At 70.2% G+C, this 57,671-nt stretch carries 46 protein-coding genes, 2 tRNA genes and 3 pseudogenes (1 of these 51 only partly in view); 17 read left to right on the top strand and 34 right to left on the bottom strand.

Annotated features, from left to right (window positions below):
• The first annotated feature begins 64 nt into the window (after positions 1-64).
• Complete coding sequence (pknB, locus tag ABZX40_RS17175; RefSeq protein WP_355739205.1) at positions 65-2,068, top strand: Stk1 family PASTA domain-containing Ser/Thr kinase; 2,004 nt, start codon at positions 65-67, stop codon at positions 2,066-2,068.
• 184 nt (positions 2,069-2,252) lie between these two features.
• Here pknB and ABZX40_RS17170 read toward each other — a convergent pair whose 3' ends face one another.
• From ABZX40_RS17170 to ABZX40_RS17145, 6 genes and pseudogenes are all read right to left on the bottom strand, one after another.
• Positions 2,253-3,032, bottom strand: coding sequence for a class E sortase (locus ABZX40_RS17170; protein ID WP_355739203.1), 780 nt, complete (start codon positions 3,030-3,032; stop codon positions 2,253-2,255).
• 79 nt (positions 3,033-3,111) lie between these two features.
• Positions 3,112-4,416 (bottom strand): class E sortase, encoded by a 1,305-nt coding sequence (locus tag ABZX40_RS17165; protein ID WP_355739200.1) that lies wholly within the window; start codon positions 4,414-4,416, stop codon positions 3,112-3,114.
• Positions 4,413-5,051, bottom strand: a complete 639-nt coding sequence (locus tag ABZX40_RS17160) for an aminodeoxychorismate/anthranilate synthase component II (RefSeq protein ID WP_355739197.1) — start codon at positions 5,049-5,051, stop codon at positions 4,413-4,415. Before ABZX40_RS17160 ends, ABZX40_RS17165 begins: the two co-directional genes overlap by 4 nt.
• Complete coding sequence (locus ABZX40_RS17155) at positions 5,048-5,239, bottom strand: hypothetical protein (protein WP_355739302.1); 192 nt, start codon at positions 5,237-5,239, stop codon at positions 5,048-5,050. The genes ABZX40_RS17160 and ABZX40_RS17155 overlap by 4 nt, the downstream gene beginning before the upstream one ends.
• Before the next feature lie 24 nt (positions 5,240-5,263).
• Positions 5,264-5,604: pseudogene (locus ABZX40_RS17150) on the bottom strand (sortase); the annotation flags it as partial.
• A 49-nt stretch (positions 5,605-5,653) separates the two neighbouring features.
• Positions 5,654-6,493 (bottom strand): DUF881 domain-containing protein, encoded by an 840-nt coding sequence (locus ABZX40_RS17145; RefSeq protein WP_355739195.1) that lies wholly within the window; start codon positions 6,491-6,493, stop codon positions 5,654-5,656.
• A 142-nt stretch (positions 6,494-6,635) separates the two neighbouring features.
• Between ABZX40_RS17145 and crgA the strand changes: the two genes are divergently transcribed.
• Entirely contained in the window at positions 6,636-6,893 is a 258-nt protein-coding gene (gene crgA, locus ABZX40_RS17140) for a cell division protein CrgA (RefSeq protein ID WP_355739192.1), read from the top strand.
• A gap of 279 nt (positions 6,894-7,172) precedes the next feature.
• Here the strand turns inward: crgA and ABZX40_RS17135 are convergent, their stop codons facing one another.
• Complete coding sequence (locus ABZX40_RS17135) at positions 7,173-8,081, bottom strand: rhomboid family intramembrane serine protease (RefSeq protein WP_355739190.1); 909 nt, start codon at positions 8,079-8,081, stop codon at positions 7,173-7,175.
• 273 nt (positions 8,082-8,354) lie between these two features.
• Positions 8,355-8,882: a peptidylprolyl isomerase gene (locus ABZX40_RS17130; protein WP_355739187.1), complete on the bottom strand. Its 528-nt coding sequence runs from the start codon at positions 8,880-8,882 to the stop codon at positions 8,355-8,357.
• A 493-nt stretch (positions 8,883-9,375) separates the two neighbouring features.
• On the opposite strand from ABZX40_RS17130, the gene ABZX40_RS17125 reads away from it, so the two are divergent.
• On the top strand, positions 9,376-10,080 hold the full coding sequence (locus ABZX40_RS17125) for a DUF5324 family protein (RefSeq protein ID WP_355739185.1): 705 nt from the start codon (positions 9,376-9,378) through the stop codon (positions 10,078-10,080).
• Positions 10,081-10,595: 515 nt separating this feature from the next.
• Here the strand turns inward: ABZX40_RS17125 and ABZX40_RS17120 are convergent.
• Positions 10,596-10,668: transfer RNA gene (locus ABZX40_RS17120), tRNA-Ala, on the bottom strand.
• 183 nt (positions 10,669-10,851) lie between these two features.
• On the opposite strand from ABZX40_RS17120, the gene ABZX40_RS17115 reads away from it, so the two are divergent.
• Together ABZX40_RS17115 and ABZX40_RS17110 are read left to right on the top strand one after the other, a co-directional pair.
• A complete protein-coding gene (locus ABZX40_RS17115) occupies positions 10,852-11,400 on the top strand; it encodes a DNA-binding protein (protein ID WP_355739182.1) in 549 nt (182 codons plus the stop codon).
• Positions 11,401-12,083: 683 nt separating this feature from the next.
• Positions 12,084-13,850, top strand: coding sequence for a serine/threonine-protein kinase (locus tag ABZX40_RS17110; RefSeq protein WP_355739179.1), 1,767 nt, complete (start codon positions 12,084-12,086; stop codon positions 13,848-13,850).
• A gap of 117 nt (positions 13,851-13,967) precedes the next feature.
• On the opposite strand, the gene ABZX40_RS17105 is transcribed toward ABZX40_RS17110, so the two are convergent.
• The gene (locus tag ABZX40_RS17105) at positions 13,968-15,410 is read right to left on the bottom strand and encodes a hypothetical protein (protein WP_355739176.1); all 1,443 of its coding nucleotides are present in this window, start codon (positions 15,408-15,410) and stop codon (positions 13,968-13,970) included.
• 169 nt (positions 15,411-15,579) lie between these two features.
• Positions 15,580-15,708: a DLW-39 family protein gene (locus tag ABZX40_RS17100; protein WP_003999697.1), complete on the bottom strand. Its 129-nt coding sequence runs from the start codon at positions 15,706-15,708 to the stop codon at positions 15,580-15,582.
• A gap of 359 nt (positions 15,709-16,067) precedes the next feature.
• On the opposite strand from ABZX40_RS17100, the pseudogene ABZX40_RS17095 reads away from it, so the two are divergent.
• Positions 16,068-16,361 (top strand): annotated as a pseudogene (locus ABZX40_RS17095) (DUF6344 domain-containing protein); the annotation flags it as partial.
• 883 nt (positions 16,362-17,244) lie between these two features.
• Here ABZX40_RS17095 and ABZX40_RS17090 read toward each other — a convergent pair.
• The 8 genes from ABZX40_RS17090 to ABZX40_RS17055 form a co-directional block, all read right to left on the bottom strand.
• The gene (locus tag ABZX40_RS17090) at positions 17,245-17,805 is read right to left on the bottom strand and encodes an NAD(P)H-dependent oxidoreductase (protein ID WP_355739173.1); all 561 of its coding nucleotides are present in this window, start codon (positions 17,803-17,805) and stop codon (positions 17,245-17,247) included.
• Complete coding sequence (locus tag ABZX40_RS17085; protein ID WP_355739170.1) at positions 17,802-18,848, bottom strand: methyltransferase; 1,047 nt, start codon at positions 18,846-18,848, stop codon at positions 17,802-17,804. The genes ABZX40_RS17090 and ABZX40_RS17085 overlap by 4 nt, the downstream gene beginning before the upstream one ends.
• Positions 18,849-19,152: 304 nt before the next feature.
• A complete protein-coding gene (locus ABZX40_RS17080) occupies positions 19,153-20,364 on the bottom strand; it encodes an acyl-CoA dehydrogenase family protein (RefSeq protein WP_355739168.1) in 1,212 nt (403 codons plus the stop codon).
• A complete protein-coding gene (locus tag ABZX40_RS17075; protein WP_355739165.1) occupies positions 20,361-23,948 on the bottom strand; it encodes an AMP-binding protein in 3,588 nt (1,195 codons plus the stop codon). The genes ABZX40_RS17080 and ABZX40_RS17075 overlap by 4 nt, the downstream gene beginning before the upstream one ends.
• The gene (locus ABZX40_RS17070) at positions 23,945-25,660 is read right to left on the bottom strand and encodes a CoA transferase (protein WP_355739162.1); all 1,716 of its coding nucleotides are present in this window, start codon (positions 25,658-25,660) and stop codon (positions 23,945-23,947) included. The genes ABZX40_RS17075 and ABZX40_RS17070 overlap by 4 nt, the downstream gene beginning before the upstream one ends.
• 470 nt (positions 25,661-26,130) lie before the next feature.
• A complete protein-coding gene (locus ABZX40_RS17065) occupies positions 26,131-27,372 on the bottom strand; it encodes a hypothetical protein (RefSeq protein ID WP_355739160.1) in 1,242 nt (413 codons plus the stop codon).
• Between the two features lie 42 nt (positions 27,373-27,414).
• A complete protein-coding gene (locus ABZX40_RS17060) occupies positions 27,415-28,233 on the bottom strand; it encodes an ABC transporter permease subunit (protein ID WP_355739157.1) in 819 nt (272 codons plus the stop codon).
• Complete coding sequence (locus ABZX40_RS17055; protein WP_355739155.1) at positions 28,226-29,194, bottom strand: hypothetical protein; 969 nt, start codon at positions 29,192-29,194, stop codon at positions 28,226-28,228. The genes ABZX40_RS17060 and ABZX40_RS17055 overlap by 8 nt, the downstream gene beginning before the upstream one ends.
• Positions 29,195-29,358: 164 nt before the next feature.
• On the opposite strand from ABZX40_RS17055, the gene ABZX40_RS17050 reads away from it, so the two are divergent.
• Both ABZX40_RS17050 and ABZX40_RS17045 read left to right on the top strand, forming a co-directional pair.
• On the top strand, positions 29,359-30,204 hold the full coding sequence (locus tag ABZX40_RS17050) for an ATP-binding cassette domain-containing protein (protein WP_355739153.1): 846 nt from the start codon (positions 29,359-29,361) through the stop codon (positions 30,202-30,204).
• A 74-nt stretch (positions 30,205-30,278) separates the two neighbouring features.
• The gene (locus ABZX40_RS17045) at positions 30,279-31,088 is read left to right on the top strand and encodes a GntR family transcriptional regulator (RefSeq protein ID WP_355739151.1); all 810 of its coding nucleotides are present in this window, start codon (positions 30,279-30,281) and stop codon (positions 31,086-31,088) included.
• An 86-nt stretch (positions 31,089-31,174) separates the two neighbouring features.
• Here ABZX40_RS17045 and ABZX40_RS17040 read toward each other — a convergent pair.
• The 9 genes from ABZX40_RS17040 to dnaA form a co-directional block, all read right to left on the bottom strand.
• Positions 31,175-31,251, bottom strand: a tRNA-Ile gene (locus ABZX40_RS17040).
• A gap of 119 nt (positions 31,252-31,370) precedes the next feature.
• Entirely contained in the window at positions 31,371-32,117 is a 747-nt protein-coding gene (locus ABZX40_RS17035) for a DUF3566 domain-containing protein (protein WP_355739293.1), read from the bottom strand.
• 426 nt (positions 32,118-32,543) lie between these two features.
• The gene (gene gyrA, locus ABZX40_RS17030) at positions 32,544-35,225 is read right to left on the bottom strand and encodes a DNA gyrase subunit A (protein WP_355739149.1); all 2,682 of its coding nucleotides are present in this window, start codon (positions 35,223-35,225) and stop codon (positions 32,544-32,546) included.
• Between the two features lie 42 nt (positions 35,226-35,267).
• Complete coding sequence (gyrB, locus tag ABZX40_RS17025; RefSeq protein ID WP_355739146.1) at positions 35,268-37,352, bottom strand: DNA topoisomerase (ATP-hydrolyzing) subunit B; 2,085 nt, start codon at positions 37,350-37,352, stop codon at positions 35,268-35,270.
• A 608-nt stretch (positions 37,353-37,960) separates the two neighbouring features.
• Positions 37,961-38,488: a DciA family protein gene (locus tag ABZX40_RS17020; RefSeq protein WP_355739291.1), complete on the bottom strand. Its 528-nt coding sequence runs from the start codon at positions 38,486-38,488 to the stop codon at positions 37,961-37,963.
• Positions 38,489-38,862: 374 nt separating this feature from the next.
• Positions 38,863-39,984 (bottom strand): DNA replication/repair protein RecF, encoded by a 1,122-nt coding sequence (gene recF, locus ABZX40_RS17015; RefSeq protein WP_355739143.1) that lies wholly within the window; start codon positions 39,982-39,984, stop codon positions 38,863-38,865.
• Between the two features lie 112 nt (positions 39,985-40,096).
• Positions 40,097-41,008: a phosphogluconate dehydrogenase (NAD(+)-dependent, decarboxylating) gene (gene gnd, locus ABZX40_RS17010; RefSeq protein WP_355739140.1), complete on the bottom strand. Its 912-nt coding sequence runs from the start codon at positions 41,006-41,008 to the stop codon at positions 40,097-40,099.
• 164 nt (positions 41,009-41,172) lie between these two features.
• Positions 41,173-42,303 (bottom strand): DNA polymerase III subunit beta, encoded by a 1,131-nt coding sequence (gene dnaN / locus ABZX40_RS17005; RefSeq protein ID WP_355739137.1) that lies wholly within the window; start codon positions 42,301-42,303, stop codon positions 41,173-41,175.
• 1,201 nt (positions 42,304-43,504) lie between these two features.
• Complete coding sequence (gene dnaA / locus ABZX40_RS17000) at positions 43,505-45,577, bottom strand: chromosomal replication initiator protein DnaA (protein ID WP_355739134.1); 2,073 nt, start codon at positions 45,575-45,577, stop codon at positions 43,505-43,507.
• Positions 45,578-45,979: 402 nt separating this feature from the next.
• On the opposite strand from dnaA, the gene rpmH reads away from it, so the two are divergent.
• The 9 genes from rpmH to ABZX40_RS16955 all read left to right on the top strand — a co-directional run bounded on the left by rpmH (position 45,980) and on the right by ABZX40_RS16955 (position 53,247).
• Positions 45,980-46,117, top strand: coding sequence for a 50S ribosomal protein L34 (gene rpmH, locus ABZX40_RS16995; RefSeq protein ID WP_003949374.1), 138 nt, complete (start codon positions 45,980-45,982; stop codon positions 46,115-46,117).
• Positions 46,118-46,138: 21 nt separating this feature from the next.
• Positions 46,139-46,510, top strand: a complete 372-nt coding sequence (gene rnpA / locus ABZX40_RS16990; RefSeq protein WP_355739131.1) for a ribonuclease P protein component — start codon at positions 46,139-46,141, stop codon at positions 46,508-46,510.
• Complete coding sequence (gene yidD, locus ABZX40_RS16985) at positions 46,507-46,860, top strand: membrane protein insertion efficiency factor YidD (protein WP_355739128.1); 354 nt, start codon at positions 46,507-46,509, stop codon at positions 46,858-46,860. Before rnpA ends, yidD begins: the two co-directional genes overlap by 4 nt.
• A gap of 3 nt (positions 46,861-46,863) precedes the next feature.
• Positions 46,864-48,204, top strand: coding sequence for a membrane protein insertase YidC (yidC, locus tag ABZX40_RS16980; protein WP_355739126.1), 1,341 nt, complete (start codon positions 46,864-46,866; stop codon positions 48,202-48,204).
• A gap of 15 nt (positions 48,205-48,219) precedes the next feature.
• Positions 48,220-48,729: a R3H domain-containing nucleic acid-binding protein gene (locus ABZX40_RS16975; protein WP_355739123.1), complete on the top strand. Its 510-nt coding sequence runs from the start codon at positions 48,220-48,222 to the stop codon at positions 48,727-48,729.
• Between the two features lie 165 nt (positions 48,730-48,894).
• Positions 48,895-49,611 carry a 16S rRNA (guanine(527)-N(7))-methyltransferase RsmG gene (gene rsmG, locus ABZX40_RS16970; RefSeq protein WP_355739120.1) on the top strand — a complete coding sequence of 239 codons (717 nt, stop codon included), beginning with the start codon at positions 48,895-48,897 and terminating at the stop codon, positions 49,609-49,611.
• A gap of 408 nt (positions 49,612-50,019) precedes the next feature.
• Positions 50,020-51,093 (top strand): ParA family protein, encoded by a 1,074-nt coding sequence (locus ABZX40_RS16965; RefSeq protein ID WP_355739119.1) that lies wholly within the window; start codon positions 50,020-50,022, stop codon positions 51,091-51,093.
• Positions 51,090-52,241 carry a ParB/RepB/Spo0J family partition protein gene (locus ABZX40_RS16960; protein WP_355739116.1) on the top strand — a complete coding sequence of 384 codons (1,152 nt, stop codon included), beginning with the start codon at positions 51,090-51,092 and terminating at the stop codon, positions 52,239-52,241. The genes ABZX40_RS16965 and ABZX40_RS16960 overlap by 4 nt, the downstream gene beginning before the upstream one ends.
• A gap of 388 nt (positions 52,242-52,629) precedes the next feature.
• Positions 52,630-53,247 (top strand): GNAT family N-acetyltransferase, encoded by a 618-nt coding sequence (locus tag ABZX40_RS16955; protein WP_355739113.1) that lies wholly within the window; start codon positions 52,630-52,632, stop codon positions 53,245-53,247.
• Positions 53,248-53,457: 210 nt separating this feature from the next.
• Here ABZX40_RS16955 and trxA read toward each other — a convergent pair whose 3' ends face one another.
• From trxA to ABZX40_RS16925, 6 genes and pseudogenes are all read right to left on the bottom strand, one after another.
• Positions 53,458-53,787 (bottom strand): thioredoxin, encoded by a 330-nt coding sequence (gene trxA, locus ABZX40_RS16950; RefSeq protein WP_355739110.1) that lies wholly within the window; start codon positions 53,785-53,787, stop codon positions 53,458-53,460.
• Between the two features lie 42 nt (positions 53,788-53,829).
• Positions 53,830-54,801: a thioredoxin-disulfide reductase gene (trxB, locus tag ABZX40_RS16945; RefSeq protein ID WP_355739107.1), complete on the bottom strand. Its 972-nt coding sequence runs from the start codon at positions 54,799-54,801 to the stop codon at positions 53,830-53,832.
• Positions 54,802-54,948: 147 nt separating this feature from the next.
• Entirely contained in the window at positions 54,949-55,452 is a 504-nt protein-coding gene (locus ABZX40_RS16940) for a hypothetical protein (RefSeq protein WP_355739299.1), read from the bottom strand.
• A gap of 309 nt (positions 55,453-55,761) precedes the next feature.
• Positions 55,762-56,028: pseudogene (locus tag ABZX40_RS16935) on the bottom strand (hypothetical protein); the annotation flags it as partial.
• A complete protein-coding gene (gene sigM / locus ABZX40_RS16930) occupies positions 56,025-56,747 on the bottom strand; it encodes an RNA polymerase sigma factor SigM (protein ID WP_355739104.1) in 723 nt (240 codons plus the stop codon). The pseudogene ABZX40_RS16935 and the gene sigM, both read right to left, overlap by 4 nt.
• 25 nt (positions 56,748-56,772) lie before the next feature.
• Positions 56,773-57,671, bottom strand: partial view of a protein kinase family protein gene (locus tag ABZX40_RS16925; protein ID WP_355739101.1) — the 3' portion only. Its footprint extends 832 nt past the window's final position; only the last 899 of its 1,731 coding nucleotides appear in the window; its start codon lies beyond the right edge, outside the window; the stop codon is at positions 56,773-56,775.

Here is a 57,671-nt window from a genome sequence, read left to right as displayed (position 1 = left end):
ACGGCAGCCTCCGTCCCGTACATGTGTACGAGACGGGACCGACGGAGAGGGCTGGTAGGAAGCTATGGAAGAGCCGCGTCGCCTCGGCGGCCGGTACGAACTGGGCCAGGTGCTCGGTCGTGGTGGCATGGCCGAGGTCTACCTCGGGCACGACACCCGGCTCGGCCGCACCGTGGCGGTGAAGACGCTGCGCGCGGACCTCGCGCGCGACCCGTCCTTCCAGGCCCGGTTCCGCCGGGAGGCCCAGTCGGCCGCCTCGCTCAACCATCCCGCGATCGTGGCGGTCTACGACACGGGCGAGGACTACATCGACGGGGTCTCGATCCCGTACATCGTGATGGAGTACGTCGAGGGCTCCACGCTGCGCGAGCTGCTGCACAGCGGGCGCAAGCTGCTGCCGGAGCGCACGCTGGAGATGACCATCGGCATCCTCCAGGCCCTGGAGTACTCGCACCGCAACCAGATCGTCCACCGTGACATCAAGCCGGCCAACGTCATGCTGACGCGCACCGGCCAGGTCAAGGTCATGGACTTCGGTATCGCCCGTGCGATGGGCGACTCCGGGATGACGATGACCCAGACCTCGGCCGTCATCGGCACCGCCCAGTACCTCTCCCCGGAGCAGGCCAAGGGCGAGCAGGTGGACGCCCGGTCCGACCTCTACTCGACCGGCTGTCTGCTCTACGAGCTGCTCACGGTCCGGCCGCCGTTCGTCGGGGACTCCCCGGTCGCGGTGGCCTATCAGCATGTCCGCGAGGAGCCGCAGCCGCCCAGCGTCTTCGATCCGGAGATCACTCCGGAGATGGACGCGATCGTACTGAAGGCCCTGGTCAAGGACCCCAACTACCGCTATCAGTCGGCCGATGAGATGCGGCTGGACATCGAGGCCTGTCTGGACGGCCAGCCGGTCGCCGCGACCGCCGCGATGGGCTCGGTCGCCTACGGCGGCTACCCCGACGACCAGCCGACCACGGCCCTGCGCGCCACGGACGGCGGCGCGACCACGATGCTCCCGCCGGTCAACCCGGACGACGGCGGCTACGGCTACGACGACCGCCCCGACCGCCGCCGCCAGAAGAAGAACAACACCTCCACGGTGCTGCTGGTGGTGTCCGCGGTGATAGTGCTGATCGGCGCGATCCTGCTCGGCCGCTTGGTGTTCGCGAGCGACGGCGTCGGCAACAGCACGGTCGCCGTCCCCAACTTCATCGGCCTGGCCGAGGACGCCGCCAGAAAACAGGCGACCAACGCCGAGCTGGAGATCTCGGTCAGCAGCAAGCCCTGCGAGAACCAGCCCAAGGGCAATGTCTGCGACCAGGACCCGCCGCAGGGCACCGAGGTCGACAAGGGCCAGACCGTCAACCTGGTGGTCTCCACCGGCGCCCCCAAGGTCGTCGTGCCGAGCGTGGTCGGGGACAGCCTGGACGAGGCCACCGCCAAGCTGGAGGCCGACGAGTTCCAGTTCGAGGTGGAGACCGAGACCCGGGAGTCCTCCGAGGAGCCGAACACGGTCCTGGAGCAGAAGCCCAAGCTGGGCTCCGAGGTGGAGAAGGGTTCCACGGTCACCCTGGTGATCGCCAAGGAGGTCGAGCAGGCCGTCGTGCCGAACGTCGTCGGCCAGACCTGCGAGACCGCGCAGGCCCAGCTGGAGTCCAACGGCCTCACCGGCACCTGCACGGAGGCCCCGACCCAGGACCAGAACCAGAACGGCAAGGTCCTCAAGACCACCCCGGCGGGCGGCACCCCGGTCGACCCGGGCTCGACGGTGGCGATCGACGTCGGGAAGTTCGAGGAGCAGCAGCAGAAGGTGCAGATCCCGAACGTCACCGGCGCGACGGTGGCCCAGGCCCGGCAGACCCTCCAGGCGGCCGGCTTCACCAATATCCAGTTCGCCGAGGGCAGCGACCAGAGCGACGGGGCGTTCGTGCTCGCCCAGGACCCGGGCGCCGGCCAGGAGGTCGACGACCCCGCCGCCACGCCCATCACCCTGACCACCGCGGGCCTCGGCCAGAACAACGGGGGGAACGGGAACGGTGGGGGGTTCCTCGGGGGCGGGGACGGGGACTGATCCCGACGCCGTCGACTCTCGACGCGGTCGACTTCCGACGCCTTCGGCGGTCGCCGTCAGCAGGGGACAGGACACGGAGCAGCAGGGCGAGCAAGAGGGCAGGGGCCCCGCCGGGAAGCATCCGGCGGGGCCCCTGCCCTGTTGGTGGGTGTCCGGCCCTATTGGTGGGTGTCCGGGGGGCGCGTCAGCCCCGGCGGAGTTCCTTCGGCGGGGTCCGGTCCTCGTCCACCTTCTCCACCCGGTCCAGCTCGCCCCAGACGATGTACCGGTAGCGGCTGGTGAAGACCGGGGTGCAGGTGGTCAGCGTGATGTACTTGCCGGCCTTCTTCTTGCCGGACTCCTCGGGGATCGGGGCGAGGACGTCGACGTTGTACTTCGAGGTCTCCGGGAGCGTCGCGAAGACCTTGTAGACGTACCAGTTGTCCTTGGTCTCGTAGACGATCGCGTCGCCCTTGTCGATCTTGTGGATGTCGTGGAACTTGGCGCCGTGGCCGTCGCGGTGGGCGGCGAGGGAGAAGTTGCCGTTCTTGCCGCTGGTCGGGAGGGCGGCCTTGACCGGGTCGGTGTAGTAGCCGGCGACCCCGTCGTTGAGCAGCTCGGTGTCGGTGCCCTTCTTGATCAGGATGTCGCCCTCGCCCATGGCGGGGACATGCAGGAAGCCGACGCCGTCCTTGGTGTCCAGGGCGCCGGGGCCGCCCGTGCCGCCGGAGCGGTCCGAGGCCCAGTTGTCGCGGACCTTGTCGCCCTCCTCACCGGCCTTGCGGTCGGCCAGGACATTGGTCCACCACAGGGAGTAGACGACGAAGAGACCGAGCACCAGCCCGGCCGTGATGAGGAGTTCACCGAAGACACTGACCGCCATGGCGATCCCGCCGGTCCTGCGGCGGCCGGGTGGGGACGCCGGTCCGGGACCGGGTGCCTCGGTGTGCTGCTCGGTGTCGCCGGTGGTCGCTGCCACAGTCATCTGCCCTTAACTTCTGCCCTTGGCTGCTTCTGCCCTGGCCCGTGCCCTGGCCCGTGCCCCGGGGCGTGTCCGACACTCCCTAGCCGATGAGCGCATCGGGCTTCCCCTCGCTGCGCGGCCGTTCCTCGACCATTTTGCCCCACACGATCATCCGGTACTTGCTGGTGAACTCGGGAGTACAGGTGGTCAGCGTGATGTACCGGCCCGGCTCGGTGAAACCGCCGTCCTTGGGCACCGGGTCCAGGACGCTGATGTTGCCCGGCGAGGTCACCGGCAGGATCGAGGCCATCTTGTAGACGTAGTACGTGTCCTGGGTCTCGACCACGATGGGATCGCCCGGCTGGAGCTTGTTGATGAAGCGGAACGGCTCGCCGTGGGTGTTGCGGTGGCCCGCGAGCCCGAAGTTGCCGGTCTTGTCGCCCGGCATCGCGGTCTTCAGCTGCCCCTCGCCGTAGTGGCCGACCATGCCCTTGTCGAGGACCTTCTCGTTGCTGACGCCCTCGGCGATCGGCACCACCACGTCCAGCTCGGGGATGCGCAGGATGGCGAAGCCCTGGCCGGGCTCGAAGCTGCCGGGGTTGCGGGTGCCGCTGGCCCAGTCGTCCTGGAGATCGCTGGCCTCCTGCCCGGCCTGGGCGTGCGCCCGGACGTTGGTCCACCACAGCTGGTAGGTGACGAACAGCAGCATCAGGACGCCGGTGGTGATGAACACCTCACCGATGGCCCGGCTGGCGACGACGGCCGCCCCGGGTTTACGGGCCCGCGCCTGACGCCGGGCTTCCACTCGGGAGAGGGGGGCGGCGGTGCCGGGGTGACCGGGGGCGCCAGGGGTGCCGGGGGCGCTTCCGGAAGCGGTGGTGTGCGTCTCGTGGGCTGCGGTGCCCGCGTCCTGGCCGCCACGGCGGCCGTTACGCCGTTTGGCGGCCTTTCTGCGGGCCGCGCGACCGCCGGGGGCGGGATCGGTGCCGGGTGGGGCGGCCGGGGCGGCAGAGGCGGATATGCGGGCGAGGGGTGGCTCGGCTATCCGGAGGGCGACGGTCTCGTCGTCGGCGGGCGGGGGGAGGTACTGCGGCGGGACGTACGGGGGGTGGGCGCCGATCGGCGGCAGGAGCTGCGTCTCGGCGGCGCCGGGATCGGCACCGGCGCCGCCGTATCCGTCGGCTGGCTGTCCCGGGCCACCGTGGCCTCCCGGCCCTGAGGATCCGCCCGGTACTCCAGGGGCCCCGTACTCGTACGGCTGCGCCGAACCGTCGTACGCGCCCGCGTAACCCGCGTGGCCCCCGTCGTGCGCGCCGTCGAACGCCGAGTCGGCCCGGTGCCCGGAGCTGTCTCCGTGGTCGCCGTGAGCGGGCCCTGACTCGCGCTCGGGGCGCAGCGCGGTCACGCCGTGGCCCTGCCCACCACCGGGGCGAGCCCCGCCGATCTGGCCACCGCATCCCGGTCGCCGCACTCCACGAGCCAGTTGGCGAGCATCCGGTGGCCGTGCTCGGTGAGCACCGACTCGGGATGGAACTGGACGCCCTCGACGGGCAGTTCCCGGTGGCGCAGGCCCATGATGATCCCGTCGTGGGTGCGGGCGGTGACCTCCAGCTCGGCCGGGACCGTGGCGGGCTCGGCGGCCAGCGAGTGGTAGCGGGTCGCGGTGAAGGGCGAGGGCAGTCCGGCGAAGACGCCCTTGCCCTGGTGCTCGACCGGCGAGGTCTTGCCGTGCAGCAGCTCGGGCGCGCGGTCGACGACCCCGCCGTAGGCGACCTGCATGGACTGCATGCCGAGGCAGACGCCGAAGACGGGGACCCCGGTGGCGGCGCAGTGGCGGACCATGTCGACGCAGACGCCGGCCTGCTCGGGGGTGCCGGGGCCGGGGGAGAGCAGGACGCCGTCGAAGCCGTCCTGGGCGTGCGTGGTGGCGACCTCGTCGTTGCGCAGCACCTCGCACTCGGCGCCGAGCTGGTAGAGGTACTGGACCAGGTTGAAGACGAAGCTGTCGTAGTTGTCCACGACCAGAATGCGCGCGCTCACTGGTTGTCCACCGTCACATCGTTGAAGGGAAGCAGCGGTTCCGCCCACGGGAAGACGTACTGGAACAGGACGTAGACCACGGCAACGACCAGCGCGAGCGAGACCAGTGTCTTCACCCACGCGTTCCCCGGCAGATGCCGCCAGATCCAGCCGTACATGCCGTCCCTTCCGTCGACCCACGGCACCACCACTCACGCCGTACCCGCACCAGACTAACGGCGCAGGGCCTCCGGTTTCCCGGCCTCCGCAGGCTGGGTGGAGTCCGGATGCGCCCGGACGATCAGCCGGTGGCCGCGGCCTCCCTCGGGTTCGCAGGTGATCGGCGTGGGACACCGGCCCGGCCGGGTGCAGCCGGATTTCCCCGGCACGGGGTCGATCGGGTCGATCACCTGGCGATCCCCGGGCAGCGTCGGTACGGCCCCTGCCGATCCGGTACGTGAATCAGGTCGTCCCGTCGCCGGGCACCACCGCGTCCCCGGGCCGGAGCGTGGGGAAATCCTGAGAAGGGGTCGCCGTGGGTCCGCCGGTGTCCGGCGACCGAGAAGTTGCCCCGCCCTGCGCCGGGGGGCGGGCGTCGCGGCACGGCTGCCGTGTGGCCGCCGCTACTCCACGGGCTGTGCGTAGTGCAGATCCACTGTGCCCGAGTAGCCGGGAAGGGTCACCGCCTCGCTCTCCTCGACCTTCCAGCCGAGCCCGTACACATTGACGTACACCATGTAGTTCTGGATCGCCGGGCTGGCGCTGAGCGCCCGCTGGAGCTTCTCGGGGTCCCCGATAGCGGTGATCTTGTACGGCGGTGAGTAGACCCGGCCCTGGAGGATCAGGGTGTTGCCCACGCAGCGCACGGCGCTGGTGGAGATCAGCCGCTGGTCCATCACCTTGATGCCCTCGGCACCGCCCTCCCAGAGCGCGTTCACCACCGCCTGGAGATCCTGCTGATGGATCACCAGGTAGTCGGGCTGCGGCTCGGGGTAGCCGGGGAGCTTGGCGGTGGCGTCCGGCGGGGCGTCGTTGAGGGTGACGGTGAGGGCCTCGCCGGTGACCTCCTGGGTGCCGGCGTCCCGCTCCAGGGCGGCGAGTTCGTCGTCCTCCTGGCGGGTGCGGCCGTCGTCCCGCTCGGCCAGCGACTCCACCCGGTCTCGCAGGGCCGCGTTGGACTCGTTCCGCTCGCCGTTCTCCCGGCTGCGCTCCTGGATCAGATCCGAGAGCTTCAGCAGGGAGGCATCCGTACGGATATCGGTGCCTTTGGCGGTGTTGAAGCTGGTGAAGAAGATCAGGCCCGCGAGAGCGAAGACGCCCACCGTGAGGACCCGCACCGGCCGGAACCCGCCCCTGCGGCCCCCTCCGGAAGCAGGCCCGGACCCTCCCCCGGAACCAGGCCCGGAATCGTGCTCGGAAGCATGCCCGGAACCGGTGTCGGTGGAGTCGGCGGAATTGCTCAACGTACCCTTATCTCCTTCGGAGCCACGGAAGCACTACGCTAACGGACGCCCGGGGGAGCACTCAGTGTCCCCTTGTACGCTGCCCCGAGCCCGACCCGAGTTCCCTGCGCGGCCACGCAGCGCATCGACAGGAGAGACCCTCGTGCCGAAGTCACGTATCCGCAAGAAGGCCGACTACACGCCGCCGCCGTCCTCGAAGCAGGCGACGTCGATCAAGCTCAACAGCCGGGCCTGGGTCGCGCCGGTCATGCTGGCCATGTTCCTCATCGGGCTGGCCTGGATCGTCGTCTTCTACGTCACCGACGGTTCACTCCCCATCGACCAGCTCAACAACTGGAACATCGTGGTCGGCTTCGGCTTCATCGCGGCCGGATTCGGTGTCTCCACCCAGTGGAAGTAGCACCCGCGACCCAGTGGAAGTAGCGCCCGCGCCACCTCTGCCCAGGGGTATCCACTGAGTTATCCACAGCCCTTGCGGAATTTCCACATCTCCCTTGGGGAAAAGACGAAGATCTGTGGATAACCTCTGGTGGGTTGACGCCGGTACGACCGTCACACCGCCCCTCGCAAGCTTGTTCGCCCCCTGCCTGACCTGCATAAACACTGGTCGGTGACAGGGGGCACAGCTGTTCCCGCACACTATGCACAAGATCGGGCACCCGCTGTGGAAAACAGCAGCTCAGCCCAGCTGAATCGATCTGAGCAGCGTGATCCCGATCACCACGGCCAGCACCAGCGCACAGGTCCCGTACTGCACCAGGGACCGGCGCTCCCGCGGGGCGTGCACCATCGCGTAGCCGACGATCACCCCGGCGACCAGGCCGCCGATATGCGCCTGCCAGGCGATACCGCTCCAGGTGAAGGTGAAGATCAGGTTAATCGCGAGCAGGGCCAGGATGGGCCGCATGTCGTAGCTCAGCCGGCGCATCAGCACCGCCGTGGCCCCGAACAGGCCGAAGATCGCGCCGGAGGCCCCGAGGGAGGCCGAGCCGGGTGCCGCCAGCAGATAGGTCAGGGCGCTGCCCGCGAGGCCGGAGACCAGATAGAGCGCGAGATAGCGGACTCTGCCGAGGGCCTGCTCCAGCGGGCCGCCCAGCCACCACAGGCTCAGCATGTTGAACGCGATGTGCCAGATCTCCTGGTGCGCGAACATCGCCGTCACCAGCCGGTACCACTGGCCCTCGGCGACGCCCTCCGTGGCCGGCCAGGGCGCCGGCGGCCACTGGCCGATCAGCACCAGGCTGTCCAGCAGCGAGGACCGCACCTGCACCGCGATGAACACCGCGAGATTGATGCCGATCAGGATCTTGGTGAGCAGCCGGGGGTCGGCCGCGATGGTGCCGCCCGCGAGGGTGCGGGGGGTCGTGGCATTCGGCGCGTGTCCGGTGCCCGAGCCGTTGCGCACACACTCCGGGCACTGGAAGCCCACCGACGCGCTGACCATGCACTCCGGGCATATCGGCCGCTCGCAGCGGGTGCAGCGCACACCCGTCTCACGGTCCGGGTGCCGGTAGCAGACAGGCAGGCTCTGTGCGGGCTGGGAGGACTGCTCCCCCGGGCCCTGCGGGCTGCCCGGCGCCTGGTCCATGCGATCCCCTCACGTGTGCTCGGCGGGCATCAATCGGCGGGCAATGCGACGCCCCGCTCATCATTACGGATGAGCGGGGCTTTTTGTTCCCTCCGGACCAGCTGGGGCGGTCCGGAGGAAGCGTCCACCGGCACGTCCCCGGGCGGCTACCCGGGGAACGTTCCGGGCCGCGTGTGGTGGCGGTGGCGGTGTGGTGCCGGTGTCGGTGTGGTGCCGGTGTCGGTGCCGATGCTCACTTCGACTCCGACGCTGGCACTGACTCCGGCGTCGACGTCAGCGCTTCTCGATGACCACCGACTCGATGACCACGTCGTTCACCGGGCGGTCGGTGCGCGGGTTGGTCTGGCTGGTGGCGATGGTGTCCACCACCTTCTGGCTGGCCGCGTCCGTGACCTCGCCGAAGATGGTGTGCTTGCCGCTCAGCCAGGCCGTCGGCGCGACCGTGATGAAGAACTGCGAGCCATTGGTGCCCGGACCGGCGTTGGCCATGGCCAGCAGGTAGGGCTTGGTGAACTTCAGCTCCGGGTGGAACTCGTCCTTGAACTGGTAGCCGGGACCGCCGGTCCCGTTCCCCAGCGGGTCACCGCCCTGGATCATGAACCCGTCGATCACCCGGTGGAAGACCGTGCCGTCGTAGAGCTTGTCCGAGGACTTCTGGCCCGTGGCGGGGTGGGTCCACTCGCGCTCGCCGGTGGCGAGTTCCACGAAGTTCTTGACGGTCTGCGGCGCGTGGTCCGGGAAGAGCCGGATCTCGATGTCGCCGTTGTTCGTCTTCAGGGTGGCGTAAAGCTGCTCGGCCACGATCTGCCTTCCGTCGTCTTCCTGTGACTCCCCGATCCTCGCACGGACCGTCCGCCACGTCGCCCGCCGCCCTTCCGCGGGGCCGCACGGGGGGCGCGTGCGGGTCGCCGGTGGCGGCGGCACCGGGAGGGAACAGAACCCGGACGGGCCGCCCCGGCACGGGCGCGCGCGGCGACGATCCATGGCATTGTCGACGACAGGCTCCTGTTGCCCCGTATTCATCCCCTATTCCGACCCCGATTCCGACCTCCGTTCCGACTCCATTCCGACCCTCGTTCCGACCCCAGTCCAACCCGACTCCGTCGCTGTTCCGTGTGGCCGCGCCCTGTGGCCGCCGATCGGCCGACGGTCCGGAGCGGCCTACGGCGTCCCACGGCGTCCGTACGCGTGACCCGGATGCCCGCCTTCGCATGCCGCCCGCCCGCCCGGCAGGCATGATCCGTAAAAGGGTGGAAAGTCGAAATACCGTACGCCACCGAGGAGGAGGATTCCCGTGACCCGCATCGAGACCGTGCGCGCCGCTACCGGCTCGGCGAAGGACAGCGTGCTGCACGCCGCGGAAGTGGTGGCGCCCTACGCCGACACGGCCAAGGACCGGGCCGCCCACTACGCGCACGAGGCACGCGTACGGCTCGCGCCCAAAGTGTCGCAGGCCGCCGACCAGGCCCGCGTCCAGTATGAGGCCCATCTCGCGCCCCGTCTGGAACAGGCCCTCACCCATGTGCCGCCGAAAGTCGACTACGCCGCCCATGAAGCGGCCCTCAAGGCCCGGGTCGCCGCCCGGCAGGCCGCCGAGTACTCCCGTCCACGCATCGAGCAGGCCGTGGCCGCCGCCGTACCCGTCAAGGACGAGGCCGCGGTACGGGGCTCCGCCGCCCTGGCCGCGCTGCGCGGCGGGGTGACCGCCGGCGAGATCCAGAAACTGGTCCGCAAGCACGAGCGGCGCTCCAAGGCCGGGCACGCGGTGAAGGTGCTCGCGCTGGTGGGTCTGGTGGCGGGCGGCGCCTTCGCCGCCTGGAAGTGGTGGGACAAACAGGCCAACCCGGACTGGCTGGTCGAACCCCCGGCCGCGACCGAGGTCCCCGAGTCCGGTCGGCTCACCTCGGTCGACGGCAGCGGCCGGTCCGCCCTCGACCCCGAGGTCCAGGCCAAGGAGGCCGAGGAGGAAGCGGCCAAGCGGGACGAGGACGGTCAGTAGGACGGCGCCCGGTGGACCGGCGGGCGCTGCCGGTCCACCGGGCGGGGACCGGCGCCGGGAAGGGCCGGTCCAACTGCCTCTGAAGGGCGGGCGACTTGAACGTCTCCCGCCCTTCGGTGCTGTTCACCGGTGTTCACCGGTGAGCATTGCGGTTCACCGATGCTCACCGGTGCTCTCCGGTGTTCACCGCCGGTTGCCCCGCGCGGGCGTTTTACCAGCACGCTCCTGATGACTTTTGCAACGTCTGACATGTGCAGGTTCCGTACAGACTTATTGACGCACTGCATCACACCGACTACACAAACCCTGCTGGCCTGGTGATATAAGAGCGCCACCGTGGGGCGTGCGGGCCATCGGGCAGGGCGCACCGCCGCCGGGAGTCCCACCTGTACGCCCTAGGTGCAAATGTTTGCGCAAATCACCGCAACGGCTCTGGTACCGCCCCTCGGCACCCGCCCCACCGGAAAACGGAACCGGCCGGACACCCGTGGAGGTGTCCGGCCGGTGGGACGGTGTGGAGCCTAGGGGAGTCGAACCCCTGACATCTGCCATGCAAAGACAGCGCTCTACCAACTGAGCTAAGGCCCCGGAAGAGAGGCGTCACACCGGTTCGAACCGCACCCGGCAGGCGCCGCTGACCAGAGTACCGGGTCGCCCCCGGTTTCTCGCAAAAAGATTGGGGGGTCCCCGCAGGCGACCACTCTCCGTAAGATGCCTGTCGTGGTTCGCGACAGCGAACCGCCGTTTTGGGGAAAGCGATGGGGAGACGCAATGGACGCCGCACAGCAGGAAGCCACCGCAAGAGCGCGGGAACTGCAGCGGAACTGGTACGGGGAGCCGCTGGGGGCGCTCTTCCGTAAGCTCATCGACGACCTGGGACTCAACCAGGCCCGTCTCGCGGGGGTCCTCGGACTCTCCGCGCCGATGCTGTCCCAGCTGATGAGCGGTCAGCGGGCGAAGATCGGAAATCCGGCCGTGGTCCAGCGGGTACAGCTGCTTCAGGAGCTGGCCGGCCAGGTCGCGGACGGCAGTGTGAGCGCGGCCGAGGCCACGGACCGCATGGACGAGATCAAGAAATCACAAGGGGGCTCGGTGCTGAGCAACACCACACAGACGACGAGCAGTTCAGGTGCTCCGACGGTCAAGCGTGTGGTCCGGGAGATCCAGTCCCTGCTGCGGTCGGTGGCCGCCGCGGGTGACATCATCGACGCCGCGGACACCCTGGCCCCCAGCCATCCGGAACTCGCCGAGTTCCTCCGCGTCTACGGCGCCGGCCGCACGTCCGACGCCGTCGCTCATTACCAGTCCCACCAGAACTGACATCCACCTCCGGTTCACCGAACGACGCGGATAAATCAGGACGCGGAGTCGGGGGCGGGGTTCTGGAGGGGGAGGTTCTGGAGGGCAAGGTCTTGGAGCGGGACGTCCTGGAGGCGCTGTTCCGGGGCGGAGTTGACGGAGTTCAGTACGTGGATGCGCGGCGCGGGTCACGTGGTCCGGGGTGCGGGGGCACCTCGCGGTGCGTGGTACGGGGGACGCGGGCGGCAGCGGACGGGACACGGTACGGGGGACTCGGGCGGTAGCGGGTGGTAGCGGTTGGATGGCCCGGTCACGGGGGACGCGGGGCGCGGAGGCAGGCGATCACAGGGCAGGCGATCACGGGGGATCGGCCTGGCGGTGGCAGCGGGGATGAGCGCGGGGGATGGGCACAGGGGGCATGGGGGGAAGGACTGCGGGGAGCGGACTTTAGGGAACGGCCTCGGGAGTTGGCCGAGCGGTCGGCCTGGGCACGGGGGGCACGGGGCACGAGGGGACGAAGCGCGGGGCGCGGCGCACGAGGGGGATGGAGCAGGTGACGGACGCGATGACGAATACGAGGTCGGACCACGAGAGCCGCACCGTGCAGGACAGACTGGGCCGAACTGAAGGGGTCATCGCACTCCTGATGGGGGAAGCAGAGGGGAACAAGGCGTTCCGCCCGAGGGGAGGAGCAACGCACAGCCATGGGTGAGGTCTTCGCCGCACGGTACGAACTCGTCGACCCGATCGGACGCGGAGGCGTCGGCGCGGTCTGGCGTGCGTGGGACCACCGCCGTCGCCGCTATGTCGCCGCCAAGGTGCTCCAGCAGAGCGACGCCCACTCCCTGCTGCGCTTCGTCCGCGAACAGGCCCTGCGGATCGACCACCCCCATGTGCTCGCCCCCGCCAGCTGGGCCGCCGACGACGACAAGGTCCTGTTCACCATGGATCTGGTCGCCGGTGGATCGCTGGTCCACCTCGTCGGCGACTACGGCCCCCTGCCCCCCTCGTTCGTCTGCACGCTGCTCGACCAGTTGCTGTCCGGGCTCGCCGCCGTGCACGCCGAGGGTGTGGTGCACCGGGACATCAAGCCCGCCAACATCCTGCTGGAAGCCACCGGCACCGGACGCCCCAGGCTCCGGCTGTCGGACTTCGGTATCTCCATGCGCTTCGGCGAGCCCCGGCTCACCGAGACCAACCTCGTCGTCGGCACCCCCGGGTATCTCGCGCCCGAGCAGATGATGGGCGCCGAACCGGACTTCCCGGCCGACCTGTTCGCCGTCGGACTGGTCGCCCTCTATCTGCTGGAAGGAGCCAAGCCCGACGCCAAGGCGCTCATTCAGTACTTCGCCGAGCATGGCACCCCGGGTGCGCCCCAGGGGATTCCCGAGCCGCTCTGGCAGGTCGTCGCCACGCTGCTCCAGCCGGATCCCGAGACCCGTTTCCGGACCGCCACGGGGGCCCGGAAGGCGCTGGCCTCCGCCGTGGAGCTACTCCCGGAGCCCGGTCCCGACGACGAGCAGATCGAGATCTTCGACCAACTCGGGCCACTGCCGAACGGGTTCGCAGCGGAGGGGCCCCTGAAGCTGGCTTCGGGGGTCGATCCCGGGACGGGAACCGGAACGGGGACGGGAACGGGAAGGGCTGGCGCCGGTTCTGGGCCGGAAGCAGGAGCCGGCGTAGGGGTCGGCGCCGGGACGGGAAGCAGCGCGGCGTTCGGCGTCGGCGGCGGCAGCGGATCTCTCGGGGTCTGGCCCGGCACCGGATCGGTGTCTGTCGACCCACGGACGAACAGCACCGGCACCGGTAGCGGCGCCCTCTCCGGCGCTGCTGCGACCGGCACCGGCGGGATGGACCCTCGTCAGGGGACCGCCTCGCCACCACCAGCGGCCGACCCGCATGCCCCCCATCCCCAGGCACCCGCACCACACACAACCGACCCGCACGCCCCGGCGCCACACCCCTCCCTCGCGCCGCCGATCAGCATGTCGGACACGGGGAGCTTCCATCTCCCGCCGCCGCAGTCGACCACGTCCTCCCCCCTGCGGGCCCAGGCACCCGCCCAGTCGCCGCACCAGCCCCTGCCGCCCGCGCACCCCGCGACTCCCCCACATCTGCCACCACCCCCACGCCACCAGCCACACCCACAACCTCAGCCCCCATCCCCATCCCCATCCCTGACTCAGCCCCAGTCCCAGTCCCAACCCCAGATCCAGCCTCTGCACGCCTCCGCGCCTCACCCCCTCGAATCCACCCACGCCCTGACCCCCCGCCCGCGTATCGAAGCCTCTACTGCTTCATACACCGCTCAAGACCCGCAGGTTCCCACTCCCGCGCAGGCAATTCCGCGGCACCGGGCAGACCGCAGACGCAAGAGCCGTACCGGCCCCCCGGCCAAGGTCGCGATCCCCGTGCTGCTCCTGGCCCTGGCCTGCTACGTCGTGGGTTTCTGGGCGCTGGCCCAGATCTGAGCCTCCGCCCCCATCCCCGGCACGCCCCTCACGCACCGGTACCGGCCGGTCCCCTCAAACCCGCGCGAGCTTGGTCGGCGAGACCATCGCGCTAGCACGGCCGGTGCTGCGGCCCCGTCAGACGGCGGTCCGGCGCCCGGAGCCTCCTCCTCGTGCTCCCGCGCCTCGTGCTCCCGCGCCTCGCGCACCCGCCCCGCGTCGTCCGCCTCCCGGCGTTCCGGTTCCCCGTGTGCCCGCGCTGCTCCGTCGGCGGCCCAGCAGCGACCACACCGCGAGCCAGGCCAGCAGAACCGTCCCCGCACCGATGCCGCCCGCCGCGAGCGCCGTCATCGTGCCGGAGGCCCCCGTGCCCCCGGACACTCCGCCCCCCACCGGCCCGGCCAGATCGCCGCCCGTGCCGTCGTCGGAGCCGTCGGCCGCGGCCTCTGCCGTGAAGACGCCGCCCGGCACCGGCTCCCCCTTATATGCGGGCCCCGGCCGCGCCGCCCCCTCGACGCCCACGCGCAGGGTCAGCCCGAAGGGCCCGGCACTGAGCCGTTCGGCCACCTGTTCGGAAAGATGGACGACGAGGTAGTACGAGCCCGCGAAGCGCATCCCGTTCACCCGCCCCGCCGTCGCGTGCCGGTTGTCGTACCCGACCGGCGGCAGCGGTTGCAGCGCGGCGGACGCCTGTCGTCCGCTGTAACCGGCTCCGGCGTCCTCGACGGGGGCGCGCACCGGGTTGTGCAGGGTCAGATCGAGCGCGCCGGAGGTGTAGGAGCCCTGCTCGCCCGAGCCGCCCAGTTCGGCGGTCGCGGAGAGTTGGGTGCCCCAGTCCAGCGGGACCTCGTAGTACAGGGTCTGACCTGGGACGATCCTGTCCTCCCAGACGCCCTCGCCGAGCCGGGCCGCCGAGGCGAAGCCCGTGCCGCCGGGGCGGCGGACCGGGTCGCCGGTCACCGCCTTGGGGGTCGCGGAGTTCCAGCTCCGGGGCGCCTGGGTCGCGCCGGGCTCCGACAGCCCTGGCTCGGTGACCACGGACAGCTCCAGATCCCAGGCGTCCGGCGCGGAGGTGGCCGTGGCGACCCGCTCCACGACGACGTAGTACGTGCCCGCGCCCTCGCAGCGGTTGCTCCCCGGCCCGGCCTCGCGGGCCCCCCACGCCACGATCGGGTGCGGGCTGCGGGTGGCGCCGATGGTCTCCGTGTCGTACGAGCACGAACCGCCGTCGGTGTCCTCCACCGTCACCCTGATGCCATCGGCGGAGGCCGCCTCGGCGTCGTCGGGGGGTACGGCGGTGGCGGCGACGTACGTGGTGGAGTCCGCGTCGAGTTCCAGACGGAAGTAGATCTTTCCCTCGGACGGCAGGGTGCTGCGGTAGGGGACACCGGCCTCCAGGCGCTCGGCGCCGGTGGTGGACTCGGCGGGCTCGACGGCACGGGCGCCCTCGGCGAAGCCGTACCCGCCCTCCGCGGACAGAGAAGTTCCGGCGGAATGCGCCGGATGGGGAGCCAGCAGGACGAGGGCCGTTCCCAGCGCCGTCGTCGCGCCCGCCCACGCCGTACGCCACCGCCGTATCACGCGCCACCCCTAGTCACCAGTCGGCCGAGTCCTCCGTACCCCGGCCATCCTGCCGCGCCACACGGCCCCGTACACGCAAAACCCCGACCGCGTGGGCGGCCGGGGTCTTTCAGGACCGGGCATCGGTGCGAACACCGAACGCCGATCGCTCAGAACTGATTGTCGATGCTCACGAACCCGTGGGCACGGAGTCAGTCGCCTCCGTCCACAGATCCTGCTCGGCGCGATCCGCCTGGATCTGGCGGTACACGAGGAGCCCGCCGATGGCGGCCAGTGCGACCAGGAGAAGCTTCTTCACCGCGCGACCTCGTCTTTCCTTGACGTAGGGGACCTCTGCCGCCCGACTATACACACCGGCCGATATCGGTATGTGACCTGTGGTGGCCCCCAACTCCCGGCGTCCGAGGCCCCGATACGGCCCTGGCGGGAGCGGGCGCCGACATTCGGACCGGAGGGTGATCACACACCTACGGCCGGTCACTATGTCTGCGGTTTCACCGTCTCCTCCCTTTTTCACAGCCTTTTTTGCGTCTTACACCCATCCGTGTGGTGTTCATCAGACGATCGACGCGCCGTGAGCGTCGGTCCACCACTTCACGGTCGCCATACACATCATGAGGAAAGTACGCAAATCGCCCAACCTGAAAGTGAGGGGCCATGACCAGGAACAAGGTCATGACGCTGTGGACCGCCATCGTCACCGCCTTCCTCGCGCTGTGCACGGCGCTCGGACTCATCACCACCACGGCCGCCGCCGCGGCTGCGACGACCCCGCAGACCGAGGCCGCGCCCACCAGCGCCGAGACCGCCGCCACCACGGCGCTGCCGGCGGCGTCCATCGGGGCCTGGGCCCATGCCCGGTCCCTGCCACCCACAATGAAACAGCGGATCGGAGCGGAGGCCCACGGCAAGACGCCGAGTTGCCGCCATCGCGCCCTGTCGGACGGCACTTCGGACGCCACGAACGCCGGCGACGGCGACCGCGGCAGCGACGCATCCGACGACGTCGGTACGAGAAGTGGCACCAAGGCCGCCGCCGACCACTGCGACGACGGGCAGCGTTCCGCGAAGGCCACGGCCACGGGCGGCGGCACGGATACGGGCCGTGACAGCCGAGGGGAGCGGGCCGATGGAGGCCAGCAGGGCGATCGAGCGGAACGGGGCGCACGGGACCGTGATCGTGACCGCGTCGAGCAGCAGGGTTCTCGTGGCCAGAAGGGTCACACCATCGGTCGGCAGGGGCAGCCTGGTCATGGCCAGAAGGGGTCTACCGCCCAGCAGGGACACCAGGGCCGGAAGACTCCCACCGCCCCGCAGGGACACCGTGGCCAGAAGAGCCCCATCGCGCCGCAAGGCCACCGTGGTCAGAAGGATTACGCCGCCCAGCCGGGCCACACCGCCCAGCAGGATCACGCCGCCCAGCGGGGCCACGCCGCCCAGCGGGGCCACACCGTCCAGCAGGGCCACACCGTCCAGCAGGGCGACCGTACCGGCCATGTCTCGCGAGGCGTCGACGCCGCCCCCGCCCGCGCGGTCTCGCTCCAGCGGTGAGCAGCCCGGACCCTTCGCTCCCGACTGCTCCACCCGATCCCGTCCCCCTGACTCCCACCGGCTCCAATTGGCTCTATCTGGCTCTTCTCGGACCCAGCAGGTCTTCCCTCTGGCTCCCCCTGGTCCCTCTTGGCTCCTCCCGCTTGCTGATCGTTTGTTCTCCTGTTGCCTTGTACCTCGCGTTCCGTCTGTGCCGGTCCCGCCGGCAGGCGATCTTGGTTACTTCTGAAGCCTGAGCTTGTGCCAGGTCCGGCCGCGTGTGGCGACCGGGCCCCCATGGGCGTCACCCCGCCGACAGCAGCTCCGCGTAGCCCTCGGCGGCCAACTTCAGCGCGTCGTCGCTGAGCCCTCCCGCCCCGTACACGACGTACGGGGTGTCCAGCCGCATCCCGGTGACCCGGGCCACGGCCTCCAGCGGACGCAGCAGCTCCGCCATGGTGAATCCGGTACGGCCGTCAGGGCCGTAACTGTGGGCCGCGCAACCGGTGGTCACAGCCAGCCGGAGGCTCTTCCCGCCGTACACCCTGCTGTACGGCACCACTTCGTCCAGCCACTGCTTGAGCAGCGGCGGCGTCGAGTACCAGTAGAAGGGGAACTGAAGGACGACCGTGTCATGGGCGCCCAGCAGCGCGCGCTCACGCGGCACGTCGAAGCGGGCACCTGGACGAGGGCCGTCGGCGGTGTCGTAGGCGGTGCCGTAGGCGCCGTACAGATCATGGACGGTGATGTGCCGCAGGCCGCGTACGGCGTCGGCCAGCGCCGCGTTGACGCGGGAGCGGCGCAGATCGGGATGGGCGACCAGGACGAGGACGGAGGACGCGGCCTTCGGCATGGCGTCGCTCACCGCCGTACCGAGCACTCCAGCAGCACCATCTCGCCGCCCAGTGCCCCGGAGGAGACCACCTGGGTCAGGTCCAGGGACATCCCGGCGTCGGTGATCAGCGTGCGGTACTGCTCCTCCGTGCGCTCCCCGCCGCCGAACAGCATCAGCATCCGCAGATCCATCCAGCTGGCGTGCAGCCGGCTCGTGTCGAGATGCGGCAGGCGTTCCACCAGCAGCACCCGGCCGTCGGGCCCGGCGGCCTCCGCACAGCGCCGCAGGATGCGCACCGCGTCGGCGTCGTCCCAGTCGTGCAGCACCTGGGCGAGGAGATAGACATCGCCGTCGGCGGGGAGGGGCGCGAAGAAGCTCTGTTCGGCGACCGTGGCGCGGGTGTCGAGCCCGGCCGCCTGTATCGCCTCACGGGCCGCGCTCGCCGCCGGGTCGATCTCCACCAGCGTGCCGGAGAGTTCGGGGTGGGCCGCGAGCACGGCCAGGAGCAGGGTGCCGCTGCCGCCACCGACGTCCACGAGGTGGGAGCGACGGCTCCAGTCGAAGCGGGTCACCACCTGGTCGGTGGCGATCTGGGTGATCATGCTCATGAATCGGTCCCATGACGCCCCGAGGGCCTGGTCCTGGGCGAGCGCGGTCCAGAGGTCGGTGCCGTAGTGGGCCTGGTACGCCGAGCCGGACTCGGTGTCGCGGCGGGCGAAGTCGACGTAGGAGAGATGGGCGGTCTCGACATGGCTGCCGACCTCACCGAGATCGAGCCGGAAACGCAGTCCACCGGGGTGGTCGTCGCGCAGCCGCTCGGCCTCCGCGTTGAGGCCGTACTCCTGGGGGGAGAGCCGGGCGAACACGCCCCGGCGGCTCAGGTACTCCAGGATCGCCGCGAGCGGCCGGGGCCGGGTACCGGATGCCTCGGCCAGATCGGCGACCTTGGTGTGGCCCGCCGCCATGTGATCGGCGAGACGGAGTGTGGCGGCGATCCGGATGGCGTAGGGGGTGACGATGTCGCTGAGTTCGTCGAGGGTGCGGGGGGTGGGGGCAGAGGTGGGGGTGGTCATGGTCGGCTCCTTCAGGGAGGGGTGGGTGGGGTGGGGTGGAGTGGGGTGGGATGGGCTGATGACGGAGGGGTGGGCCCGGTGATGTTTCACGTGAAACAGCGAGCGGTTCGATGTTTCACGTGAAACATGGGGCGCTGGATGGGGGGAGGGGACGAGGAGGGTTGGGGGCCGAGGGTCCGGGGTGGGGTCGGGGTCGGGGTCAGGGTCGGGTGATGTTTCACGTGAAACATCAGGCGTGCTGCTGTGTAAGCGCCGGGCTGTTGCCGTTGGTCTCGTGGGCCGGGGCCGGACAGCGGCAGAACGCTCAGGGCGTCGACCGATCCACCCCACCTACCTCCGTCTCCGCCCCCGTAGCCGCCGTCTCCATCTCTGTCTCCGCCTTCTCCGTCTTCTCCGCTTCCGCCGCCGCGACAGCCGCGTAATGTCCGCCCCAGCGGGTCAGATCGAACGTCGGATGCAGTGCGGCGGCATGCGCGTCGCGCCACAGGCGTTGCAGCGGGGCGCTGTCGTACACCCCGCCTGAACCGGCGTGCTGGAAGACGGTGTTGACGACATCCCGGCAGCGGGAGCCCGCCCAGGCGATGTCCCGGCGCGTCCGGGCCCGTTCCTCACGGTTGCCGCCGGGCACGGCCGCGCCGGCGAGCAGGGCGAGGTCGGCGAGGAGCAGCGCCTCGGCCGCGTCGACGGTCCCAGTCAGCTCGGGGACGTCGACGGCGCTGCTGTGCCGTCCCGTCGCGGCGTACAGATCGAGGGCGGCGCGGGCGGTGCCGAGGAGCACGCCGGTCAGGGCCACCGTGCCGATCGCGGTGAACGCCATCCGGTAGACCGGCCCGGCCGGACGGGGGCGGGTCGCGGTCAGCGGATCCAGTTCGCCGAGCGGCAGCGCCCGGTGTTCGGGGACGAACGTCTCCTCGATGACGAAGGAGCGGCTGCCGGTGCCCCGCAGACCGAAGGTGTGCCAGTCGTCCACGACCGTGAGGTCCTCGACGGGGATCAGGACGACATGGGGTACGGGCGCCTGGCCGGGCTCACCGGACTCGATGTCGAGACCGGCGAGGATCCAGTGGGCGTGATCGATGCCGCTGCAGAACCGTCCGCGTACCTGGCGCAGCCGGTAGCCGCCGGACACCCGCTCGGCCGCCGGGCCGCTCGCCCTCAACTGGAGGGCGATCCGTCGGCCGGGCTCGCGCAGCACCTCCTTCTGCGCGGCCTCGTCCATCTGGGCCACCGCCCAGGTGTTGCCGCCCATGACGGCCCGCAGCCAGCCGGTGGAGGCGCAGCCCCGGGAGAGTTCGGCGGTGGTGCGCAGCGCGGTCTCGAAGTCCAGTCCCAGGCCGCCCAGTTCGGTGGGGGTGAGGACGTGGAAGAGGTCCGCGTCGTCCAGCAGCTCGACGGTCTCGGCGGCGACGGTCCGCTCGGCGTCGGCTCGCACGGCCCGGTCCCGGAGGGCGGGGACCAGGGCACGGGCGGCCTCCACGGCGGCGCCGGAGGTGGGGACGGGGTTGAGGGGGGTCACGGGGCGGTCGCCTCCAGGAGGTGGTCGAGAGCGCTGACGGGGTGGGTGGGGTCGGTGCCGGAGGGGAGGGGTCCGCTGCCGGAGTGGGTGAAGTCGAAGGAGGGTGCGGAGGCGAAGGTCTGAAGCAGCCTGCTCGCCGCGCTGGTGATGTGGACCTCGTCGGGGCCGTCGAGGATGCGGGTGGTGCGCAGCCGTCGGGCCATCGCGGAGAGCGGCTGATCGTCCGAGAGTCCCTCGGCGCCGAACACCTGCACCGCCCGGTCGGCGACGTCGTTCGCCGCCCGCGAGGCCGCCACCTTGGCGGCGGCCACCTCCACCCGCGCGTCCCGGCCCTGGTCGAGGGCCTGGGCCGCACGCAGGGTGAGGTCCCGGGCCGCGCTGATCTGGCTGTAGGAGAGGAAGACGTGCTCACGCATGAGCTGGCGCTCGCTGAGCAGTCCGCCGTGCACCTCGCGCTCGCGCAGTCGTCGGCACATCAGGTCGAAAGCGCGCTGGGCGGCTCCGAGCCAGTGCATGGAGCGCAGGGTGCGTCCGAGGCCGAGCCGCTCCCCGGCGACCGTGAGGCCCTCGCCTTCCCGGCCCAGCAGCAGATACCCGGGGACATGGACCCGGTCCAGCTCGATCTCCCACTGCCCGGTGTCCCGGCCGTACACCTTGAGGGGCCGCACCTTGCGGTAGCCGGGTGCGGAGGTGGGGATCAGCAGGGCGGAGAGGCCATTCTCGGTACGGGCCATGGTGACCGTGCAGTCCGCGAAACCGGCGTTGGAGATGAACCACTTGCGCCCGGTGACGCTCCAGCCGTCGCCTTCACGCACGGCCCGCGTCGCCACGGCCTGCGGCTGCGAACCGGCCCGGTCGGGCTCGGTCATCCCGAAACTGACCGTCAGCTCACCGCGGACCAGTGGCCCGACGTACTCCTCCTGCAACCGCGGGCTGCCATGCGCCCGCAGCATCCGTACGTCGACGATGGTCTCGCCGCCGAGCACGGGTGGCCCGTACTCCGAGCGGCCCTCCTGCTCGGCGATCAGCAGATAGTCCGCGAGCGCGGGACCGGGTCCGCCGACGGCCACGGGGAATCCGAGCCCCCAGAGCCCGGCTTCCCGCGCTCGGGCCCGCAGTTCCAGAAGCAGCCGACGAGCGTCCGGCCCGTCGCCCTGGAGCACCGGCTCGGCGGGGATGACCTCCTGCTCCACGAAGTCCCGCACGGCAGCCGCCAGTTCGGCGATGGGTCGGGCGGGGTGGGGGGATTCGGTGACCCGCGAGGCGGTGATGCCGGAGGGATGGGCGGCTGTCATGCCCAGTGAGCCGGTGAGGGAGGAGCGGTCGGGTGCCGTTGCTCGCGGATCGGTGCTGGGGGAGGCGATGGGTGCCGTTGCCTGCGGATCGGTGACGGAGGAGGTGGTGGACACCGTTTCCCGCGGATCGGTGCTGGGGGAGCCGGTGGATGCCGTTGCAGGCGAATCGGTGGCGGAGGAGGTGGTGGACGCCGATTCCCGCGGATCAGTGCTGGAGGAGCCGATGGATGCCGTTGCAGGCGAATCGGTGCCAGAAGAACTGGCGGACGCCGTTCCCCGCGAATCGGTACCGGAAGAACCGGCGGACACCGTTGCCTTCGAACCGACACCGGAGGAGCCGGTGGACGCCATGACCCGCAACCCCGCACCAGGGGACCCGCTGGATGCCATGCCCCGCGAGCCGACGCCGGAGGGCTTGGCGGGTGCCGTGCCTCGTGGCCCGGCGCCGGGGGAACCGTCGGGTGCCCCGGCCCGGGAGTCGATGCCGGACAACCCGACGGGCGCCGCCACGGCACCGGACGACCCAACAGGTGCCGCACCCCACGACCGCGCCCCCGCACCCGTAACTCCGACCGCAGCACTCCGCGCCCGCAGATCCCGCTCCCCGCCCAGCACCACCCCGTTGGGTCGGCCAGGGCCGCCGAGCCGGGCGAAGTGCCGTTCGGCCAACCCGGCGAGGGCCCTCTTGTCGACCTTCCCGGCCGCGCCCAGGGGCAGTTCGTCCAGGACGAGCAGATACTCCGGCAGCTTGTGCGGCTCCAGTCCGCCGGCCCGCAGAAACCCGGTCAGCTCGGTCAGCGTCGGAGCCCGTTCCCCGGTCGGTACGAGACAGGCGCACACCCGCTGGCCCAAGACCTGATCGGGCACGGCCACGCACGCCACACCCAGCATCTCGGGGTGTCCGGCGATGAGTCCTTCCAACTGGGCCGGGCTGATGTTCCCGCCCCCGCGGATGATGATGTCCTTCTTCCGGCCGGCCATCCGCAGGCGTCCTTCGGTGTCGATCCAGCCCCGGTCGCCGGTGCGCACCCAGCCGCCGGGCAGCCGGTAGCGCTCATTCAGCTCAGGCGCGTCGACATAGCAGAGGGGGGTCATCGGCCCGAGGGCGACGATCTCGCCGGGCTCGCCCTGCGGCAGCTCGCGCCCGTCCTCGTCCAAGATCCGGATGGCGCAGATGTCGGGGTCCGGGCGGCCGAGGGTCTCCCGCGAGATCTCCGGTGGGTCGTCGACGCCGGTGTGGCAGTTCACTCCGTCCGCCGAGCCGTACAGGCTGACCAGCCGCCGTCCGAGATGGTCGGTGCAGCGCCGGGCGGTCGCCGCGTCGATCAGCGCGCCGCCGGTGATCACGCACTCCACGGACGAGGTGTCGGTGGAGCCGAGCGCGGGATGGGCCACCATGTGCTGGAACATGGTCGGCACCCCCAGCAGATGGGTGGGCCGACATCGGTCGATCGCCGCCAGCGCGGCCCCCGCCTCGAACCGGCGCCGCAGCACCAGCGATCCCCCGAGCCCGGCCAGGACGCAGAAGACCGCGCCGGAGCCGAACGACGAACCGAGCGGCATCAGATACATCGCCCGCATCGGCCGCCCTTCGACCTGGAGCCGCGCGAGAAACCGCCCACGCCCACCGACCAGCGTGTTGTGCGAGTACGCCACCACCTTCGGCTCGGACTCGGTCCCGGAGGACACCAGCAGCCGTACGACGTCGTCGGCGTGGACCTCGGGCAGGTCATGCTCGGCGAGCGGGTCGTGACCGAGCAGGTCCTCGAACCGGGCGGCGGTACGGCAGTCGGGGCCACCGCCCTGGGCGATCAGCTGGACCCGCGTGGGCAGTTCGGGGAGGAGGGCCGTCGCCACGGACACCGGGTCGACGTCCTGGTAGCGGGCCGGGACGATCAGCGCGGCGGCCCGCGAGCGGGTCAAGAGGGCGCGGATGTCCTGGTCACCCCGTCCGGCGGGGAACGGCAGCACGATCGCGCCGAGCGCGGCCACGGCCAGATCCACGGCGACCGCCTGCCAGGAGTTCGGCAGCTGACTCGCCACGGTCTGCCCGGCCCGGACCCCGAGCCCCCGCAGCCCGGCGGCCAGCCGCAGACTCGCGTCGAGCAGTTCGCCGTACGTGGTCTCCCCGCTGTCGTCGAAGACGGCGACGGCATCGGGCCGGGCAGCGGCCTGCTGACGGAACAGGTCGAACACGGGGACCCCGGGATACAGCCCGCGCTCCCGCCACTCGGCGCGCAACGCCACGGGCACGAGGTCGGGGTAGGCCGGGACGATGGACTCCTTCACGAAAACCTCCAGGGCGGCGTCACCAGGGCACATCCCCGGCGCAGAAACACCTGGCCGAACACGGGATCGGCCGGGAGGGCGCGCAGATCGGTACGGACGGGAACACCGGAGAGCCCGGCGTGGGCGAGGCGATCAGGGTTGTCGGGGACAGAGGGGATGGTGGCGTCGAGGGAGCCGGCGGGCGCATCGGCACCGGGCGTGCCTCCCCCGGCACGGCGGCCAGAACCGCCCTCGGCGACAGCACTCTCACCCACGCCCCACCCCCGCAGCCCAGGCCCGAGCAGTACCCGCGACGCCCCCAGCAGCGAGGTGTCCACCCGCACACCACGGGCCCCGCGCCGCCTGGCCAGCAGCCCGGCCACGATCCCCTCGGCGGCGATGAAGCCACCCAGCAGATCCAGCAGTGTGACCAGGGAGGGCGCCGGAGCCCGGTCCTCGGTACGCAAGGCGTCGGCCACACCCGACCACGCCTGCACCATGAAGTCCGTACCGAGGGGCAGCCGCGCGGCGGGCGCGTCCCGGCCCCAGCCGGAGGCCCAGGCGTAGACGATGCCGGGGCGGACGGCGGCCAGGTCGGTGTGGTCCAGTCCGAGCTGGGCGGCCTTGCCGGGCGCCCAGTTGTGCAGGAACACATCGGCCCCGGCGACGAGATCGAGCACCTTCCGCCGTCCACGCGGCGTACGGAAGTCGATCTCGTGGACCGACTTCCCCTGGTTGAGCGCCAGGAACCGGGCCGAGGTGTCCCCGGCCATCGGCGGTATCCCCCGTAGCGGGTCCCCGCCCGGCGGCTCGATGCGTATCACCTCGGCGCCCAGCGCGCCGAGCAGCAGCCCGGCCAGCGGCCCCTGGATCCGCCGGGTCGACTCCACGACCCGCAGCCCGGCCAGCGGAAGCCGCGCCCCCCGGGGCACAGAGGAACCACGACGACAACCGCCACCGAAGGCACCGATCTCACCGAACTCACCGGTCTCGCCAATCTCACCGAACTCACCGGTCTCGCCGAACACACCGGTCTCGCCGGTCTCGCCGGTCTCACTGACCAGCGTCCATGGCGCCTGGTACTCGACCACGTCCTCGTCCGTCATCCGGTGGCGCAGCGCCCGCACCGGGCTGACACTCATCCCGGTGATCTCGGCCATGCGCCGGACATCGGCGTAGCTATGCCGGACGGCGGCCTCCGCCAGCGCCGGATCGACCGGCGCGGTCGCCCGCGAATAGCGACCCATGTAAGGACCCCAGCTCTCGGCGATCTGCCGTGCCGGGACGCCCAGTTGCCGCCAGAACGCCTGCCAGGGTGCCGCGTCCAGCGCCTCCACCTCGAACCGGATCCCGTCCGCCGAGACGAACGGCGGCTGGGCACCGGGCGAGTAGGGCCGCGTGGGTACGGCTTCGGGTTCCTCGTCCGCCGTGGCCGCGGCCAGATACTGGCCCAGCGAGTACAACGCCGTATGGGCGAGACCCAGTTCGGCCCGGTCGATCGTCATGCCGCGCGCTTCACCCAGCGCGGTGGCGAGCAGAGTCGTCGTGGCGACCACACCACCGACCGCCGCCAGATAATCGACTCCCAGCGCCCGCGGCCCTCCGGTCGCCCTCCCCTGCACGGCCATCAGCCCGGTGACAGCCTGCGCAGCCGTCTCGCCGTACGGCCCCCAGAGTTCGGTGCTCCCCAACTCGCCCCAGCCACGGAGGTGGAGGAGGGCCGCGTGAGGCAATGGGGCATCGGGGTTCGATGTTTCACGTGAAACATGGCGGCCCGGCGATGTTTCACGTGAAACACGATGGCCGAGCGATGTTTCACGTGAAACATGCGACGCGGAGAGGTGGAGCCGTACGGAATCCGCATCCACCGGGGACTCAGCCCCCGCACTCATCGTCACGGTCTCTCCCCCGAACCGGGCGATGTGATCGCGTACGACGGCCAGAGTGGACGCGAGTCCTGGTGGCGGGGCGGCGGGCAGTTGGAGGGCGTATCCGTGGAGCGGCAGCGGACTGGCCGCTCGGTGTGGGGGTGCGGTGCTGGGCTGAAGGGATGTCCGACTCACGGCGGAACCTCCGAGAAGGGGGTGTGGAGGGTGGCGGGAACTCTCCGGTCAGGACTCTCCGACCAGAGGGATCTCTCTGGCCGGAGCTCTCCGACCAGGACTCTCAATCAGGCGGCGGCCCTGCGATCAGGGCGCTCCGGTCAGAACTCGTCGCTGCGGATCAGCTCGGCATCTATGGCGAGCGCGAGAAGAAGGAAGAAGTAGCCCCAGACGGACTCGACCTCGGCGAGGCGTCCGTCCGCGACGCGATAGCGCGTACCGGTGAACGTCCCGTCGGCCCGGAGCTGCTCCCGCACCAGTTGCGCGGTACGGAGCCGCGCCGAGGCGGCGAAGTGAGGGACGGAGGAGGGGAGCCGGTGGAGGGCGACGGCGGCGATGGCGTCGGCGGAGGTATCAGCGGAGGTACCGGCAGAGGTACCGGCAGAGGTATCAGCGATGAGCCCCTCCTCCACCGGCCCGGCCCGTTGCCCGAGCAGTCGGCCCTGAAGGCGCACGGCACTCTGGACGCAGTCGGCGGCGAGGGTGGAGCCGGTCCCTGACAGGGCAGGGTCGGTCCCGGACAGGGCGGCGGCCGACTCGGCGAGCCCGAGGAGCGCCCAGGCGGCGGGACGGGCGGCGGCGGTCGGCGGGGACGGCTCCGGTGAGGAACTGATCCCGAACCGCTCCACGATCGTCGGGAGTTGATCGTCGGAGGAGTCCGCCCGGACGCACCGGCGCAGACAAGCCCGGGTCTGCGCGACGACCGTCCGCCACGCCCGTGCCGCCCCCTCGGACTCGGGCCCGAGTTCTTCCGCGTACCGGCTCAGGAGACGGACCAGTGGTCCCCAGCAGTCGACCTCGACCAGGCGCCGGCCGTTCTCCGGTTCCCATGCCGTGCCGATCGGGACGAGTCCATGGCCCGGGTCGGCGGTGGCGAGCAGACGCCGGGCGGCCTCGCGGGTGAGGTCGGGGCGGTCGGTTCCGGCGCCGTACCAGAAGGTCATGGAGCGGGTGACGGTGTCGTCGCCGAGCCGTTCGGTGAGCCCCGCGATGGCGGCCTCGGCGCGTCGCCGGTCCGTGCGGTCCCCGGTGATCCGGGCGGTCAGCCGCAGGAGCCCGACCCAGAAACCGGGGGTCCAGGAGCCGCGCCGGGAGAGGACCCAGTCGCCGTGGTGGGCGTAGAGGGGGTAGCGGTCGCCTGCGAGGGTCCGTAACCGGGCCACCTTGCCCAGCAGCAGTTCGATGGCGTCCGCGGCTTCGGCGCGGGAGAGGGCGCCAGGGCCATGGCCCGGCCGACAGGCGGGGTCGGAGTCGGCGGCGGAGAACTCATGCGTAGAGGACTCACGGGCAACGGACTCACGGGCGGAGGATTCGGGGGCGGAGGATTCGGGGGCGGTCTGCATCGGGGCTCCCGGTCGAGTACGGGGGGCGGGGAAGACGGCGGGTCAGGAGGCGTTCGGCAGCCAGGTGGACGTTCGGCGCCGCAGGGGTCGTAGCGCCAGGGCGTCCACGGCTACGGCGAAGAGGACGGCCGCGGCGGCCCAGGCGAAGACCTCGGCGGTCTCCAGATAGCCGCGAGCCTGGGAGACGGCGGCGCCGACACCGTCGGGCGCGGCCAGCACCTCGGCCATCAGCCCAAGGCGCAGCCCACCGGCGAGGGTCACCGCGACCGCGGCGACGACCGGCGGCACCACGGACGGGAGGACGACATGCCGTACCCGCCAGTGCCAGGGCACCCGGAAGCCTCGGCTCATCTCCAGCAGATCCGGATCGACCCGCCGGAGCGCGTCCTGGGTGGCGACCAGCGTCTGCGGCAGCACGACGGCGACCACGGCCAGCACCACCACCGTGCCGCCGGGCCCGAGCCAGATCATGGCCAGCATCACGGTGACCACGGGCGGGACGCCGGTCAGCAGCACCCGGGCCGGATCGAGCATCCCGGCGACGACCGGGGAGCCGGCGGACAGGGCACCGGCGAGCACCCCGGCGGCGACGCCGAGGGAGACGCCGAGGAGGACGCGGAGCAGGGTGGTGCCGAGGGCGGTGAACAGGGTTCCGTCGGAGGCGAGTTCGCCCAGTTCCCGCAGGGTGTCCCGGGGAGAGGGGAGCACGACCTCGGGCAGCCCCGCGGAGGCCCAGGCCCAGACGCCGGTGAGGGCGAGGGCGGTGAGTACGGCGGCGAGGGCGCGACGGGGGAGGGGGCGCCGGGACACAGGTGCCGTCGGTCGCGCCTCCCGGGTCATCACGCCCCCGCTGTCATTCACCGTAGAACTCCCCCTCGGGGAGCCGTCCGCCCACCGACTGGGGGGCGAGGTCGGCGGCCTCGGTGAGCAGGGTGGTGATGTCGTTCCGGGCGGGGCCGGGCGCGCTGAAGCCGAGGTTCAGCGTGGGCAGCAGCCGGGTGACCAGGGCGGCTTCGGTGCCGGTGGCCTCGGCCAGTTCCTCGGTCCGGGCGCTGTCCACGTCCCCGTCGGCGAGACCGGCGGTGTTGCTGGTGAAGTACGTACGCAGCCGGTCGACGAGGCCCGGGTGCTCGTCGGCGAACCCGGACCGCACCACGATCGCGGACTGCGGCAACGACCCGGCACCGGTGGCCCGTTCCCACTCCTCCTGGACGTCGAGGAGTTCGGTCAGTCCGTCCTGACCGGCCGGTGCCTGCTGCCGGGCGAGCGTGGCGAAGTGCTCGGGGAGCAGGGCGTGGCGCGCGGTGCCGGTGGCCACGGCGGTCATCAGCTCGGGGATGGAGCGGGTGTAGGAGATCTCGAAGTCCTCGCCGGGGGTGAGCCCGTTCTCGGTGGCGAGGCTGCGGAAGGTGATGTCACCGGCGTCGCCCTGGAAGGGGACGTACACCGTCTGTCCGCGCAGTGCCTGCCAGCCGGAGGCGCCCTCGGGTGCGAGCACTTTGAGTAGATCAGCGTCCACCACACCGACCAGGGAGATGCCGACATCCCGGTTGTAGAGGTTGGCGGCGGTGATCGTCGGCAGCGCGGCCAGATCGACGCGGGACGAGGTCAGCAGGGATTTGAACTCGTCCGGCGTGGTCACCGGGGTCGTTTCGACGCCGGACAGGTGGTCGGCCAGCGCGGCGGAGTCGCTCAGGCCGGACAGCGGGGCGGCCAGCGCGAGGCTGCCGCCAGCGGCGACCCGGAGCCGGGGCGGTTCCCCGGCGTCGTCCTGGTCGGCGGCGGAGGCGCTACAGCCGGTGGCCATGGCCGTGACCAGCACGGCAGCACAGCGGAGCCCTGAAGCCCGAAGGAAGGTTAGGCTTACCATAGCTGCATTGGATAAGATCTTTCTTGCTCCCGTCAAGGGCGTTGGGACATCGGGCCGTTGAGCCACACCACCGCCGCCCGGCAAACGTCCAGGTCACCGCATGGAGGTGCACGAGCGTGCGAAGTGAGAACACCGCCGGACCAGAAGAGGCCGGACCGCCCCTCCTGGCCATCAGGAACGTAACGGTCTATTTCGGCACCACAGCCCCGTTCCGGACCATCTCCCTCACCGCCCGCCGGGGCGAGACGATCGCCCTGGACGGCCCGTCCGGCACCGGCAAAACCACCCTCCTGCGGGTGGCCGCGGGCCTGCTGCCCCCGTCCTCGGGCACGGTCCGCCACGCCCCGGGCACCACCCGCACCACGCTCTTCCAGGACCCCCGCCTGCTCCCCTGGCGCACCGTCCGCGACAACGTCCTCTACGGCCTCGGCCGCCGCCCCACCCCCCTGGAGGCGGACCGCGCCGACGACCTCCTCGCCCACCTCGACCTCGACACCGCCGCAGCGCTGCGCCCGGACGAGATCTCGGGCGGGATGCGCCGTCGCACCGCCCTGGCCAGAGCCCTGCTCCCGGCCCCGGACCTCCTCCTCGCCGACGAACCCTTCGCCCATCTGGACCCGGAGTGGAGCGACACGGTGGAGAACCTGCTGCGGACGACGGCCGCGTCGGGCACGGCGATCCTCCTGACCGCCCACCAGCCGACCCGTCTGCGCCGCCTGGCATCCACGGTCCTGGACATACGAACCGGAACCACGAGCAACACAGACCCATGCACAAGCACCGGAAGCGGCACCGGCACAGGCAGCGACACCGACACCGGCAGCGGCAGCGGCAGCGGCAGCGACACCGAAGCGACGGACGCAAGACTCCCGCACACAGCAATAAAACGATCAGCTCAGAAGACCACAGCGATAGCCAAAAGATCAGAATCTGTCAGAAAACACCACACCGACGCCCCATGACCCATCCGCCCCCGGACACAGCCCTCTCGGGCATCCCCGGCACCCCGTCCCCCGCCGTCGGTGATACTGGCGCAATGCCATCCCGACCCGCCCCGCCCCCCTCCGGCGCGCCCACGCCCCCCTCCGGCACGCTCGAACAACGGGTCACCGAACTGCTCACCTCGGAGATCCTGAATCTGCGGCTGAGTCCGGGCGAGCACATCGTCGCGGACACCCTCGCCGCCTCGCTCGGCGTCTCCCGGCTGCCGGTACGCGAGGCGCTGCGCAATCTCGCCGGGCGCGGTCTGGTGGAACTCCAGCCGCACCGGGGCGCGTTCATCCCCCGCCTCGGTGTCGAGCAGCTCGACGAGATCGTGGAGGTCTTCGAGGCGAGGGCGCGGCTGGAACCCTGGGCGGCCCAGCGGGCGGCCGAGTTCCACCACCCCGACCAGCTGGCCCGGCTGGACCACTCCCTGCGGCAGGGCTTCCAGGCGCTCGACCAGCACAACCGAGCGGCGGTGAACCGCGCCCACGGCCACTATCTGCGCACGCTGCTCGCCATGGCCCGTCACTCGGTGCTCGCGGAACTCCTGGAACCCCTCCAGTACCGCACCATGCTGGCCTTCGTCTCGATCGTCATCGTCGCCGAACCGGAGGGCTGGCACGCCCATCAGACCGTCCGCGACGCCATCGCCCGCCGGGATCCGGACGCGGCGGAATCGGCCATGCGCACCCACCTCACCGAGGTCATCACGGCACTCCGCACCCCCGACAACGTCATCCCGTCCCCCATAGACAGCTTCCGCAAGCGCACGGCCGGCACCCGCCGCACCCCCAGCAAGGGCCTGACCTCGATGCGCCTGACGGACCAGCCCCCCACCGGGCCGGAAGAAACCTCGGCCTGACCCAGCAACGCCACGGCCCGGCCCGACCACCCCGGCAACCGGCATGCAAAAGGCCCCCGATCCATCCGGACCGGGGGCCTTTTCGCTGGTGGGGCTAACAGGATTTGAACCTGTGGCCTCATCCTTATCAGGGATGCGCTCTAACCAACTGAGCTATAGCCCCGCCGCGCTCTGCGGTGTACGTCCCGCGCGCTGACCCCTGAAGATTAGCGCACGACCGGGGCAGTCCCAAAATCGATAGCCGCAGGGCACCCGGCACAGGTTTGAACGACGGGAATCCCGTCACTCGTCCTCCGCCAGCGTCAGCTCCACGCCCCCCACGAACCCCGCCGACAGGTTGTAGATGAACGCCCCCAGCGTCGCCAGCGCGGTCGCCAGGACGACGTCGATCACCGCGATGATCGTCGTGAACATCAGGACGTTGGGGAGGGACAGGAACGACTGGAGGTCGAAGCCGTTCGACTCGTTCGAGCCGGTCGCCTCCGAGATCGTGCCGCCGACCGTCGAGAAGACCCCCATCGCGTCCATGACCATCCACAGCACCGCCGAGGCGATGATCGTGCAGATGCCCAGGGCGATGGAGAGCAGGAAGCTGACCTTCATCACGGACCACGGGTCGGCCTTCGCCACCCGGAGCCGGGCCTTGCGCACCCGCGGTGTGGTGCGCGCCCCGGTCCGCGGCCGACGCACCCCGGCCCCGGCCCCGGTCTGCCCCTGGGCCGCGCCCTGCGGCTGCCCCTGGCCACCGCCCTGCGTCTGATACGCGGCGGGCGGGTGGTACGGCGTCTCCGCCTGCTGGGTCTGGCGCTCCCCCGGCAGGGGTGAGGCACCCTGCGCGGCGGGCTGCGCCCCGGCCTGTGCGGCGCCGGCCGCCGCGTACTGCTGGGTGCCTCGGGTGTCCGTCACAGTTCCCCCCTGGGATCCATGAGCCTGGGATCCATGTGTGGGGGATCCATGGGTGTCGGGCTTGTGCGCATCGGCCTTGGCCGACTTGATCGCTTGCAGATTGGTCGTGTGCGGATCAGTGATCTGCGGGTTCGCCTGCGGATTGGCCGCCTGCGCGTGGGGTGTCTGAGATGCCTGCGACCCCTGTGAGGACGCCCCCTGTGAGGACGCCTGCCCATACGTCACCTGCCGACCCCCCGTCGCCGGATACGCCACCGGCTGCCCATCCGCCGGAGCCGAAGGCACCGACGGAGCCACCGCCGAAACCGCCGAAGTCGGCGAAGCCGAAGAAGCCAAAGGACCCGACGGAGTAGAAGGCGCAGAAGGCCCAGCAGAAACCGACGGAGTCGAAGACACCCCCACCGATCTCACCACCCCCGCCGACTCCGTGGTCCGCGCGGCGGAGCCACGACCGCCGCCGCCCTGTGTCGCGCCGGTCGAGTTACCGGCCGGGATACCGGCCGACGACCCGGCGCCCGTGGCTCCGCTCACGCTGACTCACTCCTCGTGCTACTCGGCCGAGGGCGTGTCACCCTCGTCCGTGCCGGTGGTCCCGGCACCCTCGGCGGATTCGCCGACGGTACCGCTCGGGGCGGCACCCGCCACGGACTCGTCGCCGTCGGTGCCGTGTGCGACGGCACCCTCCGCGGACTCGTCGACGGCCGCGCCGCCGTCGACCTCCTCCGCCTCGCGTCCCGCCTCGGCGTTGCGTGCGATACCGACCACGGCATCGCGCTTGCCCAGATTGATCAGTTGGACGCCCATGGTGTCACGGCCGGTCTCCCTTACCCCGCTGACTCGCGTACGAATCACACCGCCCGAGAGTGTGATGGCGAGGATCTCGTCACTCTCCTCGACCACCAGCGCGCCCACGAGCGAGCCACGGTCCTCCACGATCTTGGCGGCCTTGATGCCGAGGCCGCCGCGGCCCTGGACGCGGTACTCGTCGACGGGGGTCCGCTTGGCGTACCCACCGTCAGTGGCAGTGAACACGAACGTACCGGGTCGAACAACATTCATCGAGAGCAGCTCGTCGCCCTCGCGGAAACTCATGCCCTTGACACCCGAGGTCGCACGGCCCATGGGGCGCAGGGACTCGTCCGTCGCGGTGAACCTGATCGACTGGGCCTTCTTGCTGATCAGAAGGAGATCGTCGTCGGACGATACGAGTTCGGCTCCGATCAGTTCGTCATCGGATCCGTCCTCCCGTTCGCGCAGATTGATCGCGATGACCCCGCCGGAGCGCGGCGAGTCGTAATCCTTCAGAGATGTCTTCTTGACCAGACCGGCCTTGGTCGCGAGGACCAGATAGGGCGCGGCGTCGTAGTCGCGGATGGCGAGGATCTCGGCGATGGCCTCGTCCGGCTGGAAGGCGAGCAGGTTGGCGACATGCTGGCCCCGCGCGTCCCGGCCGGCGTCCGGCAGTTCGTACGCCTTGGCGCGGTAGACCCGGCCCTTGTTGGTGAAGAAGAGCAGCCAGTGGTGGGTGGTGGAGACGAAGAAGTGGTCGACGATGTCGTCTTCCTTGAGCTTCGTTCCCCGGACGCCCTTGCCGCCGCGCTTCTGGGCGCGGTAGTCGTCCGTCTTGGTCCGCTTGACGTAACCGCCGCGCGAGACGGTGACGACGATGTCCTCCTCGGCGATGAGGTCCTCGATGGACATGTCACCGTCGTAGGGGATCAGCTGGGTCTTGCGGTCGTCGCCGTACTTCTCGACGATCGCGGCCAGCTCCTCGCTGACGATGCCGCGCTGGCGGACCGGCGAGGCGAGGATCGCGTTGTACTCGGTGATCTTCGCCTGGAGCTCGTCGTGCTCCTGGACGATCTTCTGGCGCTCCAGGGCGGCGAGGCGGCGGAGCTGCATCTCCAGGATGGCGTTGGCCTGGATCTCGTCGATCTCCAGGAGGTCCATCAGGCCGGTGCGGGCGATCTCGACCGTGTCGCTGGCCCGGATCAGGGCGATGACCTCGTCGATCGCGTCCAGCGCCTTGAGCAGGCCGCGCAGGATGTGCGCCCGCTCCTCGGCCTTGCGCAGCCGGAACTTCGTCCGGCGGACGATGACCTCGATCTGGTGGGTCACCCAGTGCCGGATGAAGGCGTCCAGCGAGAGCGTGCGCGGTACGCCGTCGACCAGCGCCAGCATGTTCGCGCCGAAGTTGCTCTGGAGGTCGGTGTGCTTGTAGAGGTTGTTGAGGACGACCTTGGCGACGGCGTCCCGCTTCAGCACGATGACCAGGCGCTGGCCGGTGCGCGAGGAGGTCTCGTCGCGGACGTCGGCGATCCCGCCGACCTTGCCGTCCTTCACCAGGTCGGCAATCTTCTGGGCGAGATTGTCCGGGTTGGTCTGATAGGGCAGCTCGGTGACCACCAGGCACTGGCGGTTCTGGATCTCCTCGACCTCGACCACCGCGCGCATGGTGATGGAGCCGCGGCCGGTGCGGTACGCCTCCTCGATGCCCTTGCGGCCCACCACCAGGGCGCCGGTCGGGAAGTCGGGGCCCTTGATCCGCTCGACCAGGGCGTCCAGCAGCTCCTCGTGGCTCGCCTCGGGGTTCTCCAGGTACCACTGGGCGCCGGCCGCGACCTCGCGCAGATTGTGCGGCGGGATGTTGGTGGCCATACCGACCGCGATGCCCGCCGAGCCGTTGATCAGCAGGTTCGGGAAGCGGGCGGGCAGGACGGTGGGCTCCTGGGAGCGGCCGTCGTAGTTGTCCGTGAAGTCGACGGTCTCCTCGTCGATGTCGCGGACCATCTCCATCGACAGCGGCGCCATCTTGCACTCGGTGTAGCGCATGGCGGCGGCCGGGTCGTTGCCCGGGGAGCCGAAGTTGCCGTTGGAGTCGACCAGGGGCATCCGCATCGCCCAGGGCTGGGCCAGCCGGACCAGGGCGTCGTAGATGGAGGAGTCGCCGTGGGGGTGGTAGTTGCCCATGACGTCGCCGACCACGCGGGCGCACTTGTAGAAGCCGCGCTCGGGGCGGTAACCGCCGTCGTACATCGCGTACAGCACCCGGCGGTGAACGGGCTTGAGGCCGTCCCGGACGTCGGGGAGGGCGCGCGAGACGATGACGGACATCGCGTAGTCGAGATACGAGCGCTGCATCTCCGTTTCGAGCCCGACGGGCTCGACGCGCAGGGTCAGGCCCTCGGGTTCGGGCGTCACGGGCGTGACAGGGGTGTTCTCGTCGGCCATAGCTGGTGAGGATCCTTCCTGGTGCGGTCAGCTGAGACCGACTCAGATGTCGAGGAAGCGGACGTCCTTGGCGTTGCGCTGGATGAACTGGCGGCGGGCCTCCACGTCCTCGCCCATCAGGACCGAGAACAGCTCGTCGGCCTGGGCGGCGTCGTCCAGGGTGACCTGGCCGAGGACGCGGTGCTCCTGGTCCATGGTGGTGATGCGCAGCTCCTCGGCGTTCATCTCGCCGAGGCCCTTGAAGCGCTGGATGGAGTCCTCGCGGATCCGCTTGCCGCGCTGGCGGCCCATCTCCAGGAGCGCGTCGCGCTCACGGTCGGAGTAGGCGTACTCGACGTCCTCCCGGCCCCACTTGATCTTGTAGAGCGGGGGGCGGGACAGGAAGACATGCCCGGCCTCGACCAGCGGGCGCATGAAGCGGAACAGGAACGTCAGCAGCAGGGTGTTGATGTGCTGGCCGTCGACATCGGCGTCCGCCATCAGGATGATCTTGTGATAGCGGAGCTTCTCGATGTCGAAGTCCTCGTGCACCCCGGTGCCGAAGGCGGAGATGAGGGCCTGGATCTCCTGGTTCTGGAGGATCTTGTCGATCCGGGCCTTCTCGACATTGAGGATCTTGCCGCGGATCGGGAGGATCGCCTGGACCTCGGGGTTGCGGCCGGACTTGGCCGAGCCGCCGGCGGAGTCGCCCTCGACGATGAAGATCTCGCACTTGGTGGGGTCGTTCGACTGGCAGTCGGACAGCTTGCCCGGCAGCGAGGCGCTCTCCAGCAGGCCCTTGCGGCGGGTCAGATCGCGCGCCTTGCGGGCCGCCACGCGCGCGGTGGCCGCCTGGATGCCCTTGCGGACGATGTCGGCGGCCTCGTTGGGGTTGCGGTCCAGCCAGTCGGTGAGGTGCTCGTAGACCGCCTTCTGGACGAAGGTCTTGGCCTCGGTGTTGCCCAGCTTGGTCTTGGTCTGGCCCTCGAACTGGGGTTCGCTCAGCTTGACCGAGATGATCGCCGTGAGGCCCTCGCGGATGTCGTCGCCCGTGAGGTTGTCGTCCTTCTCGCGGAGCAGCTTCTTGTCGCGCGCGTACTTGTTGATCAGGTTGGTCAGCGCCGCGCGGAAGCCCTCCTCGTGGGTACCGCCCTCCTGCGTGTGGATGATGTTGGCGAAGGAGTAGACGCCCTCGCTGTAGCCGCTGTTCCACTGCATGGCGACTTCGAGGGAGAGGGCCTTGTCCTTGTCCTCCGCCTCCAGGTCGATGATGGTGGGGTGGACCACCTCGCCCTTGCGCGAGTTGAGGTACTTCACGAAGTCGACGATGCCGCCCTCGTAGTGGTAGGTGACGGTCTTGGCCTCGGCCTTGGCGTCGCCGCCCGCCTCGTCCGCCCCGGTCACGGCCTTCGCCGACTCGCGCTCGTCGGTGAGCCTGATGGTCAGGCCCTTGTTGAGGAAGGCCATCTCCTGGAAGCGCCGCGAGAGCGTCTCGAAGGAGTACTCGGTGGTCTCGAAGATGTCCGCGTCCGCCCAGAACGTGACCGACGTGCCCGTCTCCTCGATGGCCTCGTGCTGGGCCAGCGGGGCCGTGGGGACGCCCATCTTGTAGTCCTGCGTCCAGCGGTGGCCGTCGGTGCGCACCTCGACGGCGACCTTCGACGACAGGGCGTTGACCACGGACACGCCCACGCCGTGCAGACCGCCGGAGACCGCGTAGCCGCCCCCGCCGAACTTGCCGCCCGCGTGCAGCACGGTGAGCACGACCTCCAGGGCCGGCTTGCCCTCGGAGGGGACGATGCCGACCGGGATACCGCGGCCGTTGTCCACGACGCGCACGCCGCCGTCCGGGAGGACCGTGACGTCGATGGTGTCCGCGTGGCCGGCCAGCGCCTCGTCGACCGAGTTGTCGACGACCTCGTAGACCAGGTGGTGCAGCCCTCGCTCACCGGTCGAGCCGATGTACATGCCGGGGCGCTTGCGGACCGCGTCCAGCCCTTCCAGGACGGTGATCGCATTGGCGTCGTACGAGGCGGTGACCTCACCCTTCGCGGCGCCGGCCGGGTCGGTCGCGCCTGCCTCGGTGGACGGGATGTTCTCGTTGGGGTTGCCGGAATCGGCCACGAAGCGCCCTTTCTGGCACAGCACGAGCCAGGCTCGTCGGCAGGTTGCCGGAGCGGCTGCGGCATGTTGCGTTGGTAAGCCTTGATCAGCGTTGCTCAGCTTTTCCCGGGCGGTCCCCACGATTGGGGCGGGATTACCTCCCAGTCTACCGGTAGCACTGACACTGATGGGCGTTTGCCGGTACCTGAGTCCGCATGTGCCGCCCTGAACCATGCTCTTCCGGGTCCCGATATGCGGAAGGGGGCTCCAAGAGGCTCACGGAGCCACTCAGCGCTTCCGGATGTCAACCCTTCGCTACTCCGGGGTCAGGTCGAAATTCGCAACTGTGTGCGCTTGAAGAAGGGGGTTGTGGGCGATTCGTACGACATTCGGTCCACAGCCTGTGGATAACCGCCCGCGTGAGCGCGGCACAGGAGCCGCGCGGGGGCGGTGCGCGGGTCGTACGGGGGCGGCAGGCGTGACCTGACTCTCAGATCATCTCCGCGCGGGGCGGGCCGCCGACGATCACCGTCAGGGCTCTGTGAGGTCGCTCACTCCGGGCCGCCGCGCCCATGATCAGGCGCCCGGCGGGCCCGTCGGGCGCACCGGAGCCGTCGCCGGGGCCCACTCCCCTGCCCCGCGTACCCGGTCGCTCACCCGTAGGTGTCGCCGGGCCCGGTGCTCCCGGGGGCGCGCAGGGGCCCGTACCGGCGCGCGGGACCGCCCGGGTTGAGCACCTTGATCATCCGTACGGTGCCGTGCCCCAGGTCCTGATTGAGCCGGGCGACCAGCGCGGGCGCGAGATGGCGCAGCTGGGTCGCCCAGGCCGTGGAGTCGCACTGCACGACCAGCACCCGCTCGTCCTCGTCGTAGCGCTGCGGCACACAGTGCTTGGCCAGGTCGTCCCCGACGATCTCCGGCCAGCGGCCCACCACCCCGCCGACCGCGGCCGGCGTCTCCCAGCCGCGCTCGGTGATCAGCCGGTTGATGGCCGCGCCCAGCGCCATGGGATCGCGCCCGTCGGCGCGCGCGCCGGAGCGCAGCCCACCGCCCCGGCGCGCCTGCTTCTTCTGCTGCGCCGCGTCCCCCCGCGCGCGGGCCGCCTCTTTCGCCGCACGCAGCGCCACGCGCGCGAGATCGACCCCGGAGGGGCCGGGCGGGTCGGTCCGGGGGGTGGCGATCCCTCCGGTGCCGGACCGCGAGGCCCCACCGGGTTCGGACCGCGAGCCCCGGGTGCGGCCGGGCGGCGGGGGGACGGGGTCGGCCTGCGCGGGCGAGGGCCGGGGTGAGCCGGGGGGGCTTGGGGGGCTGGGTTGCGGAGGGGAAGGAGGAGAAGGCCATACTCCGGGGCGCGAAGCCCCTGCTGCCCCAGGGTGCGCTCCCGGAACCGGGGACGCAGCCCCCGGTCCGGGCCGGGAAACCCCTGGCCCGGAGCGCGCCGCTGATCCGGGGCCGGCGTGCGGCCCTGGCACGGAGGACGAAGCCCCTGCTCCAGTGCGCGAAACCCCTGACCCGGAGTGCTGCGAAGAAGCGTTGGGCAAAGATCCGTCGCCGCTCATACCCGCTCCACCGCCCCCTCGGCCACCCGGTACCTCGCCCCGGCCAGCACATGCGGTACGTCGTCGTCGACCGCGGCCGTGACCAGGACCTGTTCGCCCGGCGCCACCAGTTCGGCGAGCCGCTCCCGGCGGCGGGTGTCCAGTTCGGCGAAGACATCGTCCAGGATCAGCACCGGCTCATTGCCCTCGGCCCGCAGCAGATCGTACGAGGCCAGACGCAGCGCCAGCGCGTAGGACCAGGACTCGCCGTGCGAGGCGTAGCCCTTGGCGGGCAGCTCGCCCAGCTTGAGGTTCAGATCGTCGCGATGCGGTCCGACCAGGGTGACGCCCCGCTCGATCTCCTGCTTGCGGACCTCGGTGAGCGCCGCGGTGAGCTGCTCGTACAGCGCTTCGCGGGTGTGTGCCTCGCCCGGCGCGGACGGCTTGTAGTCCAGGGCCAGCGGCCCGCCGCCGGGCGCGAGCTGCTCGTACGCCTTGTCGGCCAGCGGCAGGAGGGCGGCGATCAGATCGAGCCGCTGGGCGAGCAGTTCGGCACCCGCGCGCGCGAGGTGCTGGTCCCAGACGTCGAGCGTGGACAGATCCATCGACCGCCCGCCGTGCCGCCGCGCGAGGGCCGCCGACTTCAGCAGGGTGTTGCGCTGCTTGAGGACCCGGTCGTAGTCGGCGCGGACGCCCGCCATCCGCGGTGAGCGCGCGGTGATCAGCTCGTCCAGGAACCGCCGCCGCTCCCCGGGATCCCCCTTGACCAGCGCGAGATCCTCCGGAGCGAACAGCACAGTCCGTACGATCCCCAGCACATCACGCGGTCTGACCTGCGAGGATCTATTGATCCGGGCGCGGTTGGCCCGCCCGGGGTTCAGCTCCAGCTCGATCAGCTGCTGCCGCTCGCCCTGGCGGACCTGGGCGCGGACGACGGCCCGCTCGGCGCCCATCCGGACCAGCGGGGCGTCCGAGGAGACCCGGTGGCTGCCGAGGGTGGCGAGATAGCCGATGGCCTCCACCAGATTCGTCTTGCCCTGCCCATTGGGACCGACGAAGGCGGTGACGCCCGGATCGAGCGGAACCTCGACCCGGGCGTACGAGCGGAAGTCGGCGAGCGACAGATGCGTGACGTGCATGGTGGTGCGCCGACCTCCCCCGAGGCTGTGGATCAGTGGTGCTGTATGTGGATCTCTATACCTGTATGTACTTCTGTGTACTTCCGTGTACCTATAGGTATCTCTGTCCTGGTTACTTCTTCTCGACCGCGTGGCCGCCGAACTGGTTGCGCAGCGCGGCGATCATCTTCATCTGCGGCGAGTCCTCCTGGCGGGAGGAGAACCGCGCGAACAGCGAGGCGGTGATCGCCGGAAGCGGCACCGCGTGGTCGATGGCGGCCTCCACCGTCCACCGGCCCTCGCCGGAGTCCTGGGCGTAGCCGCGCAGCTCGGCCAGGTGCTCGTCCTCGTCGAGCGCGTTGACCGCGAGGTCGAGCAGCCAGGACCGGATCACCGTGCCCTCCTGCCAGGACCGGAAGACCTCCCGGACGTCGGTCACGGAGTCGGCCTTCTCCAGCAGCTCCCAGCCCTCGGCGTAGGCCTGCATCATGGCGTACTCGATGCCGTTGTGGACCATCTTGGCGAAGTGGCCCGCGCCGACCTTGCCCGCGTGCACCGCGCCGAAGTCGCCCTCCGGCTTGAGCGCGTCGAAGACCGGCCGCACCCGGGCGACATGCTCCGCCGCGCCGCCGTACATCAGCGCGTAGCCGTTCTCCAGGCCCCAGACGCCGCCGGAGACGCCGCAGTCGACGAAGCCTATGCCTTCGGCGGCCAGCTCGGCGGCGTGCTTCTCGTCGTCCGTCCAGCGGGAGTTGCCGCCGTCCACGACGATGTCGCCGGGCTCCAGCAGCTTGGCGAGTTCGTCGATGGTCGACTGGGTGGCGGCCCCGGCCGGGACCATCACCCAGACCACCCGCGGGGCCTGGAGCGTGTCCACAAGCTCCTTGAGGCTGTGGACATCGGCGAGGTCCGGATTGCGGTCGTATCCGACGACGGTGTGGCCCGCGCGGCGGATCCGCTCGCGCATGTTGCCGCCCATCTTGCCGAGGCCGATGAGACCGAGCTCCATCAAGTGATCCTTAGGTTGCGATGTGGCAGGAGGCACTCTCGTACCGGCGAGTACCTGTGAGGCACTTTCGTACCTGCGTCCGAGCCTAAACCCGGACGCTTATCCACATCTGTGGGCATAGCCGCTCAAACGTATGCCCCGCCGTGCGCCGGTCCGACCTGCCGACCTGTCGAGCGGCCCGCCGGACCGGCTGAGCCGACTCAGCCGCTGAGCCGCACCGGCATGATCAGGTACTTGTACGCCTCGTCCGCCTCGGCGTCGAGCGCGGGCTTGCCGCTGAGCAGGGCCGGCTTGGTGGACGTGGTGAACGACAGCTGGGCCACCGGGGAGTCGATCGCGCTCAGTCCGTCCAGCAGGAAGGTCGGGTTGAAGGCGATCGAGATGTCGTCGCCCTCCAGCTGGGCGTCGACTCTCTCCACAGCCTGTGCGTCGTCGCTGGAACCGGCCTCCAGGATCAGCACGCCCTGCTCGAAGCTCAGCCGCACCGGGGTGTTGCGCTCGGCGACCAGCGCCACGCGCTTGACGGCCTCCACGAACGGCGGGGTCTCGATCACCGCGATGGAGTTGAACTCGGTCGGGAACAGCGTGCGGTACTTCGGGAGGTCGCCCTCCAGCAGCCGGGTCGTCGTACGGCGGCCCGCGCCCTCGAAGCCGATCAGGCCCTCACCGGCGCCCGAGCTGGACAGCGCGAGCGTCACGCTGTCGCCGCTGGTCAGCGCCTTGGCGGTGTCCAGGAGCGTCTTGGCGGGCACCAGGGCGACCGCGGACGCCTCCGGGTTCTCCGGCTTCCACAGGAACTCACGGACCGCGAAGCGGTAGCGGTCGGTGGAGGCCAGGGTGACCCGGTCGCCCTCGATCTCGATCCGCACACCGGTCAGCACCGGCAGTGTGTCGTCCCGCCCCGCCGCGATGGCCACCTGGGAGGCGGCCGAGGCGAAGACCTCACCGGGGACCGTGCCGGTCGCCGAGGGCATCTGCGGCAGCGACGGGTACTCCTCGACGGGGAGGGTGTGCAGGGTGAAGCGGGAGGAGCCGCAGACCACCGTCGCCCGTACACCGTCTGTGGAGATCTCCACCGGGCGGTTGGGGAGCGCGCGGCAGATGTCGGCGAGCAGCCGCCCGGAGACCAGGACCGTGCCCTCCTCCTCGACCTCGGTCTCGACGGAGACCCGCGCGGAGACCTCGTAGTCGAAGCTGGACAGGCTCAGCTGGCCGTCCTCGGCCTTCAGCAGCAGGCCCGCGAGGACAGGCGCCGGCGGACGGGCCGGGAGGCTGCGCGCCGCCCAGGCCACTGCCTCCGCGAGGACATCGCGTTCCACCCGGATCTTCACTGTTGCCGCCTCCTGCTGTTGCCGGCCTGCTCGCCCTGCCTGGCCTGTCTGTCTGTCGCGGTGTCATCGGTCCCTGTGACGGGAAGGACGCCGGGGAACAGTCTGACGCACACCACTGACAGTAGGTGCCTCTCGGGGTCAAGTCGTGACGAGGGGCGGTCGGGCTGCCGAGGGCGAGTTGTGCACAGGCCCCGCTTCGAAACGGATTCCCAGCTCTCTCTAGTTGGGAGTAGTAGTAGGGCCTGTGGATACCGTGGATAACCTTGTTTTCCCAGCTCAGGCCGGAAATTTTGTCCACGGGGCCTGTGGGTGGAGGCGGTGGACAACCCGGGTCCGCTGTGGAGAACGGAAAGTTCTGCACACCCCGTGCACAGGGAGAGGCGACTTCTCCCCAGAACCGTCCCCAGCTTTACCCGCCTTTCCCACAGGCCAACCCGGCACCTTTGTGTGACGCCTTTCACTCGACCCGGTGATCAGGCGCGTCGCGTTGCCGAACAGTGGACAGAGGTGTGGAGAAGCCGCCGATCATTGGGGACAACGGCCCTCAGCCTGTGGGTTGCCGGTGGACAACTTTGTGCACAGGGTGTGGACCGCGATCTTGTCCACAGCCTGTGGAGATCGTTTGTCCACGAATCCACAGGGGGTTGACCTGGTCTGATGGTCTTTCAACAGACCGCGCTGTGGACGGGATCTGGACAACTCGGCAGTCCCCAGGATGTGGACGGCAGAAAGTCACCGAATCTGTGGAGAGCGGCCGTAACCCGGCCCGGATTCGAACACCGGGTGGCGGCGGGGCGACGAAGCGCGCTCCTCGGCGAGCGGCTACGGCAGCTGATGGCAGCGCAGGGCAGGGGCAGTAGGGGGGCAGCTGGGGCAGCTGGGGCGGGTGGGGCGGGTGAGGCGGGTGAGGAGGCGCGAGGGCGCTGTGAGGCGGGCCGCCTGGCCGCCGGGCATGCCCTTGGGCACCCTCTTCGGCACCCGCTCACGGAGAAGGCCGATGGAGGCCGGAGAAGGCCGCAGCGCCGGACGCGCCGGACGCTGTCAGAGAGCAGGGGCCAGGTGCCAGGAGGCATGGGAGCAGGAGGCCTGGGACCAGGGGCCAGGCCGTGGGATGAGGCAGGAAGACGCTGGCGGCCGTCAGAGCGCAGGCCGCAGCAGAAGCGGGAAAACGCCGGACGGCGTACCCGTTGCCCCGAGGCCCTCAGCCGTTCTTGATGCGGTTGGTCAGCTCCGTGACCTGGTTGTAGATCGAGCGCCGCTCGGCCATCAGATTGCGGATCTTGCGGTCCGCGTGCATCACGGTCGTATGGTCCCGGCCGCCGAACAGCGCGCCGATCTTCGGCAGCGACAGATCCGTCAGCTCACGGCAGAGGTACATGGCGATCTGCCGCGCGGTGACCAGCGCGCGCCCGCGCGAGGTGCCGCACAGGTCCTCCACCGTCAGCCCGAAGTAGTCCGCGGTGGCGCTCATGATGGCCGTGGAGGTGATCTCGGGCGCCGAGTCCTCGCCGCCGGGGATCAGGTCCTTGAGGACGATCTCGGTGAGGCCCAGGTCCACCGGCTGCCGGTTGAGCGAGGCGAACGCCGTGACCCGGATCAGCGCGCCCTCCAGCTCGCGGATGTTGCGCGAGATCCGGGAGGCGATGAACTCCAGCACCTCCGGCGGCGCGCTCAGCTGGTCCTGGACCGCCTTCTTGCGCAGGATCGCGATCCGGGTCTCCAGCTCGGGCGGCTGGACATCGGTGATCAGACCCCACTCGAAACGGTTCCGCAGCCGGTCCTCCAGGGTGACGAGCTGCCGGGGCGGCCGGTCGGAGGAGAGCACGATCTGCTTGTTGGCGTTGTGGAGGGTGTTGAAGGTGTGGAAGAACTCCTCCTGCGTCGACTCCTTGTCCGCGAGGAACTGGATGTCGTCGACCAGCAGGATGTCCATCTCCCGGTACCGCTTGCGGAAGCTGTCGCCCTTGCCGTCGCGGATGGAGTTGATGAACTCGTTGGTGAACTCCTCCGAGCTGACGTACCGCACCCGGGTACCCGGGTAGAGGCTGCGCGCGTAGTGCCCGATCGCGTGCAGCAGATGCGTCTTGCCGAGCCCCGACTCCCCATAGATGAACAGCGGGTTGTACGCCTTCGCGGGTGCCTCGGCGACCGCCACGGCAGCCGCGTGCGCGAACCGGTTGGAGGCGCCGATGACGAAGGTGTCGAAGAGGTACTTCGGATTCAGCCGCGCGGTCGGCTCACCCGGCCCGGCGGCCGGCGCGGGCTGCGCGGCGAGTGGGCCGGAGGCGGCACCGGAGGACGGCAGCCCCGGACCACCGCGGTGGCCACCAGGCCCGCCGGGGCCCCCGGGCCCACCGGGCGACTCCGGGAGATCGCGCCGACCGTCGCGCTGGTCGTAGCCGCCGCGTCCGGGTTCGTACTCGGAGCGTGACGGGTCGTAGTCGCCGCGCTGCTGCTCGTAGGGCGGGCGCTCGCGGTCGTAGCCGCCGCGCTCCGGCTGGCCGTACGCCGGGCGGTCGCGGTTCTGGCCCCGGTAGTCCTGCCCGCCACCGTAGGAGTCGTGGGAGGCGTACGGGTCGCGGTCGGGGAAGCCGAGGCGCTGCTGCTGCCAGCCGTAGTCGTCCTGCGCGGGCGGGCGGGGCCAGGCGCCGGGCTGGGGGCGCTGGTACTCGGAGGGGTAGGCGGGGCGGGCCGTCGGGAGCTGGTCGCCGGGGGCGCCGGGGTGCTGCTGGTCCTGGCGGTGCTGCGGGTCCTGCCGGTGCTGCTGGTCCTGGCGCGGGCGGCCGTAGCCCTCGTAGTCGGCGTCCCGCGCGGGGCCGTCGTACGAAGCGCCCTCGTAGGAGCCGCCTTCGTAGGGAGCGCCCTCATAAGGGCCGCTCTCGCGGGGTGTCTCCTTATATGTGTCGCCGCCGTACGGCTCCTGGTAGGGGCCGCCGTCGTAGGGCGCGGACGGCAGTTCGGGCTCCTCGTACCGCTGGGGCGTGGGCGGGGGCTCGCCCGCCGAGTCGTCCACGGTGATCGCGATCCGGATCGGGCGCCCGCACTCCCGGCTCAGGGTCTCGCTGACGATCGGCGCGAGACGGCCTTCCAGTACGCCCTTCGCGAATTCGTTCGGTACGGCGAGCAGGGCGGTGTCCGCGACCAGCGCCAGCGGCTGGCAGCGGCGGATCCAGCGCTCGTCCTTGGATTCGACGCCCTGACCGCGGCCCTCTCCGAGAAGCTGATCGAGTACTCGTGGCCACACCGCGGCAAGATCGGCAGGTACGTCAGCCACAGGGCACGCTCTCTCATGGGTCCCACGAACGTGTGGTTCGCGGAGGGGTCGGCAATCCGACGGGGCGGGTGGTGCCGGGCGGGGTGATCCCGCGCGGGCAGGGGTCAGGGGAACGGATCGGAGTCCAGTCACGGTAGTCAGGGCGACCCGTGCGGTTCAAGTTGTTGTCCCCAGGCTGTGGACAGTGTCTCCCAATGGCCGCTGGTTTGACCGGATGGCGTAGCCGCGCGTACCGTAACCAGGTCGAGTTGTCGATGGCTGCTGCCGCCTGCCTCCGATGGGCACAGGTCACGTCAGGTGAACGGAAAGCGGTGCACTCGGGCGTAACGCGAGCTACTCGTGGGCGCACGGTGACAGCCAGGACGGCACCGCCGAACCCCGATTTCTTTCTGGAGCCCCCGAGTGAGCAAGCGCACCTTCCAGCCGAACAACCGTCGTCGCGCGAAGACCCACGGCTTCCGGCTGCGTATGCGCACCCGTGCCGGCCGCGCGATTCTCGCGTCCCGCCGTGGCAAGGGTCGCGCCCGTCTGTCCGCCTGATCCCGGTCAGGTCATGACATCGTGCTGCCCACCGAGAACCGGCTGAGGCGGCGCGAGGACTTCGCGACCGCGGTACGACGAGGCCGCCGGGCAGGCCGCCCGACGCTTGTCGTCCACCTTCGTAGCGGTTCCACGGACCCGCACGCGCCTGGGGAGAGCGCTCCTCCGGTGCGTGCGGGTTTCGTCGTGAGCAAGGCTGTGGGGGGTGCGGTCGTACGCAACGCTGTCAAGCGCAGGCTGCGTCACCTCCTGCGCGACAGAGTCGCCCTGTTGCCCCCCGGTAGCCTGGTAGTGGTACGAGCGCTGCCCGGTGCGGGTGACGCCGACCATGCACAGCTGGCCCGAGACCTGGATGCCGCCCTGGAGCGGCTGCTGGGAGGGGGCGCGCGATGAAGTACCCGCTGCTGGCACTGATCAAGCTGTACCAGTGGACCATCAGTCCGTTGCTCGGGCCGGTGTGCAAGTACTACCCGTCGTGTTCCCACTACGGCTACACGGCCATCGACCGGCACGGTGCGATCAAGGGCACGGCACTGACCGCCTGGCGGATCCTCCGGTGCAATCCGTGGTCACTGGGCGGCGTGGACTACGTCCCGCCGCGCAGGCGGCCACGGTGGCACGAGATGCTGCGCAACGCATGGCGCGCACGCAAGGGCGGGTCCTCCGCCGCCGAACCGGCCACCGAAGAGACCTCTGCTTCGAGCCCGGCCGCAGAGACCTCGTCCCATGCCCAAGGAGCATGATTAGTGGACACGATTGCCAGCTTCTTCAGCTTCATCACCACACCCGTCTCGTGGGTCATCGTCCAGTTCCACTCGCTGTACGGGGCGATCTTCGGCCCCGACACGGGCTGGGCCTGGGGCCTGTCCATCGTGTCCCTGGTGATCCTTATCCGCATCTGTCTGATCCCGCTCTTCGTGAAGCAGATCAAGGCGACCCGGGCGATGCAGACGCTCCAGCCCGAGATGAAGAAGATCCAGGAGCGCTACAAGAACGACAAGCAGCGTCAGTCCGAAGAGATGATGAAGCTGTACAAGGAGACGGGCACCAACCCGCTCTCCTCGTGCCTTCCCATCCTGGCGCAGTCACCGTTCTTCTTCGCCCTGTACCACGTGCTGAACAGCATCGCCAATAACGACACCGTCGGTGTGATCAACGAGCGGCTGCTGGCCAGCGCCCAGAAGGCGCACATCTTCGGTGCCCCGCTGGCGTCGAAGTTCACCGACGGTGCCGCCGAGGTCTCGGCGCTCGGTTCCACGATCCTCGACGTGCGGATCGTCACCGCCATCATGATCGTGCTGATGTCGCTGTCGCAGTTCTACACACAGCGCCAGCTGATGACCAAGAACGTCGACACCTCGGTGAAGACGCCGTTCATGCAGCAGCAGAAGATGCTGATGTATGTCTTCCCGGTGATCTTCGCGGTCTTCGGCATCAACTTCCCGGTCGGTGTCCTCGTCTACTGGCTGACCACCAACATGTGGACCATGGGCCAGCAGATGTATGTCATCCACAACAACCCGACGCCGGGTTCCAAGGCCCAGGCCGCTTATCTGGACCGTCTCCACAAGCACGTCACGCACCACGGCAAGACCCGCAGCCGGCGGGAGCGGGCCATCGTGAAGGCGATCGTCGCCAAGGGCCGCGACCGCAACGATCACGAGCGGAAGTTCGTCACGGGTCTGAGCAAGGCCGGCCTCGCCGCCCAGCCGGACGGCACCGTGATCAAGAGCGACAACGCCGTCACCGTCGAGCACGAGGACGGTACGACGACCACCACCGCGGCGGCGACCCCGAGGCGCCAGCAGCCCAAGCGGCAGTCGAAGTCGCAGCGTCAGCACGGTGGGGCCAAGCCCGCGGGCGGTGAGGAGAAGGACTCCTCGCCCTCGCTCATCAAGTCCGACGAACCCGCCGACGCCAAGCCGGGCGGATCTGGTTCTGGCTCCGGTTCCGGTTCCGGTGCCAAGCAGGGCGGTGGCGGTGGGAAGCAGGCGGCCAAGTCCGGCAATGGCTCCTCGCGCAGCCGGGCCCAGTCCGGGCAGCGCAAGGGTGGCCCTCAGCGGCCCAAGTCCCCGACCAAGAAGTAAGAAGGAGTCCATCCCGTGACGGAAGGCACCACCTCCGCCGCTGCCGAGGGTGCAGACACCCTGACCCGCCTGGAGCAGGAGGGCGAGATCGCGGCGGACTACCTGGAAGGTCTGCTGGACATCGCCGATCTCGACGGCGACATCGACATGGATGTCGAGGGCGACCGAGCCTCTGTCTCGATCATCAGCGACAGCGGCCGTGATCTGAACAAGCTCGTCGGCCATGAGGGCGAGGTGCTGGAGGCGCTCCAGGAGCTGACCCGCCTGGCCGTCCACCGGGAGACCGGGGACCGCAGTCGGCTGATGCTGGACATCGGCGGCTACCGGGCCAAGAAGCGGGCCGAGCTGGCCGAGCTGGGCGCCAAGGCCGCGGCCGAGGTCAAGAGCAGCGGTGGCCCGGTGAAGCTCCAGCCGATGACACCGTTCGAGCGCAAGGTCGTGCACGACGCGGTGAAGGCCGCGGGGCTGCGCAGCGAGTCCGAGGGCGAGGAGCCGCAGCGGTTCGTCGTCGTACTGCCCGCCTGAGCGGTTCTCCGTTCCACGGCCCCGTCTGTAGCGCAGACGGGGCCGAACTTTGTCAGCCTGGACCTGACCAGCCTGCACCCTGACGGCTGACGGTCCCCCGGTACATCCCTCAGCCCTGATGGTCGGCGCCCGGCGTGTCGACGGCGGTATGGAAGGACGGTCCCCGTGACGGAGGCAGCGGAGCTTCCCCCGGCGCCCGAGGAGGCGCGGGCGGTGTTTGGCGAGCGCTTCACGGACGCGGTCCGATACGCGGAGCTGCTCGCCGAGGCGGGTGTGCAGCGCGGTCTGATCGGCCCCCGTGAGGTGCCCCGGCTGTGGGCACGACATCTGCTGAACTGCGCGGTGCTCTCCGAGGTCGTCCCGGAGGGCGTCACGGTCTGCGATGTGGGCTCCGGGGCCGGGCTGCCGGGCATTCCCCTGGCCCTGGTCCGAGAGGACCTCAAGATCACCCTGCTGGAGCCGCTGCTGCGCCGCACCAACTTCCTCACCGAGGTCGTGGAGCTGCTGGGCCTGGACCATGTGACCGTGGTGCGCGGGCGGGCCGAGGAGGTCATGGGCACGCTGCCGCCGGTCCATGTGGTGACGGCTCGCGCGGTCGCCCCGCTGGACCGTCTGGCCACCTGGGGCATCCCGCTGCTGCGGCCCTACGGCGAGATGCTCGCCCTCAAGGGCGACACCGCCGAGGAGGAGCTGAAGGCGGCGTCCACCGCCCTCACCAAGCTGGGCGCGGTGGAGATGTCGATCCTGCATGTGGGTGAGGGTGTGGTCGATCCCCAGTCCACGGTGGTGCGGGTCGAGGTCGGCGAGAGTCCGGGCGGCGTACGGTTCGCGGCCAAGCGGGCGAAGGCGGCCCGTACGGGACGGGCTCGGCGACGGCGCTGAGAGTGATCATCCTCACGTGTGCTGAAGGTGATCATCTCCATGTGCGCCGAAGGTGATCATCTTCACGTGCCGAGGGGCGCTCGAAACGGATACAGCCGATGAATCACCCCGAGGGGTGCCGTACTCCACACAAGCTGCCAAACCTCGGTAAGCCGGAGTGTCGCGACAGTTCGGCCTGCGGCGCTGTGCATCGTGTTTCACGTGAAACGTCGCTCACTGCTGCACGGCATCATCAGTCGGGGCCGCGCCGCGGCCGAACCGCGCGACCGTAAGCCCCTCGGAGCCCTGCGAGACACGACCAACTCCGCCAAGGAGAGCGGTCGGTCCCTCCGAAGGGTCATGGAGTTGTCCACAGAGGTGGATTTCTCCACAGAAGAACGGGCCTCACTGGTTCACCACCCTGAAGGCATGGGAGGCTCTGTTCATTGCGAGCCTGAAGTCGAGGAGAGTGAATCCTTGCGGTCCGACGCCAACATCGCGGGACCGATGACCGATCCGGTCCCCGGTCCCCGTACCGAATCGACGGGGGAGGATGTTTCACGTGAAACACCGCCTCCGATGGACGACACTCCCATCGGTCGTGCTGCCCAGTTGGCAGTAGAGGCGCTGGGCCGCGCAGGCGAGGGCCTTCCACGTCCTGAGCAGACCCGCATCATCGTGGTCGCCAACCAGAAGGGCGGGGTGGGCAAGACGACGACAACCGTCAACCTCGCCGCCTCACTGGCCCTGCACGGCGGCCGGGTCCTGGTGGTCGACCTCGACCCTCAGGGCAATGCGTCCACGGCCCTGGGGATCGACCATCACGCCGAAGTCCCCTCCATCTACGACGTGTTGGTGGAGAGCAAGCCGCTCGCGGAAGTCGTCCAGCCGGTCCCCGATGTCGAGGGCCTCTTCTGTGCACCCGCCACGATCGATCTCGCCGGTGCGGAGATCGAGCTGGTGTCCCTGGTGGCACGAGAGAGCCGCCTCCAGCGGGCGATCCAGGCATACGAGCAGCCGCTGGACTATGTCCTGATCGACTGCCCGCCCTCCCTCGGCCTGCTGACGGTCAACGCACTCGTCGCCGGCCAGGAGGTCCTCATCCCGATCCAGTGCGAGTACTACGCGCTGGAGGGCCTGGGCCAACTGCTGCGCAATGTCGACCTGGTGCGGGGGCACCTCAACCCCGCCCTGCATGTCTCGACGATCCTGCTCACCATGTACGACGGCCGGACGCGACTGGCGTCCCAGGTCGCGGACGAGGTGCGCACCCACTTCGGTGAGGAGGTGCTACGGACCAGCATTCCGCGCTCGGTCCGTATCTCCGAGGCACCGAGCTATGGGCAGACGGTGCTGACCTACGATCCCGGATCGAGCGGCGCCCTCTCCTATCTTGAGGCAGCCCGAGAAGTCGCGCTGAGGGGTGTGGGCGTCTCCTACGACGCCACCCACGCCCATATCGGCGCCCAGAGTGACCCGAGCAAGGTGGAGGGGATCCAGTGAGCGATCGACGGAGGGGCTTGGGCCGAGGACTGGGTGCGCTGATCCCCGCTGCCCCGACCGAGAGGACCCCGGCACCGACCGGGGCGGGGGGCCCCGCATCCACGTCCCCCACGGCCGTACCGATGCTGAACGACCGGGGTGTGGCCGCGGCGAAGGTGGCGACCCTGCCGCCTGTTTCACGTGAAACAGAGGAGCGGGAGCCGTCGGTCTTCGGGGGCGGCAGTGGGGTCGGGATCGGGGGCGGGGGCTCTCAGCTTCCGGCGCCGCCGCTTGGTGCGCACTTCGCTGAGATCCCGCTCGACGCGATCTCCCCGAACCCCCGGCAGCCCCGTGACTACTTCGACGAGGACGCTCTCCAGGAGCTGGTCACCTCCATCAAGGAGGTGGGGCTCCTCCAGCCCGTCGTGGTCCGCCAGGTGGGTCCTGCCCGCTATGAGCTGATCATGGGTGAGCGGCGGCTGCGGGCCTGCCGTGAGGCCGAGCTGGAGGCGATCCCGGCGATCGTCCGGGCCACCGACGACGAGAAGCTGCTCCTGGACGCGCTGCTGGAGAACCTCCACCGCGCGCAGCTGAACCCGATCGAAGAGGCGGCTGCCTACGACCAGCTCCTCAAGGACTTCAACTGCACCCATGATCAGCTGGCCGACCGGATCGGCCGGTCCCGGCCGCAGGTCTCCAACACCCTGCGACTGCTGAGGCTCTCGCCGAAGGTCCAGAGCCGGGTCGCGGCGGGGGTGCTCTCCGCCGGACACGCTCGGGCGCTGCTCTCCGTGGACGACCCGGAGGAGCAGGAGCGGCTCGCCTACCGGGTGGTGGCCGAGGGCCTGTCCGTCCGGTCCGTCGAGGAGATCGTGACCCTGATGGGGTCGCGTCCGCAGAAGTCCCAGCGGGGCAAGGGACCGCGGGCCGGTGCCCGGGTCTCGCCCGCCCTGAATGACCTCGCCACGCGCCTCTCGGACCGCTTCGAGACCCGGGTGAAGGTCGAGCTGGGGCAGAAGAAGGGCAAGATCACCGTGGAGTTCGCCTCCCCGGACGATCTGGAACGCATCCTCAGCACCTTCGCCCCCGGCGAGCGGCTGCTGCTCCAGAAGAGCCTGCTGGAGAACGACGACGATGGCGACGGTGACGACGAGGCCGTGACGGACTGAGCCGTGCACCGGCCGGGTCGGGCACCCCCTGCCCGGCCGACCGGCGCGGGGCCCGAACGCACCGGAAGCGGATCGTGCGGACGGTGGGTCCGGGCAGGTGGGGAGCGGGTGGTGTCCGGTGTGTACCGGGACGCGACCCGCTCTTTGCTTTCTGGCGGTATCAGCGGAATCGCATCGTGGATACCATGCGGACGGGTAGGGCGCATCCATCTGATGGGACCGCTCAAGGGGAGGCGGTGGCCGTGCGCACCATGAGCCGGGCCCGACTGATGAGCGCGGGGATGGGGCCGGCGGCGGTCGGCGGATTCGTCGGCAGCCTGCTCAGGGAACGGAGCGCTCTGACAGCCGCCCGCGAGGCCGCGGGCGTAGGAAGCGAGGAACAGCCTTCATGGGGCGCCGGCTCGTACCGCTCACGCTGGACAACCTTCAGGACCTTCCCAAGCGCTGTCACTCGTGCGTCTTCTGGGAACTGGATCCGGTCAGCGGGGAAGCCGCGGTGAAGGGCGGCACGGCCGCGATGGAGAAGGAGTCCTGGATCTCCGCGGTCCTGCTGGACTGGGGGTCCTGCGGACGGGTCGTCTATGTGGATGAGACGCCGGTGGGCTTTGTGCTCTACGCGCCGCCCGCCTACGTCCCCCGCTCCACCGCCTTCCCCACGAGCCCGGTCTCGCCCGACGCCGTCCAGCTGATGACGGCCTTCATCATGCCGGGGTACCAGGGGCAGGGGCTGGGGCGGGTCATGGTCCAGACGGTCGCCAAGGATCTGCTGCGGCGGGGCTTCAAGGCGATCGAGGCGTTCGGCGACGCCCGCTGGAAGGAGCCCGCGTGTGTGCTCCCCGCCGATCATCTGCTGGCGGTGGGCTTCAAGACCGTCCGTCCCCATCCCACATCCCCTCGGCTGCGGCTGGAGCTGCGGACCGCGCTGTCCTGGCGGGAGGACGTGGAGATGGCGATCGACCGGCTCCTGGGCGGGGCCCGGAAAGAACCGGCGCTTCGGCCGCTCTAGCGGAGGGGGCGTGCCGCGCCTAGGTGCCCTGGATCGTTGATGCCCTCAGCGGGGCCGGTAGGCCGTCCCCCGATGGTTCCCTGCCACGGATGATCCTCGGCACGCCAGTGTGCCCATGACGAAAGGGCCGACCTTGAGGGTCGGCCCCTTCGTGTTTCACGTGAAACATCGCCCCGGCGGAGTCGCTCCCGGCCCGGCTCGGCGAGCGTGTCACTCGGCGATGAAGTCCTCAAGGTCACGCAGGATCGCGGCCTTCGGCTTGGCACCGACGATGGTCTTCGCGACCTCACCGCCCACATAAACGTTCAGCGTCGGGATGGACATGACGCCGTACTTGGCGGCCGTGCCCGGGTTCTCGTCGATGTTCAGCTTGACGATCTCGATCTTCTCGCCGTGCTCCTTGGCGATGGCCTCCAGGGACGGCGCGATCTGGCGGCACGGACCGCACCAGGCGGCCCAGAAGTCCACCAGAACAGGCTTGTCGTTCTTGAGGACGTCCTGCTCGAAGGAATCGTCGGTCACATGCTTCAGATCGGCCACAGCGGGCTCCTTACGTGAGGTGTGGGGAGGGAGAGGGGTGGGTCAGACCGCGACGGTCTTCTCGGGCTCCGCCTGCTCCTGGTCGGCGAGCGCGGCGAGGTGGCGCTCGGCGTCGAGGGCGGCGGAGCAGCCGGTGCCGGCCGCCGTGATCGCCTGGCGGTAGGTGTGGTCGACGACATCGCCTGCGGCGAAGACACCCGTCAGGTTGGTCCGGGTCGAGGGGGACTCGACCTTCAGATAGCCCTCCCCATCGAGGTCGAGCTGTCCCTTGAACAGCTCGGTACGCGGGTCGTGGCCGATCGCGATGAACAGACCCGTGGCCGGCAGCTCCGAGAGTTCGCCGGTCTTGACGTTCCGCAGCGTCAGTCCGGTGAGCTTCTGGTCGCCCTGGATCTCCGCGACCTCGCTGTCCCAGACGAACTTGATCTTCGGGTCGGCGAAGGCACGGTCCTGCATGGCCTTGGAGGCGCGCAGGCTGTTCCGGCGGTGGACGATGGTGACCGACTTGGCGAACCGCGACAGGAAGGTGGCCTCCTCCATCGCGGTGTCACCGCCGCCGATCACGGCGATGTCGTGGTCCTTGAAGAAGAAGCCGTCGCACGTGGCGCACCAGGAGACACCGCGGCCGGAGAGCGCGTCCTCGTTCGGCAGACCCAGCTTGCGGTGCTGCGAGCCCGTGGCGACGATGACCGCCCTGGCCCGGTGCACGGTACCGGCGGTGTCCGTGACGGTCTTGATCTCACCGGAGAGGTCGACGGACACGATGTCGTCCGGAACCAGTTCGGCACCGAAGCGCTCGGCCTGGGCGCGCATATTGTCCATCAGCTCGGGACCCATGATGCCGTCCTGGAAGCCGGGGAAGTTCTCCACCTCGGTGGTGGTCATCAGCGCACCGCCGGCGGTGACCGCACCCTCGAACACCAGGGGCTTCAGCGACGCGCGTGCGGTGTACAGGGCCGCCGTGTAGCCGGCGGGCCCGGAGCCGATGATGATCACGTTACGAACGTCGCTCACGGCTGGATTCCTCGTCTCTGGACTCGTCGGTTTCCCGTGGGAGCCCTTCTCAGGACCCTCTTCCCACCCAACGGATCCTAAGGGTCCAGCATTCCCGCTGTGTCCGGGCACACGGAGGGTTGTGGCCGGCGCTTCTCGGGGCGCTTCTCAGGGGTGTGCGTAGGAGGTCTGGAAGAGGATCTTCGCGATCTCCGCGGAGGCCCGCTTGATGCAGGTGGAGTCCATGATGTACGCCGTGACCCGGCCGGCGTCATTGGCGTCGGGCAGGACGACGAGCATCGCGTCGGTTCCCTTGTAGACGCCCTCGTCGACGGCCAGCGCCGCATCCTGACGGCCGATGCCGCTGCGGACACAGTCGGGCACCGAGGGTGTCTGGAGGATCTGGGGCGGGCCCACATCGCCGCCCACCTCGACACTGCCCTGCGGGGTGCGGGGGTCTCCGCCGCCCTCCGTCGTCTGTCCCTCGACCACCTCCGTGGCGAGAAGGTCGGTCACCTGACGCTCCAGGCTCTCCGCGGAGAAGGTATCGGTGGCCGTCGCCGTCGGGTCGCCGTTCGTCTGAGGTCCGGAGGCGCCGCCCATGAGCGACGACAGCAGCACGGTGCCCAGCCCGACGGCCGCCGCCGCGAAGGCGGCGCTGATCACGGTCACCCGGCGGCGCCTCGCACGGTCCGGACGTTTGCGTCCAGGGCCGCTGGCGGAGGACCGGGCGTGACCGGCGGGGCGGTCGGAGGTCACCGATGTTTCACGTGAAACATGAGGGGACGTTTCCGTGACGGGCGATGGGGGTGTCTCGGTGAGAGGCGACGGGGACGTTTCCGCTGGGGGCGGGGAGGGCTTTTCCGTGGGACGTGGTGAGGAAGGCGTGCCCGTGAGGGGCGACACAGGTGGGTCCGTGAGGGGCGATGTTTCACGTGAAACAGTCGCGGCATCCGGTGTTTCATGTGAAACATCCGTGCCGTTGCTCGCGGTCGAGCCCGGGAGGGCCTCCGCCGCGAGCGCCTGATCGATGCGCTCGGCGATATCGGCGGGCATGGCCGGCGGCTCCGGCGTCGTGCCCAGCAGTCCGCGGATCTCCTCCAGCGAGGCGTAGACGTCCGCGCAGAGTGTGCAGGTGTCCAGGTGCCGGTGGAGGTCCTCGGTCCGTGACCGGGGCAGCTGGCCCTCGGTGAGGTCGGCGATCTCACTGACGTCCGGGTGCTCCGTCATGTCCGTCGTCGATGTCACGCTCGCCCACCTCCGCCCTTCACGGCAGTTGAATCGCTCGGTCCGATCTGACGGGTCTCGGCCTCGGGAGGTCCCGCTGCCGGTGGGACGGATGTCCCCTGCGTCCGGTTCCGTACTTCGCTCTCCTCGTCCTCGCCGGGGCTGTCCGGCCGGAGATGGGTGAGCAGCGGCAGGAGTCTGGCTCTGCCCCGGGCGCAACGGCTCTTCACCGTGCCGACCGGCACATCGAGGATGCGGGCGGCCTCGGCGACGGGGTAGCCCTGCATGTCCACCAGTACGAGGGCGGCCCGCTGATCGGGCGGCAGGGTGACCATCGCCTCGATCAGCTCGCGGTGCAGATCCTTGCGCTCGGCCGGGGCCGCCGCCGACTCGTGCGGCTCCAGGAGCTGCTCCAGCCGCTCGGTGTCGTCGACCGGCGAGGTCCGGCGGGAGGCGGCCTTGCGGGCGCGGTCCAGACAGGCGTTGACCGTGATCCGGTGCAGCCAGGTCGTGACGGCCGCCTTGCCCTGGAAGGTGTGGGCGGCCCGGTACGCGGAGACCAGCGCGTCCTGTACGGCGTCGGCGGCCTCCTCGCGATCCCCCAGGGTGCGCAGGGCCACGGCCCAGAGACGGTCCCGGTGGCGCCGGACGACCTCTCCGAAGGCGTGCGGATCGCCCTCGACATGACGGGCGAGGAGGTCCCGGTCGTTCACGCCGTCGTAGCTGACGCCGTCCGCCATCCGGCCTCCCCCCTCCGTGATGTCCTCAGCCCGTGAACTTCAGATCGGTGATGGCCTGCTTGTAGCCGGGATCGCTGAACTCGTCCCCCGGCGCGTGCGGCAGCGCGGTGAACCAGACGAGGACGTACCGGCTCGCGGTCGGCTTCTCGATCTGCACATGGGCCGAGGTGTCGTTGGTGGTGACCGAGCCCAGCTCGGTCATCGACGAGATCGGCACCGAGGAACTCATGGAGTCCGTCGCGTACAGCGAGACCTTGGTGTGGTCGCCGCCGAACAGCAGACCGATGTCCGCCGCCTTGACCTCCCGCGCGGAGCCGAGGTCGTAGACGATGCCGACGCCGGGCTTGAAGGCCGGGTTCATCTCGGGGCCGTCGATGAAGCTCTTGGTGCGCCAGTAGGTGGAGGCGTCCCCGTCGTAGGTGTAGGGCACCTCGTCCGTCGCCTGGGCGGAGCCCTGGGCCACATACTCCTGGGCGCCGGCGATCTCTATCGGCGGCGGGGGCTTCGGCTCCTCGCCGTTGGTCTTGTCCTCGCCCTCCGTCGTCTGGGTCTGATTGGTGTCGTCGGAGGTGCCGCCCTGCTCCAGCAGGGCGTCCGCGAGCTGCCAGCTGCCCAGGCCCAGCGCCGCCAGCAGCAGCGCCGAGACGGCCCACTTCAGGGCCTTGCCGGTACGGCTCTGGAGCGGGGGCGGCGGTGGGGTCACCGGCTGTGTCTCGCCGGGGTGGGGCGCCTGACGGCCGTAGGAGCCCTGCTGATAGGTCGTGCGCTGGTAGTCGGGCGGGGCGGTGAAGGCCGGCTCCGGCGGGCGGATGCGGGGCATCTCGCCGATCGCCTTGACCAGTTCCTCCGGCGTGGTGCACGGCGCCTCGTGGCGGGAGGCGGTGGCGCCGTCGTTGGCGAGGGCGCGCATCGACAGTTCGGACA

It is taken from the genome of Streptomyces sp. NPDC004610 (assembly GCF_040609715.1).
GTDB lineage: Bacteria > Actinomycetota > Actinomycetes > Streptomycetales > Streptomycetaceae > Streptomyces.
Note: the sequence above shows the minus strand (reverse complement) of the source record. Positions and strands in the feature narration are given on the sequence as shown.

Bases quoted from the DNA above. Each gene is read 5' to 3' on its own strand.
- gyrA (WP_355739149.1), bottom strand. From the start codon at position 35,225: ATGGCCGACGAGAACACCCCTGTCACGCCCGTGACGCCCGAACCCGAG.
- ABZX40_RS17170 (WP_355739203.1), bottom strand. From the start codon at position 3,032: ATGACTGTGGCAGCGACCACCGGCGACACCGAGCAGCACACCGAGGCA.
- sigM (WP_355739104.1), bottom strand. From the start codon at position 56,747: ATGGCGGACGGCGTCAGCTACGACGGCGTGAACGACCGGGACCTCCTC.
- ABZX40_RS17065 (WP_355739160.1), bottom strand. From the start codon at position 27,372: ATGCAGACCGCCCCCGAATCCTCCGCCCCCGAATCCTCCGCCCGTGAG.
- ABZX40_RS17135 (WP_355739190.1), bottom strand. From the start codon at position 8,081: ATGGACCAGGCGCCGGGCAGCCCGCAGGGCCCGGGGGAGCAGTCCTCC.
- yidD (WP_355739128.1), top strand. From the start codon at position 46,507: ATGAAGTACCCGCTGCTGGCACTGATCAAGCTGTACCAGTGGACCATC.
- ABZX40_RS17110 (WP_355739179.1), top strand. From the start codon at position 12,084: ATGGGTGAGGTCTTCGCCGCACGGTACGAACTCGTCGACCCGATCGGA.
- ABZX40_RS17045 (WP_355739151.1), top strand. From the start codon at position 30,279: ATGCCATCCCGACCCGCCCCGCCCCCCTCCGGCGCGCCCACGCCCCCC.
- ABZX40_RS17115 (WP_355739182.1), top strand. From the start codon at position 10,852: ATGGACGCCGCACAGCAGGAAGCCACCGCAAGAGCGCGGGAACTGCAG.
- ABZX40_RS16955 (WP_355739113.1), top strand. From the start codon at position 52,630: ATGGGGCGCCGGCTCGTACCGCTCACGCTGGACAACCTTCAGGACCTT.
- ABZX40_RS17085 (WP_355739170.1), bottom strand. From the start codon at position 18,848: ATGACCACCCCCACCTCTGCCCCCACCCCCCGCACCCTCGACGAACTC.
- pknB (WP_355739205.1), top strand. From the start codon at position 65: ATGGAAGAGCCGCGTCGCCTCGGCGGCCGGTACGAACTGGGCCAGGTG.
- ABZX40_RS16965 (WP_355739119.1), top strand. From the start codon at position 50,020: ATGGGAGGCTCTGTTCATTGCGAGCCTGAAGTCGAGGAGAGTGAATCC.
- recF (WP_355739143.1), bottom strand. From the start codon at position 39,984: ATGCACGTCACGCATCTGTCGCTCGCCGACTTCCGCTCGTACGCCCGG.